Origin of the sequence: Arthrobacter ipis, from assembly GCF_014694315.1 — a bacterium.
GTDB classification, from domain to species: Bacteria; Actinomycetota; Actinomycetes; order Actinomycetales; family Micrococcaceae; genus Arthrobacter; species Arthrobacter ipis.
The window spans coordinates 1,033,764-1,091,434 of the sequence record NZ_JAAOXD010000001.1; the positions used below are offsets into that span (position 1 = coordinate 1,033,764).

Consider the following 57,671-nt stretch of genomic DNA (forward strand, 5'->3'; position numbering starts at 1 on the left):
ACCGCAGCACCACGCCGGCCGCGCCCCAGCCCAGCTGGTCAGCCCACGCGGCGTCCTGCGCCATGAGGCCGGCCAGCGCGGACGCGACGGCCTGCCCCATGAGCACCAGGGACAACGCCTTGAGAGCAGCCAGCAGGCCCAGTCCGTAGAGGGCGCGGCGGGTGGAGGGTCCGGACGGGAACTGGGGTTTCACTGCGGGTCAGTCTTTCCTGATGAGTGCTTTGGCGGCCACCGCGGGCAGGAAGCTGTGCGCCTCCGGGATGTGCGCGGCGCTGACGCGGCGGCGGAACACCCAGTACGTCCACGCCTGGTATGCGATCACCAGCGGCAGCCCGACGCACGCCACGATGCTCATCAGACCGAGGGTGTAGTCCGAGGACGAGGCGTTGGCGATGGTGAGGTTGAACGCGGGGTCGATGGTGGACGGCAGGACCACCGGGAACACAGCCCCGAAGATGGAGGCGGAGCCGCCCAGGAGGAACACACCTGTTGCCAGGAAGGCCCGGCCTTCGTTTCCCTTCCGGGCCTGGGCCCAGGCCACAGCCGCGGCAACCACGGCCACCGCGAGGACAAACAGCGTCCAGGCTTTCCCGCTGAGGACCTGGACGCCGATGGCCCAGCCCGCCATCGGGAGGAGCAGGACGGGAAGCAGCCGCACAAACCACTGCCGCGCGCGGTGCCGGACGTCGCCGTCGGTCTTCAGTGCCAGGAAGGCCAGGGCGTGCAGCAGTGCAAAGCCAACCACGGCCAGGCCTCCCAGCACTGCGTACCAGCTGAACCAGGCGAACGGCCCGCCGTTGCGGTCGCCGTTGGCGTCCAGCGGGAGTCCGGTGGTGGTCAGACCCAGCGCGGCACCCACACCGAAGGCGGCCAGGAAGGACCCGACGGCGATTGCCCAGTCCCAGGTGTTCCGCCAGCGGTCGGTGTCCACCTTGCCGCGATACTCGAACGCCACCGCGCGGAAGATCAGGGACACCAGGACCAGCAGCAGGGGCAGGTACAGGGCGGAGAACAGGGAGGCGTACCAGAACGGAAAGGCCGCGAAGGTGGCACCGGCGGCGGTGAGGAGCCAGACTTCATTTCCGTCCCAGACCGGCCCGATGGTGTTGAGGAGCACGCGGCGTTCGGTGTTGTTGCGGGCAAAGATCTTCATCAGCATCCCTACGCCCAGGTCGAATCCCTCCAGGAAGAGGTAGCCCGTCCACAGGACGGCGATGGCAATGAACCAGATGGTTGGCAGCAGTTCCATGCTTTGTATCCTCGGTCTTAATAGGCTCGGGTCTTAGTAGGCGAAGGCCAGGACGTCGTCGGAGGCTCCGGGCTTGTCCGGTCCGCCGTCGCGGGGTGTGGCGTCCTCGTTCTCGTCCACCGGCGCGTGGACCAGTTCGGGCATCGCCGAGGCGACGCCGCCCCGGACGTACTTCACCAGGAGCTTCACCTCCACCACGAGCAGCACCGCGTAGATCAGGGTGAGGACTATGAGGGACGTCAGGATTTCGCCGGCGGAAACCCCTGGCGAAACGGCCGCGGCGGTGAACATAAACACCTGGTCGATGCCGTTGAGGTCGGGGTTGGGGGCCACCACGAAGGGCTGGCGGCCCATTTCCGTGAAGATCCAGCCCGCGGCGTTGGCACCAAAGGGGGCCAGGATGCCGAACACGGCCAGCCGCATCAGCCAGCGCGACTCGGGAACGGTCCCCTTGCGGGTCAGCCAGAGTGCCACCAGGGCGGCGAGGGCAGCCAGGCCGCCGAATCCGATCATGGCGCGGAAGCCCCAGTAGGTGACCTCCATGACCGGCACGTACTCGATCTCCTGGCCGGCGCGGTCGCCGTAGATGGGGTTGTCAGGAAGGTGCGTGCCGTAGTCGGCCTTGTACTGGTCGAGCAGGCTGTTGACGCCCTTGACCTCGGTGGTGAAGTCGCCCTTGGCGAGGTAGGAGAGGATTCCCGGGACCTCGATCAGCGCCACGATGTCATCGCAGTTGCGGGAGCCCACATTGCCCACGCTCAGGACGGAGAAGCCCGTTCCGTCGTGACATGCGGCCTCGGCGGCGGCCATTTTCATGGGCTGCTGTTCGAACATCAGCTTGCCCTGCAGGTCGCCGGTGAGTGCGGTTCCGGCGAAGGAGATCATGGCGACGACGGCGCCGATCCGCAGCGACTTAATCCACACTGAGTAGTCGGTGCGGTCGCGGCCCGGAATCCCGGCCTCCCCGGCAATGATCTTGCCGTCAGCCCCGACGGTGTCGATGCCGTCGCGGCGCCGGCGCCAGAGGTGGTACCAGGCGATGCCCAGCAGGAATCCGCCGGCCACGGCAAGGGCTCCGAAGAGCGTGTGCGGCACGGCTACCAGGGCGGTGTTGTTGGTGAACACGGCCCAGGCGTCGGTCATCACTGGGCGGCCGTCAATCATCGTGACGCCGACGGGGTGCTGCATCCAGCTGTTGGCCACGATGATGAAGTACGCGGAGAAAAACGAGCCCACCACGGCGATCCAGAGGCACGCGAGGTGAACGCCCTGCTTGAGCTGCTTCCAGCCGAAGATCCACAGGCCCAAAAAGGTTGACTCGACGAAGAAGGCGAGGAGTGCCTCGAGGGCCAGCGGGGCGCCGAAGACGTCGCCCACGAACCGGCTGTACTCGCTCCAGGCCATGCCGAACTGGAACTCCTGAACGATGCCCGTGGCCACGCCCATGATGAAGTTGATGAGGAAGAGCTTTCCCCAGAACTTGGTCATGCGCAGATAGGCTGGATTCCCGGTGCGGTGCCAGACCGTCTGCATTACTGCGACCACCAGGCCTAGCCCGATTGTCAGCGGCACCATCATGAAGTGGTAGACGGTGGTGATTCCGAATTGCCAGCGTGCGATTTCCAAGGCGTCCAAGGCGGTCCCTACTTACGATTGGGTCTAGCTCTCCAGCGTTGTTTTCTACAGTCTGTAGAACTTCAACTTCTACAGAGTGTAGAACAGAGGGCGAACACTGTAAACACGGTTGCATGCACATGGGAGGAACGCAATCACCCGCGACGCGCCGAACGTTCTACCTCATGTAGAAACGAACGGCCAAACGCGATAGATTTGAAGTTGCAGTATCGGAATCACGGCACGGGCCGGGCAACCGGCCCCGGCAGTGCGTTGTCAAAAGGATGTACAGATGGCAAGTCTTGGGGAACTCGAACGCGCAGTGATGGACCTGCTCTGGGCGGGCCACGAAGCAGCCACGGCCAACACGCTGCGGGACCTGCTTGCGCAGAGCACGGCAGCGCATGGCGGAGCAGCAGGCCACGAGGGCAAGGACCTGGCGGTCACCACCGTACTGACGGTCCTCTCGCGTCTTGAAAAGAAGGGCCTCGTGGAACGCGAACGCGGCACCCGGCCGCACCGCTATCAGGCTGTGTCCAGCCGCGAAGACCACACCGCCGAACTCATGCACGAAGTGCTGGGATCCGCTCCGGACCGCGAGGCCGTGCTGGCCCGGTTCATCGGATCCGTGACGGAAAGTGAAGCCGAGACGCTGCGCAAACTGCTTGGCCACAGCTAACACCTGATGTTCTGGACCTCATATTTCCTGGCGGTCCTGGCGATAGTACTGGCCTGGCCGGTACCTATCCTTCTTTCGCGCGCCCACTGGCCGGCGCGCGACCCTTTTACGGCCATGGTGCTGTGGCAGGCCATCGGCCTTGCCGGCGGGCTGTCCATGATCGGCGCCATGCTGGTGTACGGCCTTGAACCCGTCGGCGACAACCTCCTGGCGGGCCTGCGCGCGCTGGCAGGCATGGTCCTGTTTGCGGCGCCCACCACCGCGCTGGGATTCTGGCATCTCTTCGCGCTTTCCGCCGCGGCGCTGCTGACAGCGCACCTCGTCTTCACGCTGCTGCTGACCTATTACAAGATTGAGCGCCAGCGCAGGCGCCACCGCGAGCTGCTGGCCCTCCTGGCATCGCCGTCCGACGACGGGCCCGGCACGGTGGTCATCAACCACGATTCCCCGGTGGCGTACTGCCTGCCGGGCGGCGCCCGCTCTGTCACGGTGCTCTCCGACGGACTCATGGCGGCCCTTGAACCGGCGGAGCTGCGTGCCGTCCTGATTCACGAAAACGCGCACCTGACCCAGCGCCACCACCTGCTGCTGTGGGCCTTCGCCGCATGGCGCCAGGCGCTGCCGTGGCTGCCCACCACACGCCTCGCCCAGGAAGCCGTGAACTCCCTGATCGAAATGCTGGCGGACGACGTTGCTCTGAAGACGGAGAGCAAGGTGACGCTGATCAAGGCGATAGCCATCGTCGCCAGCGGTTCGGCAGCGCCCGCGGGGGCCGCCGTCGTCGAACCGGCCGCAGCCCCCGGGCTTGCGGGGGCAAGCCTGCAGCTGCCGGACGGTGCCGGCGGCGCCGGCCCGGCAAGTACGACGGCGTCACGCGTCAGCCGTCTTCTCTCACCCCGGCCGCCGCTCGGCGGAGGCCTCCGCGCAGCCGTCCTTGCCGTGTGCGCGCTGCTACTGGCGATGCCCACCGCCCTGCTGATCGTTCCCGGCCTGCTGGGCTGAGCCGGCCCGCCTGCTGGTTGAGCAGGCTCCGGCCGACGTTGGGCGCCGCGTCTCAGGCGTCGATGCGTTCGCGGTCCAGGCTGGAGGCACCGGCGATGATGAAGTCCTTGCGCGGCGCGACGTCCGATCCCATCAGCAGGTCGAAGGTGGCTTCCGCCTGCTGCGCGTTCTCGATGTTCACCTTGCGGAGCATGCGGTGCCGGGGGTCCATGGTGGTCTCGGCCAACTGTTCGGCGTCCATCTCGCCAAGGCCCTTGTAGCGCTGGATGGGTTCCTTGTACTTCCTGCCCTCGGCGGCGAGCTTCGCCAGCAGGCTGTGCAGTTCAGCCTCGGAATATGTGTAGATCATCTCGTTGGCCTTTTGCCCGGCATTGATGACTTCCACCCGGTGCAGCGGCGGGACGGCCGCGAAGACCCGGCCCGCCTCCACCATGGGACGCATGTAGCGGAAGAACAAGGTGAGCAGCAGCGTGCGGATGTGCGCGCCGTCGACGTCGGCGTCGGTCATCAGGATGACCTTCCCGTAGCGGGCCGCCTCAATCGCGAAGCTGCGTCCGGAACCGGCCCCGACCACCTGGATAAGGGCCGCGCACTCGGCGTTGGAGAGCATGTCGCCCACTGAAGCCTTCTGGACGTTGAGGATCTTGCCGCGGATCGGCAGCAGTGCCTGGAAGTCGGAGGAGCGCGCCAGTTTGGCCGTGCCGAGGGCCGAGTCGCCCTCCACGATGAACAGTTCGGAGCGGGCGACGTCGTCCGTGCGGCAGTCCGCAAGCTTGGTGGGCATTGACGACGTCTCGAGCGCGGTCTTCCGGCGCTGCGTCTCTTTGTGGACGCGGGCGGAGATGCGCGACTTCATCTCGCTGACGATCTTTTCCAGCAGCAGCGCGGACTGGGCTTTGTCGTTGCGGTTGGAGGAGTTGAGCTTGGCTGCGATCTCCTTCTCCACCACCCGGGCCACGATGGCCTTGACCGCGGAGGTGCCGAGGATCTCCTTCGTCTGGCCCTCGAACTGCGGCTCGGCGAGGCGCACGGTCAGGACGGCGGTGAGCCCGGCGAAGATGTCGTCCTTCTCGATCTTGTCGTTGCCGGCCTTGAGTTTTCGGGCGTTGGCTTCCACGGTCTTCCGGAAGGTCTTCACGAGGGCCTGCTCGAAGCCGGCCTGGTGCGTGCCGCCCTTCGGCGTGGAGATGATGTTCACGAAGCTGCGGACTGTGGTGTCGTAGCCGATCCCCCAGCGCAGCGCGACGTCCACTTCGCAGTCACGTTCCACTTCGGCGATTTTGCTGTGGCCCTTCTCGTCCAGCACGGGAACGGTTTCCTTGAACTTGCCGGCGCCATGCAGGCGCCAGACGTCCGTGACCCCGGAGTCTGCGGCGAGGAATTCCACGAACTCGGAGATGCCGCCGTCGTGGTGGAACACTTCCTCGTGCGCTCCCAGTTCACCGGGCGTGCCGGGGAGCTTGCGCTCATCCCGGACGGTGATCTTCAGGCCGGGCACCAGGAAGGAGGTCTGCCGGGCCCGGGCGGTGAGTTCCTCGTAGGAGAACCGCGCGTCCGCGGTGAAGATCTGTGTGTCCGCCCAGTAGCGGATACGCGTTCCGGTGACGCCGCGCTTCGCCTTACCGACGACGTCGAGGACAGAGTCTTCGACGAACGGAGCGAACGTGGCGGTGGGGTTGGGCCGGCCGTTGTCATTGAAGCGGCCGGGTTCACCCCGGCGGAACGACATCTTGTAGGTCTTGCCGCCCCGGTCCACCTCCGCGTCGAGGCGTGCCGAGAGCGCGTTGACGACGGAGGCACCGACGCCGTGCAGGCCGCCGGAGGCGGTGTAGGAGCCGCCGCCGAACTTGCCGCCGGCATGCAATTTGGTGAAGACCACCTCGACGCCGGTGAGGCCGGTCTTTGGTTCGACGTCGACGGGAATGCCGCGGCCGTCGTCGTGGATCTCTACAGAGTTGTCCGCGTGCAGGATGATCCTGATGTCGTGGCCGAAGCCGGCCAGCGCCTCGTCGACGGAGTTGTCGATGATTTCCCAGAGGCAGTGCATGAGGCCGCGGGAGTCCGTGGATCCGATATACATGCCGGGGCGTTTGCGCACGGCCTCCAGCCCCTCCAGCACCGAAAGGTGGCGGGCGGTGTAATCAGAACTCGGTGCCACAGGTAGTGAACTCCTTTGAGGAACAGGCCGGATCAGCGTAAAAGGCTCCCTCTAGCCTAGTCCCGCCACCGACGAACGCCTGACTGCCACTCCCGACACGGGCCGCCGCTCCGGGCGTTCGTTACGCAGACGTGATACGCGGACAGCGAAAGTGACCCATCCTTGCCATGGTTTGTCAGCGAATGCTGGTTATATAGATGTACAGATCTACTAAGGAGGCCGACATGACAACAGCAGTTGCCGACCGCACGCTAACCGCAGCTGACCGGTGTGACCGTTGCGGAGCGCAGGCATACGTCCGGGTTGTACTCGAGTCCTCCGGAGGTGAGCTGCTCTTCTGCGCCCACCATTCACGCGCCGTCGAAGCGACCCTTAGGCCGCTCAGCTCGGACTGGCACGATGAGACGGACCGGCTGCACGAAAAGGCACCGGTTCCGGTCGACTAGACAACAAAGCTTAAAGCCAGGGCCCCCGCGCGGGGTCCTGGCTTTTTCTTTGTCGCCCTTATTTGTCGCCGGCACGGTTGCCGCGCTCAAATGTCATACCCCCTCCTCAGACTGTATCTATGGATGGAATTGGGGCATCGGAACGGGCTCTGGCGGTCCGCGCGGGCGCCGGCACCCTGCTGGCTGCCGCGTTCTCCGGCGCCGCGGTTCCCGACGCCAATCCGTACTACGGGTTGCCGTATGACGATGACCTCGACGCCGCGTTTCCGGCATCCTTTCCGGAGGACCCGTTTCCTGAGGCTCTGTTCGCCGACCGTCCTTTCGACGAGGACCACTTTGACGACGGTGTTCCATCCAGCGCTGCAGGGACCGCGGCAAAGACGGGGGCCTGGGCGCGGCCGAGCAGATCGCGCTGGTCAGGGGCGAGTCCCCAAACGGCGGGAACCGGCTCCTCTGCACAGCAAAAGCCCTGGTGCAGATGCCCCACGCCTTGGCCGCGCTGGATACAGGGCAGCTGAATGAAGAGCGGGTCATCCTGTTCGCCAGGGAAACAGCGGTCCTGTCAGTGGCCGACCGGACTGCCGTTGATGAGGAGCTAGCGGCAGAGACCGGAACCTTCAAGGGCGCCGTGACCCGGGCCATGGTGGCAGCCGTCCGGGCGGCAGCTATCCGGCGGAATCCCCGTTCCGTGGCCCAGCGGGCCAGCCATGCCGCATCGGAGCGCAGGGTAAGCCTGCGCCCGGCGCCGGACTGCATGACCCATTTCACGGCGCTGCCGCCCGTCCAGCAGGGCGTCTCAGTTCTGGCGGCGCTGCCCCCGGTTACGGCGTCGTCCTGGCTGACTGGGCACGGGACCTCATCGCCGGACTGGGAGAGCCGCGTCGTGTCCATCCCGCGGTGCACGATTCGGCTGCTCCACAGCCGATGTGAAGGAGCTCCAAGACCTGGGTTCGGCGGCTCTTCACCGCGCCCGGGACGGGTGACCTGGTGGCCATGGACTCCCGACGGCGTCTCTTCCCGGCACCGCTGCAGCATCGAACTGACGACGCCCACCGGCCACACTTACCGCTCCGCCCGCATAGGTTGGTCGCCTGTCGGCTGCGCCGAACTCCCGCGATTCAATGCTGCCCGAAATCCGACCGCCGGCGTACGCCCCTATTCATCGCGTCTCCAGTCTCGCGTGCCAACAACAAGACACCCGGGTACGACAAAGGCCAGGCCTGCCGCCGATTCGACGGAAGGCCTGGCCTTTGTTCGTGTGTACTAGCCCAGCGTTTCCTAGTCCAGGTAGTCCCGCAGGACCTGCGACCGGGACGGGTGGCGGAGCTTGGACATCGTCTTCGATTCGATCTGACGGATGCGCTCACGGGTAACGCCGTAGACCTTGCCGATTTCGTCTAAAGTCTTCGGCTGGCCATCCGTGAGGCCGAACCGCATGGCAACAACACCGGCTTCGCGCTCGGACAGGGTGTCCAGCACGGAGTGCAGCTGTTCCTGCAGCAGGGTGAAGCTCACGGCGTCGGCGGGCACCACGGCTTCGGAGTCCTCGATCAGGTCACCGAACTCGGAGTCGCCGTCCTCGCCAAGCGGGGTGTGCAGCGAAATAGGCTCGCGGCCGTACTTCTGGACCTCGACGACCTTCTCGGGGGTCATGTCGAGCTCAAGCGCCAGCTCTTCGGGCGTGGGTTCGCGGCCCAGGTCCTGCAGCATCTGGCGCTGGACACGGGCCAGCTTGTTAATGACTTCCACCATGTGCACCGGGATACGGATGGTGCGGGCCTGGTCCGCCATGGCGCGGGTGATGGCCTGGCGGATCCACCAAGTGGCGTAGGTGGAGAACTTAAAGCCCTTGGTGTAGTCGAACTTCTCAACGGCACGGATGAGGCCGAGGTTGCCTTCCTGAATCAGGTCCAGGAACAGCATGCCGCGACCGGTGTAGCGCTTGGCCAGCGACACCACGAGACGGAGGTTGGCCTCGAGCAGGTGGTTCTTGGCGCGCTTGCCGTCATGGATGATGAACTCAAGCTCGCGCTTGTACTTCGGATCCATCGAGCCGTCGTCGGCGGCGATCTTCTCTTCGGCGAACAGGCCGGCCTCAATGCGGAGCGCGAGGTCAACTTCCTGCTCGGCGTTAAGGAGGGCTACCTTGCCGATTTGCTTCAGGTAGTCCTTGACGGGGTCGGCGGTGGCGCCGGCCGACATGACCTGCTGCACAGGTGCGTCGTCGTCATCGGCGTCAGAGTAAACGAATCCCGAACCGGTAGGCGCTGCGGCTTCCTTGCCGGCCTCGTCGGGTTCATCGACCAGATCAGCGGTGTCGGGCTGCGCTTCGTCGAGGTCCTCCTCGACTTCCGCATCGTCATCGGTTGAGCGGCTTCCGGCAGCTTCGGCCGCAGCCTTGGCTCCGGGCTTGGGTCCGCGCTTCTTGGGCTCGGGCTTCCCAGCGGCACGGGTGGCGGCACGCTTGGCGCTGGATGCCGCCGGCTTCTCCTCGGCAGTTTCAACGGCCAGGGCGGCGGGTTCCTTCTTCGCGGAAGACGGGGTCACAGAAAACCTTTCTAGCGGCGGTCTGTGGAGTCACCTTCGGGCAACACCACTATGACCCTGTCAAGTCCGTGATTCACATCAGATGCATCCGACCGACAGGGCCACTAAGTAGAACTGCCGGGGCGGCCGCAATGTTCCCGAATGGGATCCACTGCAAGCATTGATTCACGGACCCAACCGGGTCTCGGCCTCCATTGTCTCACGATTTTCCGCACCAGGGGCCGACCGGGCCGTAATACACCCCGCCGGCGGGGCGCGTCGGCTTCGGCATGCCTCTGTCTTCCGCCGAGTGGGGGCATGCACCCCGGGCCGTGCCTGGTACCTGCACTCGGTCCCGCCCCTTTGCTCTACGCAGCGTCCGATCCGAATCTCTGCCACGCGGCCTCACTGCGCCCTGCCCAGCCGCAGATCGTTCCCCGCCGGACCACCTCGGACAGCAACTCGGCCAACCGGTAGCCCGGGCTGGCTTCCATGGCCCGGGTCAATGATGCGTGCGCGAAGGAACCCCTCCCGCGGCACCATTCGATCCAGCCGGCGGCCGTTAGTGCCGCTGCCTGCGCCTCACCCGCGCCGCACGAGAGCCCCACCATCAGGCCCTCCAGGCGATTCAACGTGTCCCAGTCCGGCACGGGTGGACTCAGGCCCAGTAGGACTTCGCCATAGCCGGGCAGGGCATCCGGGCCGCAGCTGGAGATCGGCGCATGCTCGGGGTTGTTTGGTGCCTGCCCTTGTTCGGGACAGCTCGGAGTCACTTGCGTTTCCGGCAGCGGCGGGCAGGACACGGGCAATCCCTCCCCCGCGGAGAAAATCCCAAAGGCTTCCGCACCTGCGGCCGCTGCGGCGCGCCCCGCGGCCGCCATGACCAGGACGGCGTCGCGCCAGGCCGGAACACTGAGGGACGCGCGCAGGAAGCCGGCGAGTTCCGGTTCAAGGCCGTCTGGCGTGCCGGAGAGTGAACGGGCCGGAAGCGCCGATCCGCCGGGGACGACTGGCCCCGAGACGCCTCCCCCCGGAACGGCTTCAGGCGAAACGATCTCCAGCGCAGCTGCCCAGGCATCGAGGACCGCGTCGAACTGCGCCCGAAGAGTCCCCTTGCCGGCCAAGGCCAGAGTCCACTCGCGTTCAGCTGCCATGACAACGGCATCGTCCGCTGCCGGAGTGTCCGCGGCGCCGGGCGAAGGAGTACCCGGAGGCGCGCCGACGCTGCTGCCCAGGTACACCATTTCGGCATTGAGCCTGCTGTCCCGGATCTCGGCAATGGGCCGGCCTGGCTGCGGGCAGCAGCTGCTGTCAGCGCAGTAGATGTTGCGCCAGTACTCGTCGCCGACGCGCCAGGCGTCCCGCACCGGCATGCCGGCCAGGCCGAGCGCGCATTCCAGATCGGCGAGTAGGGGCCGAAAGGACAACGCCGCCGCACCTTCCCTGCCGTCGCCGTCAAGGCTGTGGTCGTTAAGGCTGTCGCCAAAACCGCCGTCGTCGAAGAAGACCAGCAGTGTGCCGTCGGCTTCCTTGTCCGCCAGAAGGTACTCCGCCACAGTCCTTGCGAATGCCTCCCGGCCGCGGCGTCCGCCGTCCTCCGGGAGGTCGACCCGAAGCGTCGCTCCGAGGCGCTTGCCCTGCATGGTCATGGCCACGAGGCTCTGCGATGGCCAGTAGCCAAGACTGTGCGGGATATAGCCAAGAATATCTTCGGGTCCGCTGATGGTGAGATGCTCGGGTGCTTTCATGAAAACAGCTTCCGACGGCGGTGACCGCGTCCGCGATACCCGACTGGCCCTATGTGGACAACAGGCGGTTGTTAAGGAGTAGTGCCCCACAAGAAGTGCAGTGGCGCTGTCGGCGATAAAACCTCTAGCCGCGGAAAGGCGTCTTGCGGCGGGCAATCCGTGCCCTGCGCTGCTGGGCCATTGCCTGCAACAGCGGAGGCACCACCACACCCTGGGCCGCCATCTGCCGCCGGACCTTGCGGCGGACCACCAGCATGGCGACGGAGCCAACCCCGAGGATCAGGAAGTGAACGCAGAGCGCGATGCGGAACGGTTCCAGGCCGTAGAGCTCCCCGCGGGAAAAGCCCGTCGAGTTGAGGATGTCCAGGACGGCGCCGATCAGGTAGATGGCCATGAGCGCTGCGAAGAAGCCGCCCACGTTGACGATGCCCGTGGCGGTCCCGATCCGGTGGGCCGGGTTAAAGGTGCGGGCGAAGTCGAAGCCGATCATGGAGCCCGGGCCGCCGATGGCCAGCACCACGATGAGGACCGCCAGCAGCCACAGGGGTGAGCGGCCGGGATACAGCAGCACGGCCGCCCACGCTGCCGCGGTGGCAGCGACGAGGAGGAGAACCATGGTGGAGCGACGGAGGGGGTGCCGCGCAACAAAGCGTCCGATCAGCGGCCCGGCCCCGATGGCGCCGGCCACGTAGAGGGACATGAGCGAGGCGACGGTGCCGGCGTCGAGCCCCTGCGCCGAAATCAGGAACGGGTAGCCCCAGGTCATCGCGAACACGGTGCCGCTGAACTGGATGGTGAAGTGGCTCCACATTCCCAGCCGCGTCCCCGGCTGCTTCCACGCACGCGACAGTGAAACGCCCGTGGCGCGCAGCCCCTTGGCCGCGTCCCCCTTTGGCGTGCCGGACGGCACGTCCTGCAGCATCAGGACAACCAGCACGACGGCGACACCGGAGAATCCGGCCAGCGCAAGGAACGCCGGGGTCCAGCCCGCAGCGTGCAGGATAAAGGCGAACGGCACCACGCTCAGCAGCTGGCCGAGCTGTCCGGACATGCCGGTCAGCTGGGTTAGCAGCGGAACCCGCGCGGGCGCGAACCACAGCGGAATCAGCCGGATGACGGAGATGAAAGTCATGGCGTCGCCGGCGCCCACGAGCACGCGGCCCAGTACACCTGCCGGGACGCTGTCCGCAAACGCCAGCTGCAGCTGGCCGAGGCCCATCAGCAGGGCGCCCCCGGCAATCATTGCCCGGGAACCGAACCTGTCCACCAGCACGCCCACCGGAATCTGCAGGCCGGCGTACACCAGCAGCTGAAGCACCGTGAAAAAGGAGATGGCCGAGGCGCTCGCGTGGAACCTCTCGGTGGCCTCCAGGCCCACCACACCGAACGACGTACGCTGCGTCACCGCCACGAGGTAAGAGAAGATGCCAATGGACCAGATGAGCCAGGCGCGGGGTGCAGTCACCCTCTTATTATCCTCGGCGGGAACAAAAATACTATTTAATTCGCCCGGTTTTGGCCCTGCAAGTGACGAGTCTTATGCCTTCCAGTGACGGGGCTTACGGCGCCGGATTCTCCCGGGCGAGGTAGGCCTCCACAGCGGCGCCCAGGGCATCGCCGTCGGGCAGTTCATCGTTCTCGTTGGCGAGCAGGGACCGGCGCACCGTGCCCTCTGCCTTTTCGTCGTAGCGGGCCTCAAGCCGGGCCACCACCTGCTGGACTTCCTCCGAGGCCTCGATCTGCTCGGCAATCTGCCGGCCCACTTCGCGGCCGGACTCGCGCAGCCGGTCTGTCGGCAGCATCAGTGACGTGGCTGCTCCCAGGTACTCCAGCCCCGCCACAGCGGCGGTGGGGTACTCCGCCTCGGCCAGATAGTGCGGCACGTGGATCACGTACCCGGCAACATTGCGGCCGGCGTCAGTCAGGCGGAGTTCCAGGACATGCCCGACGGCGGCCGGAACTTCCACGGTCGGCTTCCACGAGGAGATGCCTTCAATAAGTTCGGGCCGGTTGCCGTGCACAGTCACCCCCACCGGGCGCGTGTGGGGCACGGGCATGGGAATCGAGTGGATCCAGGTCACCAGGTTGACGTCCAGTGCCTCAACGATCTGCACTACGGCGCGGGCGAAACGTTCCCACTGCAAGTCCGGCTCGAACCCGGCGAGGAACAGGAAGGGCTTGCCCAGCCCGTCAACAAGCCTGTACAGGGCCAGGGTGGGCGGCTGGTAATCCTGCAGATGGTCCTCGACAAAGGTCACATGCGGGCGCCGGGAGCGGTAGTCCATCAGCTGGTCGGCGTCGAACACGGCCACACGTTCGGAGTCGAGCGTGTCCAGCAGTTCGTCCGTGATCTGCCGGACCACGTGGCCGGCATCGGCGAAACCAGTGAAGCCCATCACCAGGTTCAGCCCGCGGAGCTCAGGGTTATGGAACAGCCCAATGTTCTTGGCATACAGCGCGTCGGGGTCCAGCAGCGAGCCGGAAATCCTTTCAAACACGGCGAGTTCCTTTCGTGGGCAGGGAGTTAATTTGCATAACGCCCGGCAGGGCGGCGTCATTCCTCGGGGCGATGTGGCGCGGCTCTCAACCGGCCCGGCTCCCGGGGGCTTCCCCGCAGTTGCGGAACCAGAGACTACGATCGGAATTGGCTCTTTTTGCCTGCGCTCCCTGCCCGAACAATCACAGAGAATTGAGGACCGATCCTCGTGGTCAAGAATACTGAAGTCAACCTTAGTGCCATTGCAAGGGACCTGAAAAAGGCGGCAAGCGACGCAGTGGTCATCGGCGTCGGACAGGGCACGGACGGCCCGTTCCTGCTGGAAAACCCGTTGACGGCGAAGTCCGTCGAGGCACTGGCCGACTCCTTGAAGGTCCTCGGCATCACCGGCGCTCCGGACCAGGCGGTCCGCCTTCCCGGCCTTCCGGAAACGGGCTCCGGCATCCTGGTCCTGGCAGGCGTCGGCAAGGTCGACGCCGGGGGAAAGGTCTCGGGCGAGGGGCTGCGCCGCGCGGCGGGCTCCGCAGTCCGCCAGCTTGCCGGGCTGTCCTCCGTCACGCTGGCCTTCCCGACGGCGACCATCGCCGATGTTGCCGCCATTGCCGAGGGTGCCGCGCTGGGCGCGTACTCCTTCACCGAGTTCCGTTCGTCCAAGGACGGTCTCAAGGACCCCGTGGCCAACGTCGCCATCTTCACCGAACTGGCCGGCGATAAGGACCTGAACGCCGCACTTGACCGTGCGCGCCTGCTGGGCAAGGCCGTCAACGCCACCCGCTCGCTCGTGAACCAGCCGCCGAGCCACCTCTACCCCGAGTCGTTCGCCGACGCCGCCAAGGACCTTTCCAAGGGACTGCCCGTCAAGGTCACGGTCTGGGACGAAAAGCGCCTGGAGAAGGAAGGCTTCGGCGGCATCATGGGCGTCGGCAAAGGCTCCGCCCGGCAGCCCCGGCTCGTCAAGGTGGAGTACTCCCCTGCCAAGGCCACCCGGAAAATCGCACTGGTCGGCAAGGGCATCACCTTCGACACCGGCGGCATTTCCATCAAGCCGGCCCTCGGCATGGGTGACATGAAGAGCGACATGGCGGGAGCCGCCGTCGTGCTTAATACGGTGCTGGCCATCGCGGGCCTGGGCCTGCCCGTCAAGGCAACCGCCTGGCTGTGCATTGCCGAGAACATGCCCTCCGGCGCCGCCTCCCGTCCCGCCGACGTGCTGACCATGTTCGGCGGCAAGACGGTGGAAGTGCTGAACACCGACGCCGAAGGCCGGCTGGTGATGGCCGACGGCATCGTCGCGGCAAGCCAGGAGTACCCGGACGCCATCATCGACGTTGCCACCCTGACGGGCGCCCAACTGATCGCGCTCGGGAACCGCACCGCCGGCATCATGGGCGCGGACAGCGTGACCGGCCCGCTGAAGGCGGCCGCGGACCGGGCCGGCGAACTTGTCTGGCCCATGCCCCTGCCGGACGAGCTGCGGCCCAGCCTCGACTCCCAGGTGGCGGACCTCGCCAACATCGGTGAGCGCCACGGCGGCATGATGACGGCGGCCGTGTTCCTGCGCGAGTTCGTGGGCAAGGACAAGGGCGGCCAGACCATCCCGTGGGCGCACATCGACATCGCCGGCCCCTCGTTCAACAACGGGGCGCCCTATGGCTACACGCCGAAGCAGGGCACCGGCTGCACCGTGCGCACGCTGGTGGCCTACGTCGAGGATCTCCTGGCCTAGGTCTACTACCCACACAGGCCGGTGCGCCGCGGCTGTGTGGCAGCGTGATCCGCTCGCCACACAGCCGCGTGACACTCGACACAAGCGCTCCACAAAAGCACCGGCAAGGTGGAGCATGGATAAGTGGTTCGCTAAGGTGAACCACGGTAGTCACAAATGAAAGGGAAATGGCCTGCTGGCATAATCACGGCAGAGCAATTTCCAAGACCAGATGATGCGTACTCTCGTGTCATCGTTCACGCGAGGGAGCGTCTAAGTGGCCGATCAGGCAACTGCGCAAGAATTCGACATCCTGGTACTCGGTGGTGGCAGCGGCGGATACGCCACGGCTCTCCGGGCCGTTCAGCTTGGCTTCACCGTTGGCCTCGTGGAGAAGGGCAAGCTCGGCGGTACCTGCCTCCACAACGGCTGCATTCCCACCAAGGCGCTGCTGCACTCGGCCGAACTGGCAGACCACGCCCGCGACTCCGCCAAGTACGGCGTGAACGTCACCTTGGACAGCATCGACATCACCGCTGTCAACGCGTACAAAGACGGCATCATCACCGGCAAGTTCAAGGGCCTGCAGGGCCTGATCAAGTCCAAGGGCATCACCGTCATCGAAGGTGAAGGCAAGCTGCAGGGCACCGACACCGTCGTCGTGAACGGCACGGCCTACAAGGGCAAGAACATCGTTCTTGCCACGGGCTCCTATTCCCGCTCCCTGCCGGGCCTGGAAATCGGCGGCAAGGTAATCACCTCCGACGAAGCCCTGAAGATGGAAAACATCCCCAAGAGCGTCATCATCCTGGGCGGCGGCGTGATCGGCGTCGAGTTCGCTTCGGTCTGGAAGTCCTTCGGCGTCGACGTCACCATCGTTGAGGGCCTGCCGTCGCTGGTCCCGAACGAAGACGCAGCGATCGTCAAGAACTTTGAGCGTGCCTTCAAGAAGCGCGGCATCAAGTTCTCCACCGGTGTCTTCTTCCAAGGCGTCGAACAGAACAACGACGGCGTCAAGGTCACCCTGGTTGACGGCAAGACCTTCGAAGCCGAACTGCTCCTCGTGGCAGTGGGCCGAGGTCCCGTGACCGCCAACCTCGGCTACGAAGAGGCCGGCATCACCATCGACCGCGGCTTCGTCATCACCAACGAGCGCCTGCACACCGGCGTGGGCAACGTCTACGCCGTCGGCGACATTGTTCCCGGCGTCCAGCTCGCCCACCGCGGCTACCAGCAGGGCATCTTCGTGGCCGAGGAAATTGCCGGCCTGAAGCCCGTCATCGTCGAGGATGTCAACATCCCCAAGGTGACCTACTCGGAGCCCGAGATCGCCACCGTCGGCTACACCGAAAAGGCCGCGAAGGAAAAGTTCGGCGACGACCAGGTGGAGACCCAGGAGTACAACCTGGCCGGCAACGGCAAGAGCTCCATCCTCGGCACCGGCGGCCTCGTGAAGCTGGTCCGCCAGAAGGACGGCCCCGTGGTGGGCGTTCACATGCTCGGCTCCCGCATGGGCGAGCAGATCGGCGAAGCACAGCTGATCGTGAACTGGGAAGCCTACCCGGAGGATGTGGCCCAGCTGCTGCACGCCCACCCGACCCAGAACGAGGCCCTGGGCGAGGCCAACCTGGCCCTCGCCGGCAAAGCCCTTCACGGCTAATTCGTTCCGCAAGACAACCAGGGCCTGGTGCACCCGGCTCGAACAGCAGCGTGCACCAGGCCCGAACAATGCAGCAACCATCCGCACTTTAGATCAATAAAGGAGAACGGGGACGACATGTCTGAATCCGTTAACTTGCCCGCCCTCGGTGAGAGCGTCACCGAAGGAACTGTCACCCGCTGGCTCAAGCAGGTAGGTGACCGGGTAGAGGTGGACGAACCGCTGCTCGAGGTTTCCACCGACAAAGTAGACACTGAAATCCCCTCTCCGATCGCCGGCGTCATCGAGGAAATCCTCGTGGCCGAAGATGAGACCGCTGAAGTTGGCGCCCCGCTGGTGCGCATCGGTGACGGCTCGGGCAGCGGCGCTGCCGAAGAGGCCCCCGCCGCAGCTCCCGCCGAAGAGGCACCTGCAGCAGCCCCCGCAGCTCCCGTCGAAGAGGCACCTGCTGCAGCACCCGTCCAGGAAGCACCCGCCGCAGAAGCAGCACCCGCCTCCTCCGGCGAAGGCCACGAGGTTACCCTGCCCGCACTTGGCGAGAGCGTCACCGAAGGCACTGTCACCCGCTGGCTCAAGGCCATTGGCGACACCGTTGAAGTTGATGAGCCGCTGCTCGAGGTCTCCACCGACAAGGTAGACACCGAGATCCCGTCCCCCGTGGCCGGCACGCTGCAGGAAATCCGCGTCAACGAGGACGAGACCGCCGAGGTTGGCTCTGTCCTCGCCGTCATCGGCTCCGGCGCCGCTGCTCCTGCTGCGGCTCCCGAGAAGCCCGCCGAGGCCCCCGCCGCCCCCGCAGCGGAACAGCCCGCCCCGGCAGCCGAGAAGCCCGCTGAAGCCCCTGCTCCGCAGGCAGCACCCGCGCCCCAGGCAGCACCCGCACCGCAGGCTGCACCGGCTCCCCAGGCAGCACCCGCCCCGCAGGCCGCCCCGGCCGCAGGCGGCGAGTCCGGCTACGTCACTCCGCTGGTCCGCAAGCTCGCCAACCAGCACGGCGTGGACATCGCCTCCGTCTCCGGCACGGGCGTCGGCGGCCGCATCCGCAAGCAGGACGTCCTGGCCGCTGCTGAATCCAAGGCCGCTCCGGCAGCCGCAGCGCCGGCAGCCCCTGCCGCCTCCGCAGCCCCGTCGGCCGCAGCGTCCTCGCTGCGCGGCACCGTCAAGAAGGCACCGCGGATCCGCCAGGTCATCGCCCGCCGCATGCGTGAGTCGCTGGATGTTTCCACCCAGCTGACCCAGGTCCACGAAGTGGACATGACCAAGGTGGCCAAGCTGCGCCTGAAGGCCAAGAACTCGTTCCAGGCCCAGAACGGCGTCAAGCTCACGTTCCTGCCCTTCATCGCCAAGGCCGTGGCCGAGGCCCTCAAGCAGCACGCCACGCTCAACGCCGCGTACGACGAGGACAAGCAGGAAATCACGTACCACAACGCCGAGCACCTGGCGATCGCCGTCGACACCGACAAGGGCCTGCTGGTTCCGGTCATCTCCGACGCCGGAAGCCTGAACCTCGCCGGCCTGGCCGGCAAGATCGCCGACGTCGCGGACCGCACCCGCAACGGCAAGATCGGCCCGGACGAACTGTCCGGCGGTACGTTCAGCATCACCAACATCGGCTCCGTCGGCGCACTGTTCGACACCCCGATCATCAACCAGCCGCAGGTCGGCATCCTGGGCACCGGCGCGATCGTCAAGCGCCCCGTAGTGGTCCAGGACGAGAACGGTGACGACTCGATCGCCATCCGCTCCATGATGTACCTTTCCCTCACGTACGACCACCGCCTGGTGGACGGTGCAGACGCCGGTCGCTTCCTGCAGACGCTGAAGGCCCGCCTCGAAGAGGGCGCGTTCGAAGCGGACCTGGGACTGTAACCCTGCGACTGTAGCCAACTGCCAATAACGACGGCGGTGCGGGCGCCGGTGGATTGCCACCGGAGTCCGTGCCACCGTCGTTGTTTAAACGCCTCCGGGGCAACTTTTAAACCGTCACAGTGCCACGCGTGGATTTGCTACAGGACGTAGAACAGACTGGCTAAGCTGGAGCCATGACTATTCTCTTCAACATTCTGGTGTTCCTGCACGTCGTCGGAGCGGCCATGATCGTGGGCTACTGGATCGGCACGATGAAGCAGCCCACCGTGCACCCCCGCCAGCGCGACGGAGCCTTCCTGCAGCTGCTCACAGGCATCGCCATGATGGGTGTACTGCCGATTCTTCATAATCAGGATCCGACCAATTTTGGCGACCCGAACTACGCCAAGCTGGGCATCAAGTTCGTCATCGCCGTCGTGGTGGCAGTCCTGGCTGTGATTGGCGCGCGCAAGGTCAAGAACGGGCAGCCCGTCTCAACCGGCCTCGCACACGGCGTTGGCGGGCTGGCACTGATCAACATCGCCATCGCCACCCTGTGGAACTAACAGCCGAACCAACCCGGAACCAGGCCGCAAATCCGGCAATTCGGTCATAATCCTCTGACAGCGGACAACCCGTGCACGCGGGGCACCTAATCCATAGGATTGGTAGCGGCGGGGCTCTGGCAGGCGCCGGACCCCGGATCGAATCAACGTTGAGGAGTGACATGGCTACAACACGCAACGCGCACACTGTATGGACCGGCAGCCTGACGGAGGGTTCAGGCAACACCACGCTGGACAGCTCGGGCCTCGGCACGTTCGACGTCACCTGGAAGGCCCGCACCGAGGCGGCAGGCGGCAAGACCAGCCCCGAAGAACTCATCGCCGCGGCACACTCCGCATGCTTCTCCATGGCGTTCAGCCACGAGCTGAGCCAGGCCGGTTTCACCCCGGACGAAGTCAACACCAAGGCGGAAGTTGGCTTCCAGCCCGGCACCGGCATCACCGGCAGCCACCTGACCCTGAACGCCCGCATCCCCGGCATCTCCGAGGAGGACTTCCAGCGCATCGCGGAGTCCGCCAAGAAGGGCTGCCCGGTATCGCAGGCCCTGACCGGCATCGAGATCACCCTGGACGCCACCCTGGCCTCCTGATCTTAAAAGCCCGAAGGCCCTGTTCCCCTGGTAAATCCAGTCGGGAACAGGGCCTTCATGCGTTTCGGGGAGGGGCCGCCGGCTCTGGGCCGGCAGCCCCCGGCTTCCCCGCTACGCGCCGGCGCGGCGGGCCGGCAGCGGTTCCGGCCGCAGCCGGCGGTAGCCCTCGCGGGCCGGCGGCCGGTCCGTGGGCAGCTCCTGCACCATCTCCTTCAGCGCCGTGATGCCCGACTCCAGCTGGGGGTCCCGGCGGGCAGCGTACGCGTGCGGCGGGAACGTCACCTCGATGTCCGGAGCCACGCCGTGGTTTTCGACGCTCCAGCCCACGCCGCCGCCGAACCACGTGGCGTAGCGGGGCTGCGTCACGCCTGTTCCGTCGGCAAGCGTGAAGCGGTTGTCGATGCCGACGACACCGCCCCAGGTGCGGGTGCCGATCACCGGGCCGATGCCGCGCAGCTTCGAGACCTGCGTGATGATGTCGCCATCGGAACCGGCAAATTCATCGGCCAGGATGATGACGGGACCGCGCGGCGCGTGGTGCGGATAGGTCCGGGGCTTTTCGCCGCGGGGCATGCTCCAGCCCGTCACCTTCCGACCGATCAGTTCGGCCACAAGCTGGGAGGTGTGCCCGCCGCGGTTGCGGCGCACATCCACGATCAGGCCGTCAAGCGCCGTCTCGGTGTCCAGGTCGCGGTGGAGCTGCGCCCAGCCGTTGGCCATCATGTCCGGGATATGCAGGTAGCCGAACTTGCCGTCCGACGCTTCGCGTACTGTGCGGCGGTTGGCATTCACCCAGTCCTGGTACCGCAGCCGTTCCTCATCCCTGATGGGGACGACCGCGATCCGGCGCTGGGCTCCGGCTGCCGGGCCGTGGCCGGCGCCGTTGCGGATGGTCAGTTCAACGGCACGTCCCGCCGCGCCCACCAGTTGCATGGCGGGGGTCAGGGACTCTGTGAGGCGCACGCCGTCGATTGCCAGCAGGACGTCCCCGGCCTTGGCGTCGGCGCCCGGCCGGGTCAGCGGCGAGGTGGCCAGCGGGTCCGACGATTCGCCGGCCAGGATGCGCTCGATTTCCCATCCCTCACCGGTGAACGCGAGGTCGGCACCCAGCCGGCCCTGGCCGTTGCTGCCGTTTTCCGTGGCCGCCGCCGGGCGCACATAAGCGTGGGACGTGCCGAGCTCGCCATGCAGCTCCCACAGCAGGTCCACCAGGTCGTCATGCGATCCGAGCCGCTCCACCAGCGGACGGTAGCGGGCGTGGATGGAGTCCCAGTCCTGGCCCGCCATGTCCTCGGTCCAGAAGAAGTCGCGCTGCAGCCGCCATGCCTCGTCGAACGCCTGGCCCCATACGCTCAGCGGATCCATCAGGACGCGGATGCGGGTGAGGTCCACCTTGACCTGCTGGCCGGAGTCCTCGTCGGCCTTCACGTCGGAGGGCACCACCCGGACCTGCTTGTCGTGGACCAGGACCACCTTCCTGCCGTCGCCGGACAGGCGGTAGCTGTCCAGGGAGTCCACGAGGGTGGTGCTCTTGCGCTTGGCCAGGTCGAAGCGGACCAGGCTCGGGGCGGCGTTCTTGTCCTCCAGGCTCGCCCTGCCCTCCCCGGTGACGCCGGCGAGGGCGCTGTCGAGCCACAGCAGCGCACCGTCGGCGGCGGTCAGGGCCGAGTAGTTGCCCTGCGGGACCGGGACGCTGATGACCCGGTGGGCGAGGCCGTCGGCGTCCACCTTCACGGCGGCCGGCGCCGTTTCGCCTTCTGCGGCTGCGCCGGAGTTGGCTGCACCTGACTGCGCTGTACCGGGCCGGGGTGCGGTGCGGTCCGCCAAGGCGACGCTGGGGCCGAACGGCGAAGCGGTGTCCGCCGCGAGTGCCACGAGGTAGGGCTTGATGGGGCTGGGGAAGGAAAGGTCAAAGGAATGGCCGTCGTAGACGGGATCGAAACTGCGGTTGGAGAGGAAGGCCAGGAACTTACCGTCCGGGGAGAACGACGGCGATTCGTCCCGGAAGCGTCCGTCCGTCACCTCCACAATGGCTGCCCCGGCCTTGGCCTCCGGGGCCTTGGCTGTCCCGGCCATGGCGTCCGGGGTGCTGGTTTCCCGGACATTCGTGTCAAGGGCGTCGGCACGGACCAGGCGCAGGCGGCTGCGTGACCCGAAGGACGTCACCGGTTCAGACCAGGCGAGCCAGGCGGAGTCCGGCGACCAGGCGAGGTCCTCAATGCTGCCCTCGCCGATGCTGGTTACCGCCGTCAGCGTGCCGTCCCGGGTGTCAGCGATGTACAGGTCGCCAAAGGCGGTTCCGATGGCGATCCAGCGGCCGTCCGGGCTGGCTTCGATGGCACTGGCGCGTGAAGGCCTGGGGAACCGGACCGTGAGCGGGCCTGATTCTGCCGCAACGGTGCCGGTTGCCTGGCCGGCCGTTGTTTCGGTCGCAGTCCCGGTCGCTGCCTCCGCCGGGGCGAGGTCGGCCGCAGCGTCATCGGCCACCGGGTGGGTGGCGCGGGGCCCCGCTACGCCCGCGGCGGAGACAGGGCTGGGCAGGGGAACTTCCGGTGCCGCAGCTTCCGGCTGATCCCCGGCGGGTACGCTGTCCGGGGCAGCGCCGGTCTTGGCCGCCGCTGAGGCCTTGGCGGCTGCATGGACTGCGGCATCGTATCCCGGTACCTGCGGGGCGATTTCCCTGATGAACAGGGCCTCCTCGCCGTCGTGGTCAGCCACGTATGCGATGCGGCCGTCCGGAAGTGGACGGGGCAGGCGGGCGCGCACCCCGGCCGTTGCCTCGACCACGCGGGACGGTCCGTCCTTGTGCCGGAGCCAGTGGATTGTTCCATGGGCCTCCACAGCGCTGGCTTCCCCTGCGGTGTCCGGCCGGACGTCGCCGAGGTGCTTGGAGACCTTGAGGAGCGAGGGACGGCGGCCCTGGGACGCCGATCCAAGCGTGATCTCCAGGCGGACGGCCTCGGACCCGAGGTTATGCAGTAGCCAGAGCTCACCGGCCGATTCGAAGATGACGCGTTTGCCGTCGGTGGAGGCGTGGCGGACGTAGAAGTCCTCATGGTCGGTGTGGCGCCGCAGGTCCCCGCCGCCGGGCAGGACCGAGTACAGGTTGCCGTAGCCTTCGTGGTCTGAGAGGAAGGCAATGCGCCCGTCGACCCACATCGGGTCGGCCAGGTTGCCGTCCAGCTCCGGAAGCAGCCGCTCAAACTCGCCGTTTCCGTCCGCGTCGATCCAGAGCTTGCCGGCGGTGCCGCCACGGTAGCGCTTCCACGCCGCCGGTTCGCGGGACAGCACGCTGCCCACCACCACCGGCTTTTCGTCCCCAAGCTCCGGGCCGAACGCCACGGATTCGACCGGTCCCAGCGGGAGCTCCTGGGCCCAGCCGCCGTCCGTGGACAGCCGGTAAGCGTGCGTGTGGCGGCTCTCGGCCTGCCGGAACGCGCTGGTGACCACGATGTCCCCCGCGGGGGTAAAGCCTTTAACCCGAGTGGTGCTGTGCCCGAAGAAGGTCAGCTGGCGGTACCCCCCGCCGTCGACATCAGCGATGACCACCTCGGGGGCCGTCCCCTGGATTACCGTCCAGACCAGCCGCTTCCCGTCCGGCGTAAAGCGCGGGTTGCGGGCGGGCAGCTGGAGTGAGGATACACGCCAGGCGCGGCCGCCGCTGAGGGGGGCAATCCAGACGTCGTCCTCGGCCACAAACGTGACCAGATCGCCGTGGACATGAGGGAACCGGAGGTAACTCGAAGAGGTCATCGTTCGATCATAGTCAACGTGACATGAGCCATCGGGGAGGTGCCCTGCCGTGCCGGGCATGGTGAGATGGATCATGCGCATCGTCATGGCCGGGGCCTCCGGGCTCATCGGGACCGCCCTTTCCTCCCGCCTCTCCTCCGACGGGCACGACGTCGTCCGGCTGGTCAGGCGGCCGCCGTCGTCCCCGTCAGAAATCCGCTGGGATCCCGCCGCCGGAACCCTGGACCCGGCCTCCCTTAAGGGAGCCGACGCCGTCATCAATCTTTCCGGCGCGAACATCGGCGCCCGGCCATGGACACCGCATCGGATCGATGAGCTGTTCCGGTCGCGCCTCGATCCCACCCGGACCCTTGCCGCTGCGATGCGCCGCCTCAATTCCCCGCCGCGGACCTTTATCAGCCAGTCCGGCGCGGGCTATTACGGCGACGCCGGGCAGACCCTGCTGACGGAAGACTTCCCCGCCGGGCAGGGCATCATGGCGCGTATCTGCGCCGAGTGGGAAACGGCAGCCCACGAGGCCCCGTCCGGAGTCCGGGTTGTGACCCCGCGGACCGCAGTGGTGCTGAGCAGGTCGGGCGGTGCGATGGGACGCCTGCTGCCCCTGCTGCGGGCAGGCATTGGCGGTCCGCTGGGCAGCGGCCGGCAGTACTGGCCATGGATCACGCTCCCCGACCTCACCTCAGCGTTCGGGTTCCTCCTCACCTCCGGGAATTCAGGCCCCGTGAATGTCGCAGCACCGGAAGCCGCCGACGTGAACACCCTCGTGGCAGGACTGGCAAAGGCACTGCACCGACCTGCGCTGCTGCGCGCGCCGGCCCCTGCCCTGCGCCTGGTCATGGGCAAACTGGCCGACGAACTCCTGCTCGCCAGCCAGCGGATCGAACCGACACTGCTTAGGGACAGCGGGTTCACGTGGGACCATCCGTCGGTGGCGCTGGCCGCGGAGTGGGTGGCCAGCGAAAAATAGCTGTTCGGTTCAGTTGGTGATAATCGGTTGGTGATTCAGCCCGCCAGGATGTCCGCGATGCGCCAGCGTCCCTCCACCGGGACAAGGACCAGCCGCAGCTTCACATCCCGCTGCCGTGCTCCGGTGGCCACGACCGTGCCTCCGGCTGATCGCTCCTCGTAGGCCGAGCTCGACGACGTCACCGCCACCACTGCCCTCGCAGGCGTGCTTTCGGGCAGGCGGCGCGCACGGGACAGGCTCGTGGTGAAGCCGGCCAGCACCGTTCCGGTTTCCTCCAGCCCGGCCCGGATCCGTGTGTCCGCGGCCTGAGCCGGGGTGTTCGGGGCGTTCACGTCATCGAGCAAGTGCAGCCTGCCCTCCCGCAGCGCCAGCGAACGGAGCTGCGCCAGTCCGACGACCGCTTCCGCCGGATCCTTCGCCGCGAGCCGCCGCCGGACATCATCGGGCAGGCCATCTTCAGGGCGGACATCACCCTGCAGGCCAGCACCCTGCGGGGATCCGGGACTGGACGCCGGGAGGCCCGCTTCCCGTGCCGCCCGGCCCGACTCCTGCGCCGCCTGGCCCGACTCCTGCGCCGCCTGGCCCAACTCCTGCCCCACTCCGGGCAGCCCCAGAAGAACGGCGCCGGCAAGCACTGCCACAGTGAGCACGCTGCAAGCTACTGCCAGGCGGCGGCTGCTTTGCGTGCCTGTCCTGTGCCTGGCGGCCGCGTGCCTGACAGCGGCTTGCCGAACCCCCGCACGGCTGACAGCATTCCTGACTCGGGCATGCCTGACAGCGGCATGCCGGACCGCCGCGTGTCTGACGGCATTCCTGACTCCGGCATGCCCGACAGCCGCGTGCGGCAGCGAGAGGGCCTGGACTTTTCGCGTCGACGCTCCACGCGGTGACAGCCGGCCCAGGGACCTGCCCCATCCCGTGGTCTTCAGCCGCCTTCGCCAGGCGAGCAGGCGTTTCCTCAGCCGTCCGCCGGACGGCGGGATGGGCGTGCGCGTCAGCAACTCAGGCAGCACGGTGTCATGCACCGAGCGGGACAGGTCCACAGGTGCTGCGGCCGCGCTGCGGTACACAGCCGTGGCAAGGTCGGCGGCCGCCGGTCGTTGCCGCCGGTCATCGCTGAGCCCCGCCTCAAGCGCTGCCGCCAGCTCCGCCGGCACGTCGGGAACAAGCAGGGAAAGGGGCGGCCTGGCCACGGATGGCGGAGGAGGCTGTCCGGTCAGGCAGTACCAGCCCAGAGCAGCGGCCGCATAGACGTCGCGTTCCGGCTGCAGTCCGGCCCGGACCGCGTCCACCGGTGCCGGATCAGCAAAGCCGTCAGTGTGCAGATCAGGAACTCCGGAAGCGTCCCCCACCATCCGGGCCACGCCGAGGTCTGCCAGCAGGGGCTTTCCATGGGCGGTGAAGAGTACATTGCCGGGTGCGACGTCCGAGTGCGTGAAGCCCTTTCCGTGCAGATAGCCCAGGACCTGCGCGATTGGCGTCAGGACCGTGACCGTCTCGCCCACACTCAGGGTGCCCCTCGCCGTGACCAGCTGCTGGAGCGAGCCGCCGGCCGCGTAGTCCATCAGCAGGCCGAAGCTGCCCTCTCCGGGTTCATCCGACCGGCCGGGATCATCAGTGGTGACCACGCCATAGGCCTTGACCAGGTGTTCGTGGTCAAGCACGGACATGAGCAGGAGTTCCCGGCGGACATCCTCTTCCCGCGTAATGGCAGGCCACGGGTCCGCAGCGCCGGATTCAGAAGGGGCTGATTCAATACTGCCCGGCGGCCGGCCGAAGCACTTCAGCGCAAGCTTCACGCCGGTTGCGTCCTGCGAAACCAGCCACACTTCGGCACTGCCGCCACGGCCAAGCCGGCGGCATACGGAATAGCCCTGGACGGCAGGTGCCGCTCCCCCGGGACCGTGCATGTTCGCGTTCTGGATTTCCAGGTTGCTGCTTTCCAAGCTTTGGTTTTCCAAGCTGTGCTTGTCCATGGCTTAAGGAGTACCGGAAACCAGCAGTTCCTGCAGAAGTTATCCACAGGCGTGCCCGGGTGCTTCGCCGTCCGCAGGAATAGCGCGGAATGTGACCGGGGAGGCATGAGAGGTTGGGCACACTATCAGGCAGGACGCCGGCTGAGGTCTAAGCTGGAACGCATGACTCTTGAGTTCACAAAGCTCGGTCTTGCCCCGGATTTCGTCGATTACAGCCGCGCCTGGGACCTCCAGCGCGAAATCCATGAAAATGTCCTGGCCGGCAAGGCCCCCAGCACGGTACTCCTCCTGGAACATGCCGCCGTCTACACGGCCGGAAAGCTGACAGAGGATCACGAGCGGCCCTTCGACGGCACCCCCGTCGTTCCGGTGGACCGCGGCGGCAAGCTCACCTGGCATGGGCCGGGCCAGCTCATCGGATACCCAATTATCAAGCTGAAGAACAAGGCCGGCATCCGCGACTACGTGGAGCGTCTGGAGGCCGTGATCATCGCCGTGCTCGCGGACTATGGCATCACGGCGGTCCGGATCAAGGGGCGTGCCGGTGTCTGGATCGAGGAGGATGCCAAGGGTCCTGCCCGCAAGATCGCCGCCATCGGCATCCGGGTCAGCCAGGGCGTGACCATGCACGGCTTCGCCATCAACTGCAACAACGACCTCGCTCCGTACGGCCAGATCATCGCCTGCGGAATCACGGATGCCGGTGTGACCACCATCGCCCAGGAAACGGGCCGCGACGTATCTCCCGCCGATCTCGTTTCGCGGATCACCGAGGAACTGCGCAACAATGAAGACGCCCTAGTTGCAACCCCCGAAGGAGCTCTCCTGTGACACTGGCACCTGAAGGCCGGAAAATGCTGCGGATCGAGCAGCGCAATGCGGCCACCCCGGTGGAACGCAAACCGGACTGGATCAAGGCCAAGGTCCAGATGGGCCCGGAATTCGTCCAGCTCAAGAACCTGGTCAAGAAGGAAGGCCTGCACACCGTCTGCGAAGAGGCCGGCTGCCCCAACATCTTCGAATGCTGGGAAGACAAGGAAGCCACCTTCCTGATCGGCGGCTCCGAATGCACCCGCCGCTGCGACTTCTGCCAGATCGACACCGGCAAACCTTCCCCCGTGGACCGGTTCGAACCCACCAAGGTGGCCCGCTCCGTCCAGGCCATGCAGCTCCGCTACGCCACCGTCACCGGCGTCGCCCGTGACGACCTCGAGGACGAAGGCGTCTGGCTCTACGCCGAAACCGTCCGCAAGATCCACGAACTGAACCCCGGCACCGGCGTCGAACTGCTCATCCCGGACTTCTCCGGCAAGCCCGAGCACATCGCCGCGATCTGCGACTCCAAGCCCGAGGTCTTCGCGCACAACGTCGAAACCGTGCCCCGGATCTTCAAGCGCATCCGGCCCGCGTTCCGCTACGAACGCTCCCTTGATGTCATCACCCAGGGCCGGAACCTGGGCATGGTCACCAAATCCAACCTGATCCTGGGCATGGGCGAAACCCGTGAAGAGATCTCCGAAGCCCTCCGCGACCTCCACGCCGCCGGCTGCGATCTGATCACGATCACCCAGTACCTGCGCCCCTCCGAACGCCACCTCCCCGTGGACCGCTGGGTCAAGCCGCAGGAATTCGTGGACCTCCAGCAGGAAGCCGAGGAAATCGGATTCCTCGGCGTCATGTCCGGGCCCCTGGTCCGCTCCTCCTACCGCGCCGGCCGGCTCTGGGCCACCGCCATGCGCAAAAAAGGCCGCGACATCCCCGCCGAACTCGCCCACATCGCCGACGGCATCCAAGACTCCGGAACCACCCGCCAAGAAGCCAGCTCCCTGCTCGCGGCGCACCAGTAGCACCAGGTATTTCCTATGGCCAAGGGCCGGACACCGGAACTTTTCGGCGTCCGGCCCTTTGTCGTGAATCACGTAGAATTAAGGCACTATGGCGAAATCCCCTGACTCCAGCAACAACACTCCTGCGGCCGCTGATGCCTCCAAGCGCGGACTCTTTGGGCGCAAGCCCAAGGCCGTGAAGGAAAAGAAGCCCAGCCGGCTCAAGCAAATCCGCGAGGTCTTCAACATGACCCGCCGCCACGACCCCATGGTTCCGTGGCTCATGCTGCTGGCGTTCCTGGGCGTCGTGGCCGTCAGCCTTGTTGTTGGCCTGTTGCTGAATAACTGGATTACCGGCCTGATCATCGGCATCCCGCTGGGTTTCCTCGCGGCTACGTTCATTCTCTCCCGCCGCGCCGAGGGCGCTGCCTTCGCCCAGATCGAAAACCAGCCGGGTGCATCCGGCGCTGCCCTCAGCACGCTGAAGCGCGGCTGGATCACCGAGGAGCAGCCCGTGGCTGTGAACCCGCGGACCCAGGACGCCGTGTTCCGCGCCGTCGGGCGTCCCGGCGTCGTCCTCGTCGCCGAAGGACCCACGCACCGCGTGCGTCCGCTGGTCGAAGGCGAGCGGAAGAAACTGGCCCGCATCCTTCCCAACGTCACCATCCACGTCATCGAAACGGGGCGCGGCGAAGGCCAGGTCCCCATCAGCCAGGTGGCGAAGAAGATGAACAAGCTGAACAACGAGCTCACCAAGACCGAGGTCAGCGCCGTGTCCAAGCGCATCTCATCTCTGGGCGGCCGCCTTCCGATCCCCAAGGGCGTGGACCCCTACAAGGCCCGCCCCCAGCGCGGCCGCTGATCCGCTTGAAACGCCCCGGTGGCCGCCGCATCTGCGCCGGCCCCGGGGCGTTTCTCGTCTGAACGGGCATATCCCGGTTGAAGCGCATATTCAAACCAGCCAGACCCCAGCACCTACAGAAGCCGGAGCCTCCTGTGAAATTCCCGTCAGTGTCCGCCGTCGTCCGCGCCTTCCGCCTGCTGGCGGTGGCCGAAGCCTTCAGCTGGGCTGCGCTCCTCGCCGGCATGTATCTCAAATGGATCGCCGGAACCACCGAACTCGGCGTAGAGATTGCCGGACCGGTGCACGGAGCCCTGTTCATCGGCTACGGAGCGGCTGCCCTTGTCCTGTGGCGCCTGCAGCGCTGGCCCTTCAAGGTGGCGCTGTTGGCAGGCCTCTCGGCGGTGGTCCCCTTCGCCACGGTCCTATTCGAGCGGTGGGCGCTCCGCCAGGGATATCTCTCGGCCGGCCAGCTACCTACGCGGCTATCTGCGGACGAGGACGGTGTTCATGGCCTTGTCATGGAGTCCGCGCTGGTCGGGATCGAAGATGACCGCCGGGATGACCAGGCAGAGCAGGACGGTGCGGACCAGCGCGGCCAGCGGGCCGGCCGCTGAGCCGTCCGGCTTCACCACGTGGATGCCCATCGCCCGGTGCCCGATGCTGTACCCCAGGGTCCCGATCAGCAGGATCTGCTCGGCGGCAAAGATGGCAAGCGTGGCCATGGAATTGCCGGCGAGGAACACGTTGCTGATCAGCAGCGCGATGGTCCAGTCGATGGTGATCGCCAGGATCCGCCGGCCGGCGCGGGCCATGGATCCGGGCCCTGCCTCGGGGAAGCCCAGGCGTTCTCCAGGGTACTTGGAAATGCCGGAAGTGTCCGGCCCGCTGAGCCACGAACCGATGTCTTTGCGATCTACCACATACCAAGTTTACCGAGCTGCGGGCAGCCCCTCGGACGTTCACAGTCTGGATAGGCGTGGACCACAGTGTGGACACCGTATAGCGTTTAGATATCAGTAGGTTCTGTAACCTCCCGGAAACAAAGCGGACACGGACGGGAAATCCCGAATCCCTAGGGTGGTAACAGTTGCTAGCGAGCCTGGAGCGGGGCACTTTTGTGTTTCCGCCCATTGGATTGCGCTGGACCACTTGGCTTTCTGGCCAGTTATTACATATGCGTAAGGAGCATAGATGTTCAAGACTGCGGACGAAGTCCTCAAGTTCATCAAAGATGAAGACATTCGGTTTATCGATATTCGCTTCACGGACCTCCCCGGCGTTCAGCAGCACTTCAACGTGCCCGCCAAGAGCGTAGACGCCGACTTCTTCGTCAACGGCCAGCTCTTCGATGGTTCCTCCATCCGCGGCTTCCAGGGCATCGCCGAGTCTGACATGCAGCTCATTCCGGACGTCACCACCGCGTTCCTGGACACGTTCCGCATGGAGAAGACCCTTGCGCTGAACTTCTCCATCGTGAACCCCCGCACGGGCGACCCGTACCACCGCGACCCGCGCGGTGTGGCAGAGAAGGCTGAAGCCTACCTCGCCTCCACCGGCATCGCCGACACCGCGTTCTTCGCTCCCGAAGCCGAGTTCTTCGTGTTTGACAACGTCCAGTACCAGTCCTCCCCCGAGGGCAGCTTCTACAAGATCGACTCCGAAGAAGCTCACTGGAACACCGGCCGCGAGGAAGAAGGCGGCAACCTGGGCTACAAGACCCCCATCAAGGGCGGTTACTTCCCGGTTTCCCCGACCGACAAGCAGGCCGACCTGCGCGACGCCATGTGTGTTGCCCTGGACGAGGCCGGGCTCGAGGTCGAGCGCAGCCACCACGAAGTTGGCTCCGCCGGCCAGGCCGAGATCAACTACAAGTTCACCACGCTGACCCACGCGGCCGATGACCTGCAGAAGTTCAAGTACGTCATCAAGAACACCGCCGACGCCTGGGGCAAGTCCGTCACCTTCATGCCGAAGCCGGTCTTCGGTGATAACGGCTCGGGCATGCACTGCCACCAGTCGCTGTGGAGCAACGGCGATCCGCTGTTCTACGACGAGAAGGGCTACGCCGGCCTGTCCGACACCGCCCGCTGGTACATCGGCGGCCTGCTGAAGCACGCCGACGCTGTCCTCGCGTTCACCAACCCGACGGTCAACTCCTACCGCCGCCTGGTCAAGGGCTTCGAAGCCCCGGTCAACATGGTCTACTCGCAGGGCAACCGCTCCGCCGGTATCCGTATCCCGATCACGGGCTCCAACCCGAAGGCCAAGCGCATCGAGTTCCGCGCTCCGGACCCCTCCTCCAACCCGTACCTGGCCTTCGCTGCCCAGCTGATGGCCGGCATCGACGGCATCCGTAACCGCATCGAACCCCCGGCTCCGATCGACAAGGACCTCTACGAGCTCCCCGCCGAGGAAGCCAAGGACATCCCCAAGGCTCCGGGCACCCTCGAGGAAGCACTGCAGGCACTGGCTGAGGACAACGAGTTCCTGCAGGCCGGCGGCGTGTTCACCCAGGACCTGATCGACACCTGGATCGAGTACAAGTACGAGAACGAGATCCGCCCGCTGTCCCTGCGCCCGAACCCCTACGAGTTCGAGCTCTACTACGGCGTCTAGTCTGACCTCAGGGAGACACTCCTGACACCGCCAAGGGCGGCCACCGGTTACTGACCGGTGGCCGCCCTTGGCCGTTTCCGGGTCAGTGCCGTTTCCGGGTCAGTGCCGTTTCCGGTTACGTGCCCGTCCTCGGTCACGTGCCCCGGCAGGGTTCCTCCGCGTACCGTCCCCAGAGGGAATCCGCCCCAGTGCCGCCGAAGGCTTCACGGTCATCCCGCAGCGCGCGGCACAGAATGAGGGAGTCCGCGAAACTCCGCCGGATGTAGGCTTCCCAGTCGGCCCGTTCAGAAGTGAAGGCCTGCGTTCCCATCTGGTACTTCAGGTGGGCGAAGTGGTCCAGGATCCGGTGGGCCGTCGCTTCGGCCCGGCCCGCCAGCTGCTGTGCCGCCCGCTTCCCCGCAGGATCCGCGACCGCCGAGGCGTCCGGCAGTTCCTGGCGGCGCCAAAAATACGGCTGCAGATCCACATTGTCCACGAAGATCCGGTCGATCTCCTGCTGCTGGGCATACAGGGAGGAAGCCGTGCTGCTTTCCAAAGTGCTCCTGATCCCGGCGTACTGGTACGCTGCCGCGATGAGCGTCGCGGCCACGCCCGCCCCGATGAGCAGCAGCTCGGCCCTCCTGAGCCTCCTGGCATGGCCGCCCTTCGCTCGCGCCCGCGCATGGTCTGCGTCCTGCCGTGCCAAGTCCTGCCGCAGCTGGGGCGCCGGAAGCTGGCCCCCGACGTGCTGAGACCGGGAGCCAGCCTGTTCCGGCGAGTGCCTCCGAGACGAAGACCTTTTCAAGCCTTCCCCCCAACAAGGTTTGAAGTACACTGCCAAGACACAGCGTAGGCACGCACCCGCGCCGGCGCAACGGTCCGGCGGTGTTTCCGGGCGGGATCGGCACTCAGAAGGGGGCGTACATGGTCCGCTGCGGACCGGCCTCGCTGCCCAGGTAGACGCCTTTGTCCGCAAAACCCGCCTTCAGGTAGGCTCCCTGCCCGGCGGGATTGCGCTCGTTTACTGAAAGCACGACGCCGGTCTGGCCGCCACCCAGCCTGGCCGTCAGTTTGGCGGCGGCCGCCACTGCCGCAGAGGCCGCAGCCTGGCCCAAGCCCTGACGCTGCCGGCGCCTGTCGATCAGGAACCCGCGAAGCAGCCAGGCGGAGTCGTCGTCGGGCCAGCCGGCCAGCCCGGCTGCGCCCGACTGCAGCGTCAGCACTCCGGCAGCCCTGCCGCCCGCCTCGATGACATAGGGCCTGCGGGACCCGTCCTCGAGCCCTGCCAGCATCATGCGCAGCGGGTCGCCCACAAACTCCTGCTGGCCCGGTGCGAGTTCCAGTTCCGCCACCGCACCCAACTGGATGGCCCGGGCATCGGCATCCAGGTCCCGCAACGGAATGAGCCATACGTCCGGCCTCATGGTCCGTCAGGAAGCAGGTGCCGCCCCGTCGGCCGGCGGACCCGCCGGGTCCATCCACATGACCTCCCACAGGTGCCCGTCCGGATCCTGGAAGCTGTGGCTGTACATAAAGCCGTAATCCTGCACCGGCTGGGATTCGGATCCGCCGGCTGCCAGGGCCTTGCCCACCATGTGGTCCACTTCTTCGCGGCTGTCCACCGAGAAAGCCATGATGGCCTCGGTGGCCGAGGTTGCGTCCACGATCTCTTTGGCGGTGAACGTCTTGAAGAACTTCTCCACGAGGAGCATGACAAAGGCGTCGTCGTTGATCACCATGCAGGTGGCATTCTCATCCGTGTAGTCCTGGTTGAACTTGAAACCCAGCGCAGTGAAGAACTGCACGGACCTGTCGAGGTCCCGGACGGGCAGGTTCATGAAGAGTTGGGTAGCCATGCGCCCAAACCTAGCACCGGTTCAGTGGCCGTAGAAGACTTTCTCAAACACCGCACGGGCCCGTCTGCTCACCCGCAGGTAGTCCTCTTCGAACGCCGTGGCCATCCCTTCCTCGTAGCCGCACCATCTGGCCACCGCCTCCAGGTCGCGCCGGGAGGAGGGCAGCAGATCCGAGGCGCGGCCCGTCCAGATCACGTTCGCGGAACGGATCCGGCTGGCGCGCTGCCACGCGTCGGCCAACAGGCCGGCGTCTTCCTCTTCCAGCAGCCCCAGCGAGGCCGCCGCCTGCAAAGCCTTCAGGGTGGACGTGGTGCGCAGTTCGGGGTGGCTTCCGGCGTGCTGGAGCTGCAGCAGCTGTACGAGCCATTCCACGTCGCTCAGGCCGCCGCGTCCCAGCTTGAGGTGCCTGGCAGGGTCGGCTCCGCGGGGCAGCCGCTCGGACTCCACCCGCGCTTTGACGCGGCGTATCTCCCGGACGTCCGCCTCCGAGACGGCGGCCGGGTAGCGGATGGGATCAACCAACGCCACGAAATCCGCCGCGAGCCCGTCGTCACCTGCGATCGGCCGGGCACGGAGCAGAGCCTGCGCCTCCCAGATGAGCGACCAGCGGCGGTAGTACTCGGCGTAAGACTCCAGGGACCGCACCATGGCCCCGTTCTTGCCCTCGGGACGAAGATCGGCGTCGACGGCGAGGACCCGCTCGGCCATGATCGCCGGTTTGAGCGGTTGCGTCAGAAGGCTGGAAAGATGGCCCACGATCTTCGCGGCCTGCTGCTGCGCTTCATCCTCCGAGGCTCCCGGCAGCGCCCGGTGCACGTACAGGACATCGGCGTCGGACCCGTAGCCGATTTCCAGCCCGCCCTGCCGGCCCATGGCCACCACCAACACCGATGTCTTCAGCGGAGCAGTGGCGGAGACAATGTTTTCCGCCACCCGCAGGGCACCCAGGATGGCGGCCCGGTCTGTCTCTGCCAGCGCCTCCCCCACCTGGTCCTGGCCGAGCAGGCCGGCGCTGTCCGCGATGGCGATCCGCAGGATTTCACGCCGGCGGATGAGCCGGATGAGGCGCATGGCGTTTTCCGGGTCCGAGTGCCGGGACATTTTGGAGGTGATCTCCTGCCACTGCGCCTCAAAGCTGAGCGGCGCCAGTTCCTTGTCCGTGCCCAGCCAGGACACCGATTCCGGCGAGACTTCCAGGAGGTCGGCGATGAGGCGGGAGTTGGACAGCATGTGGCACAGCCGCTCGGCCGCCGCGGCCGAATCGCGGAGCATGCCGAGGTACCAGTGCGTGGTGCCGAGCGACTCGCTGATCCTGCGGAAGGCAAGCAGCCCGGCGTCGGGGTCCACGCCTTCGGCCAGCCAGCCGAGGAGGATGGGCAGCAGCTGCCGCTGCAGGGCCGCGCGCCGGCTGACCCCGGCCGTCAGGGCCTCGATGTGGCGGAGTGCACCCTGCGGGTCCCGGTAACCCAGCGCCGCGAGCCTGCCCTGCGCCGCTTCCGGCGTCAGGCGTGCGTCCTCGCTGCTCAGCTTGGCGGCCGTGTTTAGGAGGGGACGGTAGAAGATCCGGTCGTGGAGTTCCCGGACCGAGCGTTTTGTCCGCTGCCACGCGGCCAGCAGGGCGTCGGGGTGCGGACGGTCCGTGGAGAAGGGCCCGAGCACCGCCTTGGCCAGCGTGCGGAGGGGCTCCTCCTTGACCGGCATGAGGTGCGTGCGGCGCAGCTGGAACAGCTGGATGCGGTGTTCGAGCAGGCGCAGATACCGGTAGGCGTGGTCGAAGGCTGCTGCATCCGCCCGGCCGATGTAGCCCCCGGTCGACAGCGCGGCGATGGCCGACGTCGTGTCCCGGCGCCGGAGGGACTCGTCCGACTTGCCGTGGACGAGTTGGAGGAGCTGGACGGTGAATTCGACGTCACGGAGGCCGCCCCGGCCCAACTTGATCTGCCGCTGTTCCTCGGCCGACGGGATGTGTTCGGTGACCCGGCGGCGCATGGCCTGCACGGATTCGACGAATCCGTCGCGGTTCGCCGAGGTCCACACGAGCGGCGATATGGCCTCCTCGTAGCGGGCGCCCAGCGCCGCGTCGCCTGCGATGGTCCGCGCCTTCAGGAGCGCTTGGAACTCCCAGCTTTCGGCCCAACGGGCGTAGTAGCTCTGGTGCGAAGCCAGTGTCCGGACCAGCGGCCCGGACTTGCCCTCCGGACGGAGGTTGGCGTCAACTTCCCACAGGCCGGGCTCACGCGCCGGGGACGAAATGGCGCGCGAGATGCCGGAGGCCAGCGCCGTGCCGATGGTGTTGGCCCGGGCGTCGTCCAGCTCGCCTGACTCCACCACGTAGATAACATCGACGTCGGAAATGTAGTTCAGTTCCCGGGCTCCGCACTTGCCCATCCCGATGACCGACAGTGCGACGTCGGCGACCTCCCCGGCGTCGAACTTTGCCGCTGCTTCGGCGCGGGAGACCGCAAGGGCGGCCTCGATGGCCGCTCCCGCCAGGTCCGCGAGCTCGGCGCCGACGGCAGGCATGAAGTCCAGCGGGTCAGCGGCGCAGAGGTCCTTGACGGCGAGGTCCACCACGCCCCTGCGGTAGGCGGTGCGGAGTGCCTCGTAGGCCTCGGGGCCCGAGATGCCCGCCACTGGCCGGGCCGCGGTGGGGTCTGCGCGCACCGATCTGAGCAGCTGGGCACGCAGCTCCGCTGGATCGGCCTGGAGCGGTTCCGGGCTTGCGGTCACGCTGAACGCGTCGAGGTGCTCCGGGTGCCGGATGAGAAATTCACCCAGCGCCTCGCTGGCGCCCAGGACCCGGTAAAGCGGTTCGCTCACCTCGGTGTCCGCGGCTGCCAGCTTCCGCAGGTCCGGGTGCTTCTCGATCAGCCGGACAAGTGACTGCAGTGCGGCGTCCGGGTTCGCTGCCAGCTGCAGGCCGGCAAACAGGACGTCCTCGTCAATGCCCTCCAGCTCGGGGGCGGCAAGGAACCGTTCGCCCTTCTCGAGGTCGCTGAAGCCGGCGGTAATGAGCCGGCGGGCCAAGCTCACGGCAGCCGCCTAAAGGATGGCGAGGTTGCGTTGCAGCTCATAGGGGGTCACCTGCAGGCGGTAGTCCTGCCACTCGGCCCGCTTGTTGCGCAGGAAGTGCTCGAAGACCTGCTCACCCAGGATCTGCGGCATCAGTTCCGAGTCCTCCATGGCACGGATGGCGTCATGCAGGCTTGCGGGAAGGGGGTCGTGGCCCATCGCACGGCGCTCGGCGGAGCTCAGCGACCAGATGTCGTCCTCCGCTGCTGCAGGCAGCTCGTAGCCCTCCTCGATACCCTTCAGCCCCGCGCCCAGGAGCACGGCATAGGCAAGGTAGGGGTTGGCGGCCGAGTCGATGCCGCGGTATTCGATCCGGGCTGACTGTCCCTTGCCCGGCTTGTACAGCGGGACGCGGACCAGGGCGGAGCGGTTGTTGTGCCCCCAGCTCAGGTAACTGGGCGCCTCTCCCCCGCCCCAGAGGCGCTTGTAGGAGTTGACGAACTGGTTGGTGACCGCGGTTAATTCGGGGGCGTGCTTGAGGATGCCGGCAATGAACTGGCGCGCCGTCTTGGAGAGCTGGAACTCCGCCCCTGCCTCGAAGAAGGCGTTGGTGTCACCCTCGAAGAGCGAGAAGTGCGTGTGCATGCCGGAACCCGGGTGGGCCGTGAAAGGCTTGGGCATGAAAGTGGCGTAGGTGCCCTGCTGCAGCGCCACCTCCTTGATGACGGTCCGGAAGGTCATGATGTTGTCCGCCGTTTGCAGGGCGTCCGCGTAGCGCAGGTCGATTTCGTTCTGGCCCGGGCCGGCCTCGTGGTGGCTGAACTCCACGGAGATGCCCACCGATTCCAGCATGGTCACGGCGGTGCGGCGGAAGTCCTGGGCCACGCCGCCGGGGACGTGGTCAAAGTAGCCGCCCTCGTCCACCGGAATGGGCGAACCGTCGGGGCCAGGTTCCTGCGACTTGAGCAGGTAGAACTCGATCTCGGGGTGCGTGTAGCACGTGAACCCCATGTCCGCTGCCTTGGCCAGGGTGCGCTTGAGGACGTTGCGCGGATCCGCTGCCGAGGGCTCGCCGTCGGGAGTAAGGATGTCGCAGAACATGCGGGACGTCTGCTCCGTCTCGCCGCGCCACGGAAGGATCTGGAAGGTGGACGGGTCCGGCTGGGCCAGCATGTCCGACTCGAAGACGCGGGCAAGGCCCTCGATGGCCGAGCCGTCAAAGCCCAGGCCCTCGTCGAAGGCGCCCTCGACCTCTGCAGGAGCCAGGGCCACCGACTTGAGCGAGCCCACGACGTCGGTGAACCACAGGCGCACAAAGCGTACGTCGCGCTCTTCGATCGTGCGCAGGACAAACTCTTGCTGGCGGTCCATGAAGGCCTCTTTTCCGGTCTACGTTCATGCCCCGGTCCGTCCACGACGGAGCCGCGGCAGCTCACGAATCACTTTACTAAGCATTTACGCGTGATGCTGGCGGGCCTGCAGCCCGTAACACAGCGTTAACACTCAACCGGGGACCGGGCACCCCCCGGGGCAATCCGTTATGACGCGAATCACCAGCGGTCCCCTGCCGGCCGGTGGCTAGCACGGTGGGTACCGGACTACGCTCTAGCCATGGCCTCAAGCAGCAGTCCCGATCCAAGCATGTCCGCTGAAGTACCTGCACCTTACGGGAGCGGCCCCGCGGCAGCCGCAGCGGCGCCGTCGGAATCCGTACGGAAGCCGCTCTCCCGGATCCGCACGCACCACCTGCAGCAGGCCAAAACCAGCGGCGAACACTTCGCCATGCTCACGGCGTATGACCAGTACACGGCAGAGATCTTCGATCAGGCCGGCATCGAGGTTCTGCTGGTGGGCGACTCCGCGTCCAACAATGTCTTTGGCAACGAAACCAGCCTTCCCGTCACCGTCGATGAGCTGCTGCCGCTGTGCCGCGCGGTCGCGCGCTCAGCCAAGCGCGCCCTGGTGGTGGCGGACCTTCCCTTTGGCAGCTATGAGGTTTCGCCGCAGCAGGCTGTGGCCACCGGGGTGCGCTTCCTTAAGGAGGGCTTGGCGCACGCAGTGAAGATCGAGGGCGGCAAGTTCTACGCCGAAACCGTCAAAGCGATGGTCCAGGCCGGCATTCCGGTCATGGCGCACATTGGCTTCACGCCCCAGAGTGAGCACTCCCTGGGCGGCTACCGCGTGCAGGGCCGGGGCGATGACGCCGCGCGGCTGGTTGAGGACGCTGCGGCGCTGACCGACGCCGGTGCTTTCAGCGTGCTCATGGAAATGGTTCCCGCGGAGACGGCAAAGGCCGTGGACGCTGCAATTCCGGTGCCCACCATCGGCATCGGCGCAGGCAATGCCACAACCGGGCAGGTTCTGGTCTGGCAGGACATGGCAGGGCTCCGCGGCGGCAGGATGGCCAAGTTCGTCAAGCAGTACGCGGACCTCCGGACCGTCCTGGGCGACGCGGCCAAGGCCTACGGCGAGGACGTCCGGTCAGGCCAGTTCCCCGGACCGGAACATTCGTTCTAGGGGCTTGGGCGTTCTAGGGGCATGGGTGCCGGCAAAGTCAGTCGTCGTCGCCCTTTTCCCAGGATTCGTTGCGCGCCTTGACCTTCTCGAGGGCGTGTTCCGCCTCTTCCCGGGTCTTGTAGGGACCGATCAGCTGGGTCCAGTCCGACATCGCGTCTTCCTCCACCATGTGGGTCTTGACGTTGTACCAGTACTCGGGCATCGGTGTTCCTCGCTTTCCGGGTTAACAGCACACTGGCGCCGTGATCCACGTAACGTAACCCGCAACGTTAGCCGCGGGCCGCATTAATTTACATGGCGTTCTGTGCTGCCTTATATGATCAATCTATGCCTTCCTTAGCCTCGACCGCACCCACCGGCACGCTTACCCCGGGAACCATCAGCCCGCAGCGGGCCGTTCCCGCGTCGATCGCGCGGCCGGAGTATGTCGGCAAGCCAGGTCCGGCCAAATTCACCGGGTCAGAGGTCAAGTCACCGGAGACCATCGAGAAGATCCGGGTGGCCAGCAGGATCGCCGCCCAGGCCATCGTGGAGGTGGGCAAGCACATCCGGCCGGGCATCACCACCGACGAGCTGGACCGCATCGGCCACGAGTTCCTGCTGGAGCACAACGCCTACCCGTCCACACTGGGGTACCGCGGTTTCCCCAAGTCCCTGTGCTCGTCGCTGAATGAGGTGATCTGCCACGGCATCCCGGACAGCACAGTGGTGCAGGACGGCGACATCATCAACATCGACATCACCGCCTTCATCGGCGGGGTCCACGGCGACACCAACCACACGTTCCTTGTGGGGGACGTGGACGAGGAGTCGCGGCTGCTGGTCGAACGGACCAGGGAGTCCCTCAACCGCGCCATTAAGGCCGTTGCCCCGGGACGCGAGATCAACGTGATTGGCCGGGCCATCGAGTCCTACGCCAGGCGCTTCGGCTACGGCGTGGTCCGCGACTTCACCGGACACGGCGTGGGCGAAGCCTTCCACACTGGACTGATCATCCCGCACTACGACGCCGCACCGGCCTACAACACGGTCATTGAGCCGGGCATGGTGTTCACCATCGAGCCCATGCTCACCCTCGGCACCATTGAGTGGGACATGTGGGCCGACGACTGGACCGTGGTCACCAGGGACCACAAGCGCACCGCGCAGTTCGAACACACGCTCCTCGTCACCGAATCGGGTGCCGAGGTCCTCACCCTTCCCTGACGCCAGGCAACCTCCCGCGTCATTCCGGCAAGTCACCCTTGCCCAGCCCGAGCCCCTACCCTGCCACGAACGGAATCCCATTGGCCAAGAAGGACGAAAAGACCCGCAAGCACGCCCCGCTGATCGGCATCGACATCGGTGGAACCGGAATCAAGGGCGGCATTGTCGACCTAAAGAAGGGCAAACTGATCGGCGATCGCTTCCGCCTGGCGACGCCGCAGCCGGCCACGCCGGAAGCGGTGGTCGAGGTGGTGGCCAAGGTTGTCGAGGAACTCTCGGCACGCCCCGACGCACCCGAGGCCGACAGCCCCATCGGCGTGACCTTCCCCGGCATCATCCAGCACGGCGTGGTCCACTCGGCCGCCAACGTGGACAAGAGCTGGCTCAACACTGACATTGATGCGCTGCTTACGGCCCGCCTGGGCCGCCCCGTAGAGGTCATCAACGACGCCGACGCGGCGGGCCTGGCCGAAGCCCGGTACGGTGCGGGCGCCGGAATCGGCGGCACTGTTTTGGTCATCACCCTCGGCACCGGCATCGGGTCCGCGTTCATCTTCAACGGCCACCTGGTGCCCAACGCCGAACTCGGCCACCTGGAGGTCGACGGCTTCGACGCCGAAAGCAAGGCCTCCGCGGTGGCCCGGGAACGGGACGGCCTCAGCTGGGAGGAGTACAGCGTGCTCCTGCAGCGTTACTTCTCCCACGTCGAGTTCCTGTTCTCCCCCGAGCTCTTCATCGTCGGCGGCGGCATCTCCAAGCGCGCCGACGAGTACCTGCCGCGCATGAAGCTGCGCACTCCGATCGTTCCCGCCGAGCTGAAGAACGAGGCCGGCATCGTGGGCGCTGCCCTGGAGATCGCCGTCAAGCACGAGCTGGCGAAGTAAACCCGGGCGGGCTGCGCTAACCGCGGCCCGCAGAAACACTGAAGGCGGCAGACACAAGGTCTGCCGCCTTCAGCGTTTTATCTAAAGCTGATGTTTGCACTGGAGCCGGTGGCGGCTGCGGCTTCCCCTCCACTGCCGCCACCGGAGACTTTAAAGCGTGCTCTTCGCGGTGTTCTTAGCCTCGGTGTTCTTTACCTCGGGGCTCTTGCCTTCCGAGCCCTTGCCTTCCACCTTGCGCGTTGCTGCTTTGGCCTCGACGTCGGACTCGTGCCGGAGCAGCGCAATGGCGGATTCGAAATCCTCAAGTGATTCAAAGGCCTGATAAACGCTGGCGAAACGCAGGTAGGCCACCTTGTCCAGCTTTTGCAGCGGCCCGAGGATGATCAGCCCGACCTCGTGGGCGTCGATCTCTGCCGCCCCGGAGGCCCGGATGTTCTCCTCGACCTCCTGTGCCAGCATCGCGAGGTCGTCTTCGCTGACGGGCCGGCCCTGGCAGGCCTTGCGGACGCCGTTGATGACCTTGCTGCGGCTGAAAGGCTCGCCCACGCCCGAGCGTTTGATCACGGAAAGGCTGGTGGTCTCCACCGTGGTGAAGCGGCGCCCGCACTCCGGGCACTGCCGGCGGCGGCGGATGGCTGAACCGTCGTCGGCCATCCGGCTGTCCACCACGCGTGAATCAGGGTTGCGGCAAAACGGACAGTACACGTTTTTCCTACCCTTCCTTGGCTACGCTTCAGGAGAAGCCCGAAGCTTCTCCGGCACCAGTCTACGGCCACATATAGCCGAATAACAACCCTGTAATTACTACATGTAGTGGGCCATCACTACATGTAGTGGTCAGCTGCCCGTCTGGAATCGGACCGTAACCGCGTCGCCGTGAGCGGGAAGGTCCTCCGCACCGGACAGGCTGACAATGTGACGGCTGACCTGCCCCAGCGCGGCCTCGGAGTAATTGATCACCTGGATGGCGCGCAGGAACGTGGTCACGTTCAGCCCGGACGAAAACGCCGCAGTACCGCTCGTGGGCAGCACGTGGTTGGAGCCGGCGCAGTAGTCGCCCAGGCTGACGGGGCTGTAGTCGCCGACGAAAATGGCGCCCGCGTTCCGGATCCGCGCCGCCACAGCGGGGGCATCCGCGGTCATGATCTCCAGGTGCTCGGCGGCGTAGGCGTCGCACGCCGCGATCCCCTGATCGAGGTCGTCAACAAGCACGACGCCGGACTGCGGGCCTGAAAGTGCCTCGCGGACACGCTGGCTGTGCTTGGTGGATGCAGCCTGCAGTTCCAGCTCCTCTCGGACTTCCGCGGCGAGCTCGAGGGAGGCGGTAATCAGGACGGAGGCGGCCTTCGGATCGTGCTCGGCCTGGCTGATCAGGTCGGCGGCAACGAAGGCCGGGCGGGCCGTGGAGTCAGCGAGAATGGCAATTTCCGTGGTGCCCGCCTCGGAATCGATCCCCACCACGCCCTTGACGAGTCGCTTGGCCGTGGCCACGAAGATGTTCCCGGGCCCGGTCACGACGTCGACGGGTTCCAACGCGGGAACGCCTGAGTCGCCGGGCACGCCGTAGGCGAAGGCGGCGATCGCCTGGGCACCGCCGATTGCATAGACCTCGTCAATCCCGAGCAGCGCCGCAGCGGCCAGGATTGTGGGGTGCGGGAGGCCACCAAAGTCCTTCTGCGGCGGCGAGGCGAGTGCGATCGATTCCACTCCGGCAGCCAGCGCCGGAACCACATTCATGATCACCGACGACGGGTAGACCGCCAGGCCTCCGGGGACGTACAGGCCCACCCGTGCCACGGGCACCCACTTCTGGCTCACCACTGCGCCGTCGCCCAGGGAGATGTCGACGTCGGCCGGGCGCTGGCCGTCCGCAAACCGGCGCGCACGGCTGATGGACTCCTCAAGCGCCGAACGCACGGCAGGATCCAGTCCGTCCAGCGCTGACTGCAGCGCCTCGGACGGAACGCGCGGATGCGTCTGCTCAACGCCGTCGAACGTCCGGGCGAAGTCCGCAAGGGCGGCAAAGCCTCGCTGGCGGACGGCCGTGATGATGTCGGTGACCTTCTGCTCGGCGTCCGCGACTGTCTGCTGCCGTGCCCGCGGCACCGCCTCCCGGAGTTCGGCCAGGCTGAGACTGCGGCCGCGCAGGTCAACGGTGCGGAAATCGACGACGGGGGGATTCGGGCGTGCGGAGCTGTCCGGAGAAGTGGTCACCCGTTCATTTTACGCGCCGCGGCCACGCGCCCCGACGAGTGTTACTGCCATGTGCGGCCGTCTGCGGTGTTGCCGTCCGGGTCCTGTTCCACGGAAGCGCGGAGGAGTCCGATAATGCGCAGGACGAAGAAGCCGGCGGCGACCGCCGCGGGCCAGAGGACCAGGACAGTCAGGGACCGCAGTGAGAAGGCCACACTGGCGTTCGCCGACGTGTCCTGCGGAGCTCCCAGCAAGAGGCCCGCCAGCACGCCGGTCTGCCATGCCACGACAGCTGCCGCTGCGCTTGCCGCAACGGACAGTAGCAGCAACCGCCGGGTCCCGCCGTCGCGGCGGCATGACAACAGTACGGCCACCAGGCAGCCCGCGAACACAAACAGTCCCGCCAGGACCAGGTCCCGGGGCAGCCAGCCCTGGCTGTTGGTTCCGGACGACAGGGCGGAGTCTCCCGATATGAGGTTTCGCCCACCCGGGGCCAGAAGCCACCAGAGGAGCCCGGCGGGGATGCCGGCACCGAGGATTCCGGCCGCCCACGCGTAGCCCTTGCCCCGTCGCCGCCGGGCGCCGTAGGCGTCGTTGGAGGAGCGGACCGGAGGGACGGGTGCAGGCTGGGTCATGAAGAAACGCTAACAAATGCTGCCCTGCACTCCGCGCCACGTGTCCCGCCAAGGGAATCTCCCATCCGCCCGGAAGCCCATAGTCTTGTACTAGAGACTCAACCGGCACGGATGCAGTAGGGAGATCGATTCCAGTGACCTCAGATGATGTCGCCTTCGAGGGCACGTTCAAAGAGATGTTCCGCCGGCACGCAGCGGGCGTGGCCATCATCACCGTGAACTACGACGGTGTCCCCTACGGGTTCACGGCAACCTCCGTTGCCTCGCTTTCCGCCAAACCGCCGCGCTTCACCTTCAACATGGCGCGGAGTTCCAGCTCGTGGCCGGCGGTGGCCAACACCACGTACATCGGCGTGCACATGCTCGGGCTGGAGAACCAGGAGCTGGCCGACCGGTTCGCGCGCACCAAGGAACGCTTCGCCGGCGACCATTGGGCCCACGGACCCCATGACGTGCCGGTACTCAAGGACGTTGCCGGCTGGCTGATCGGCAAGATCCAGATGCGCCTGTCGTTTGAGAACAACGCCGTCGTGGTGGTCGAAGTGGTGGAAGGGCAGGTTGGCGAGGACGGCTCGCCGCTGCTGTACCACTCCGGAACCTACGGGCAGCCGGTTCCGCTGGACTACGAAATCTGACAATCCCTGAAAGCTAGGCGTCCAGGCAGGCCGGGCCCAGCAGCACCTTCAGGTCCCCGAACAGCGACGGGTTGGGGTTCACCCGCAGGTGCACGGGAAGCGCCATGACCTCGATGCGGCTGTCGCCCTGCAGGTTCACCCGGACCTCGGAGTTGCCCCGGTGGTTGCGCAGCACGTCCCCCAGTTCCGTGACCACTGCCTCGGTGGCCTTGTGCGTCTGCATGGTGATCACCAGCGGCCCGTTGGTGCCCTGGCTGAGGTCCGGGACGGAGAGCTCCATGCAGTTCAGGGTCACGGCACCGTCGTCGCGCCGCTGCAGCCGGCCCTTGACCACCACGATCAGGTCCTCGGCGAGAACCGAAGCAATCGGCCCGTAGACCTGGCCGAAGAACATGACCTCCATGGAACCGCCGAGGTCCTCGATCTCCGCCCGGGCGTAGGCGTTGCCGCTGGCCTTCGCGATCCGGCGGCTCAGCGAGGTGATCATGCCCGCGATGGTGATGATGGCGCCGTCGTGCGGCCCGTCCTCCGCAATAATTGAGGTGATTGACTGGTCGGCGTGCTGGCTCAGGACCCCTTCCAGGCCCTGCAGCGGGTGGTCTGAGACGTACAGGCCCAGCATGTCCCGCTCGAACGCGAGCTTGTCCTTCTTCTCCCATTCCGGGAGGTCGGGAATCTCGATACTGAGCGACGCTTCGGACTCGGCCTCATCGAAACCGGCGAACAGGTCGAACTGGCCGATCGCCTCGTTGCGCTTGAGGGTGATGACGGAGTCGATGGCTTCTTCGTGAACCATGGCCAGGGCGCGGCGGTGGTGGCCCAGGGAGTCGAAGGCTCCGGCCTTGATCAGGGATTCGATGGTGCGCTTGTTGCACACCACGGCCGGCACCTTCATGAGGTAGTCCTTGAAAGAGGTATACGCGCCCTCGCTCGCCCTGGCTGCCACCATGGCCTCGACTGCGTTGACGCCGACGTTGCGGATGGCGCCCATGCCGAACCGGATGTCGTTGCCGACCGGGGTGAAGTTCAGCGCCGACTCGTTAACGTCCGGCGGCAGCACGGTGATGCCCATGCGCCGGCATTCGTTAAGGTAAATTGCCGATTTGTCCTTGTCGTCACCGACAGAGGTCAGGAGGGCGGCCATGTACTCCGGCGCGTAATGCGCCTTCAAATACGCCGTCCAGTACGAAATCACGCCGTACGCCGCCGAATGCGCCTTGTTGAAGGCGTAGTCGGAGAAGGGCAGCAGGATGTCCCACAGGGTCTTGACGGCCTCCATGGAGTAGCCGTTGTCCTGCATGCCCTGCGAGAAGCCGGCGAACTGCTTGTCCAGCTCGGACTTCTTCTTCTTGCCCATGGCACGGCGCAAAATGTCTGCCTGGCCCAGCGAGTAGCCGGCCAGCTTCTGCGCCACGGCCATGACCTGTTCCTGGTAGACGATCAGGCCGAACGTTCCGCCCAGGATCTCCTTCAGCGGTTCCTCGAGCTCCGGGTGGATGGGGATGACGTCCTGGATCTTGTTCTTGCGCAGGGCGTAATCGGTGTGCGCGTTGGCGCCCATGGGTCCCGGGCGGTACAGCGCCAGCACGGCGGAGATGTCTTCGAAGTTGTCAGGCTTCATGAGTTTAAGCAGGGACCGCATGGGGCCGCCGTCGAGCTGGAACACGCCCAGCGTGTCACCGCGGGCCAGCAGCTCATAGGACGCCGCGTCATCCAACTCCAGCGTTTCGAGGTCGAGGTCGACGCCGCGGTTCATCTTGATGTTTTCCAGGGCGTCCGAAATGATCGTCAGGTTTCGCAGCCCGAGGAAGTCCATCTTGATCAGGCCGAGGCCTTCGGACGTCGGATAGTCGAACTGCGTGATGACCTGGCCGTCCTGGAAGCGGCGCATGATCGGAATCACGTCGATGATGGGGTCCGAGGACATGATCACGCCGGCCGCGTGCACACCCCATTGCCGTTTGAGGCCCTCGATGCCCAGCGCGGTCTCGAAAACCTTGGCGGCCTCGGGATCCGTGCTGATCAGTTGCCGGAAATCCCCCGCCTCGCTGTAGCGCTTGGCGTCCTTGTTCTGAATGTCGGCAAGCGGAATATCCTTCGCCATCACCGCAGGCGGCAGTGCCTTGGTCAGCGTCTCACCCATGCTGAAGGGGTAGCCGAGCACGCGGGAGGAGTCCTTCAGCGCCTGCTTGGTCTTGATGGTGCCGTAGGTGACGATCATGGCCACGCGCTCGTCGCCGTACTTGCGCGTCACATAGTCGATGACCTCGGAACGGCGCCGGTCATCGAAGTCGACGTCGAAGTCAGGCATGGAGACGCGGTCCGGGTTGAGGAAGCGCTCGAAGATCAGGCCGTGGTGCAGCGGATCAAGGTCGGTGATGCGCATTGCGTAGGCCACCATGGAGCCTGCGCCCGAGCCACGTCCGGGACCTACCCGGATGCCGTTGTTCTTGGCCCAGTTGATGAAGTCGGCCACCACGAGGAAGTAGCCCGGGAAGCCCATCGAGGTGATGACTTCCAACTCGTAGTCGGCCTGCTTGCGGACCTTGTCCGGAATGCCCTGGGGGTAGCGGTAATGGAGTCCCTTGTCGACCTCCTTGACCAGCCAGGAGGTTTCGTCCTCGCCCTCGGGGCAGGGGAACCGGGGCATGTAGTTTGCGCCGGTGTTGAAGGACACCTCGCACCGCTCGGCGATCAGCAGCGTGTTGTCGCAGGCTTCGGGGTGGTCGCGGAACAGCTCGCGCATTTCCTGCGGCGACTTCAGGTAGTAGCCGCTGCCGGAGAATGCGAAACGGGAGCCGCCGTTGTCGTAGGTGGGTTCGAGCAGCGTAGAACCGGACTGGATGGCCAGCAGGGCCTCGTGCGCCTTGGCGTCGTGTTCGTGCGTGTAGTGCAGGTCGTTGGTGGCAACGAGCGGGAGGTTCAGGTCCTTGGCCAGCCGCAGGAGATCGCCGGTGACGCGGCGTTCAATGTCCAGGCCGTGGTCCATGAGTTCGCAGAAGTAGTTCTCCGCCCCGAAGATGTCACGGAACTCCGCAGCGGCTTCCAGGGCCTCGCGGTACTGGCCGAGCCGCAGCCGGGTCTGGACCTCGCCGGACGGGCAGCCGGTGGTGGCGATGAGCCCTTCGGAGTAGGTGTTCAGCAGCTCGCGGTCCAGCCGGGGCCACTTGCCGAACACCGAATCCAGGGAGGCGATCGAGGAGGCACGGAACAGGTTCCGCATGCCCACGTTGTTGTAGCTCAGCAGGGTCATGTGGGTGTACGAGCCACCACCGGAGACGTCGTCCTTGCGCTGGCTCTCATCGCCCCAGCGGACGCGGCCCTTGTCACCGCGCGCAGTCCCGGGTGTCACATAGGCTTCGACGCCGATGATGGGCTTAATACCCTTGTCGGTGGCCTTCCGCCAGAAGTCGAAGGCGCCGAAGAGGTAGCCGTGGTCGGTAGTGGCCAGGGCAGGCATGCCGAGCCGCTCGGTTTCGTCGAACAGCTCACCGAGCCTGGCGGCGCCGTCCAGCATCGAGTACTCGGTGTGGGTGTGGAGATGTACGAACGAGTCATTGCTGGAAGTCACCGGACCATTCTAGTGCCGACCCTCTGACAATTAGTGCCGGCGTGCCGCGGGCTCAGGCCTTGCCGGTGCCCAGGACTTCCAGGGCGTAGGCGAGGTCCTCGGGGTACTCGCTGGTCACGGTGACGCGTTCCCCAGTGCGCGGGTGGTCGAAGCCCAGTTCACGGGCGTGCAGCCACTGCCGGGTGAGTCCGAGGGTAGCGGCGAGCCGCGGGTCGGCCCCGTAGGTGAGGTCTCCGGCACACGGATGGCGGAGCGCCGCGAAATGGACCCTGATCTGGTGGGTCCTGCCGGTTTCCAGGTGCACCTCCACCAGGGTGGCCTTGCCGAACGCCTCAAGGACTTCGTAGTGCGTCACCGATGGCCGGCCGTCCTCAATGACGGCGAAGCGCCAGTCGTGGCCTGGATGGCGTCCGATCGGGGCGTCGATGGTGCCCTGCAGGGGATCCGGCAGGCCCTGGACCACCGCGTGGTAGACCTTGTCCACGGTACGTTCCTTGAACGCCCGCTTGAGGGCGGTATAGGCGGGTTCCGTCTTGGCCACCACCATGACCCCCGAGGTCCCGACGTCGAGGCGGTGGACGATGCCGGCACGCTCGGCGGAACCGGACGTGGAAATGCGGTAGCCGGCCCCGGCCAGTCCGCCGACGACGGTGGGTCCTACCCAGCCCGGGGACGGGTGCGCCGCGACCCCCACCGGCTTGTCGACCACCACAAAGTCGTCGTCATCCAGCAGGATCTTCAGGCCTTCCACAACTTCCTCCACAACTTCAAGGGGATCCCGGCGCACGGGGACCGTCACGTCCAGCACGGTGCCGGACGCGAGCTTGGCGGACTTCCCCACCGGTTTGCCGCCGCTGACCACGTTGCCTTCGGCTATCAGCGTCGCGGCGGATGAACGGGACATGCCCATCAGCTTGGCCAGGCCCGCGTCCACGCGGGCCCCGTCCAGCTCCTCGGGAACCACCACCCGCTCAGACATTGTCGGTGCCGTCCCGCTTTTCCACGCTGTGGTGCGGACCGTCAAGGGCGATCCCCCGCAGGGTCAGCAGGCAGATAATGACCACAGATGACACCACGGCCGAGTCGGCGATATTGAAGATCGCGAAGTTGGGCAGCTGGATGAAGTCCACGACGTGCCCCATTCCGAAGGACGGATCCCGGAATAGCCGGTCCGTCAGGTTTCCCAGGGCGCCGCCGAACAGCAGGCCCAGCGCCAGTGCCCACCACGCGGATCCGAGCTTGCGCAGCTGGAACAGGATGGCGGCGGCGACCACCACCATGATGATGGTGAACACCCAGGTCACATTCTCGCCGATGGAGAAGGCGGCGCCTGAATTCCGGATGTAGTACCAGTGCAGCAGCGGGGGCAGCACGGGAATCCGCTCGCCCTCCACCATGGTGCTGGTAACCCACAGCTTGGTGAGCTGGTCGAAGACGTAGGCGAATACTGCCAGCCCGGCGAACAGGGACAGCAGGACGCCGCGCCGGGGCCGCGGTGATGATGAGGCTGGATGCGCTGCGTCAGCGGCAAGGTCGTCAGTCATGGTGCTTTCATTCGGGAACCGTCGTTAATGGCAAAGGCCGGTGGCCGAGGAATCCTCAGCCACCGGCCTTCAGAATACGTGCTAAACGGCGGCGCTGCTGCTTTCGCCAACCTCAGGGGCGGCAACGGAACCACGGGCGTCCAGGTCGCGCAGCTGGCCCTCGATGTACGCCTTCAGGCGTGAACGGTAGTCGCGTTCGAAGCCGCGGAGCTGCTCCACCTTGCGCTCGAGAACAGAACGCTGCTGCTCGAGGGCGCCGAGGATCTTGCGGGACTTCTCCTGCGCGTCGTTGACCAGGCTGCTGGCTTCGATCTGTGCTTCAGCGATGATCTTGTCGCGCTGCTGCTGCCCCTCGGACACGTGGCGGTCGTGCATCTGCTGCGCCATGGCCAGCAGGCCGGCAGCGGACTCGGAGACGTTGCTGCTGGTGACGGCGGGTGCCGGGGCTGCAACGGGGGCTGCCTGCTCGGCTGCCTTCTTCTTGGCAGCCTCGGCGGCCTTGGCTTCAGCTTCGGCCTTCGCGCGCGCTTCGTCCTTCTCGGACTTGGACGCAGCGGGGACCTTCTCAACAACAGGGGGGACGGCCGAGGTGGCAGCCGGCGATCCGGTGCCGCCTTCGGCGAGCTTCTTACGAAGCTCTTCGTTCTCCTGGTTCAGGCGCCGCAGTTCGACGACGATCTCGTCCAGGAAGTCGTCAACTTCGTCCTGGTCATAGCCTTCGCGGAACTTGGTCGGCTGAAAGCGCTTGTTGACAACGTCTTCTGGCGTCAAAGCCATCTGGTCACCTCGTTGGTCTAGTTCGTCAGGAGGCCTTCCGGCCGTCAAAACTACGGTACCTAAATATGGTCTGGTTCCTCTAATTCAACACCGTGGCGTCAAAGAAAAGGCTTTCTGCGCCAGGGCCGGCATCCATGCGGATCGGCCCCTGCGCGGCAAGCTGATATGAAGTTATGCAAATGACTTGGTGATCGCCATGGCAATGCTCAGGCCGATGAACAGCACCAGAAACCCGAGGTCCAGTGAGACGCCGCCCAGCCGCAGCGGCGGGATAAGGCGCCGCAAAACCTTCAGCGGCGGATCAGTCACCGAGTAGACCGCATGCGCCGCCACCAATGCTACCCCGCGCGGGCGCCATTCCCGGGCGAACATCTGAACCCAGTCAAAGACGAGGCGGACAATCAATGCGACGAAAATGAACAGCAGGACGATATAGACGAGCCCGAATAGTATTCCCATGAGCTAACCCATTGTCTCCATGTTCATCGCGGGCACTGCGGTGCCCTGGGATTCCGGCCAGGGGACTCCTGCCAGATTGTGCTGATCCCCTATTTCAGCACGGATGCCAGGCAGGTGAGTCCCTGCCTGGCATCCGGAGCGCCGTTTTTAGCTTTGGTTGAAGAAGCTGGCCGTGGCCTCGCTGGCTTTCTTGTCATCTCCGATGACTTCAACGTACGACGGCGACAGCAGGAAGACCTTGTTGGTCACGCGCTCGATGCTTCCCCGCAGACCGAAGACCAGGCCGGCGGAAAAGTCGACAAGCCGCTTCGCGTCCGACTCCCCCATGTCCGTCACGTTCATGATGACGGGGATACCGTCACGGAAGCTTTCGCCGATGAGCTTGGCGTCGTTGTAAGAGCGCGGGTGGATCGTGGTGATCTGCCGCAGTCCGGTGGTCTCTTCGCGGCTCGATGCCGCACGCTTAATGGGTGTCACGGGTGCGCGGTATTCCTCTTCGGCAGCTGGTGGCACTTCACGGGTGACCTCTCGGAGCGGCGCCGGCGCGCGGCGCTCTTCACGGTCATGCTCCACTGAGTTGTCCTCGTCCTTTTGCTGGGTGGAAAGCTCAGACTCGTAGTGTTCATCGCCGTCGGCGAGCCCAAGATAGATCATTGTCTTGCGCATAGCGCCAGCCATGGTCGACTCCTAATCGTGTCCGGAAGCGGGCCGCCCAAAGGTCAAGACAGCATTGGAATCCCCGCCATTCACTTCCAATACGACAGACGCTACCGCACGGCCGGGCGCGAACCGAGAATATCTGAGCCAATTCGGAGGTGTGTCGCACCGAATCTGACAGCTGCTTCCAGGTCCTGGCTCATGCCGGCGGAAATCCCCGTGGCGCCGGGGAAATTCCGCTGCAGGCCGGTTGAAATGCCCAGCAGTTTTTCAAAGGCCCGCTCCGGATCCGCCCCATGCGGCGCCACCGCCATGACGCCTGCCAGGCGAAGACCGCCCGCGGCTTCGAGCTGTTCGGCCAGCTGCGGCACCTCAGCGGGGGCCGCCCCGCCGCGGTGCGCACCGGCGTCGTCGTCCAGGCTCACCTGGATGAAACAGTCCAGGTCGCCACGTCCGGTCAGTTCCTGCTGCGCGGCCATGGCCCGCTCCAGGGCCGTCACGAGCTGGGAACGGTCCACCGAGTGCACGGCAGAGGCGTAGCGGACCACCGTCTTGGACTTCTTGCTCTGGAGCTGTCCCACGAAGTGCCAGGTGAGGTCCAGGTCCTCGAGTTCCTCGGCTTTTGCCGACGCCTCCTGGTCCCGGTTCTCGCCGAAGTCCCTGACGCCCATCGCTGCCAGCCGGCGGACGTCCCCGGCCGGGTGAAACTTGCTGATCACTATGAGGCTCGGCGGGTTGTTCGCGCGGTCTGCCGCCGCGGCGGCACGGCTGATGCGCTGCCGGACAGTGTCGAGGCGCTCCCCCAGCTGCACTGCCCGGGCATCGCCGGGTGCCGGGCTGTCAGTCATGGGTCCACACCAGTCCGGCGAATCGGCCGCACCGGGAGTCGCGGCGGTAGGAAAACAAGGACCCGTTTTCAAGCGTGCAGGGCCCACGGTACTCGATGGGAACGCCGAGGCCGTCGAGCTGGATGGCGGCAGCGCCGGGCAGGTCGAGCGCCGGCGTCCCCCAGGATGTTGTTGACCATGCTGACGGCAGGACGGCAGCAACCTCGTCGCGGAGTTCAGCTGGCACCTCATAGCATTTCCCGCAGACGGATGGGCCGAGCCAAGCCCGGATGTCCTTGGCGCCGGAGGCGCGCATCTGTTCCACCGCCGCCGGAATGACTCCGGAGAACAGGCCCGGGCGCCCGGCATGAACGGCGGACAGTACGGGCCCGGAAGACCCTGTACCCACCAGGACCAGCGGAATGCAGTCCGCCACCATCACCGCAAGCGGGCCGCCGAGGGACACCAGCGCGTCCGCAGTCGGTGCCGGCGCAGTCCGTGCCGCGGGGCTTGGTTCAGCTCCTGCGTCAGATGCATCGGCTGTTCCGTGTTCAACAACGAGGGACACTTCGTTGCCGTGGACCTGGTTCATGTACTGGAACCTGCGCGGCGAGATGCCGGCGACGTCCTCCAACCTGGCCCTGCGACGCAGCACCGCTGCCGCGTCATCGCCCACGTGCAGGGCGAGGTTGCCGGCGTTCGTGTCGGTGAACGCCACGGACACGCCAGGCTGCACTTCAGCACGCCACAAAAACAATTCGGAACTCCGGCAATGAGGGTTGGGAGCAGGGACAGCTGCCGGGCGGATGTCCGCCCGGCATCCTCCTTACTTCAGGAAATCGGGGACGTCCAGGTCGTCAGACCGGCTGCCGGTCAGGTCAGGCTCGACAACCGACGGAAGGTCGACGTCGAAACCCGAGTCGGCGGGGACAGCGGACGGGCGCTGCTGCCCCCAGCTGCTGAGACCTGCAGCGCCGACACCGGCGTGCACTGGCTGGACGTGGACCTGCTGGCTGCCCGCTGACGGCTGGCTCTGCGGGGCGGCCGCCGGAACGGCGGGGCGCTGCGGTGCAGCCTGCGGCAGCGACTGGTCCATGGAGGGCGAGGTGGCCTTGACGTCGTCGAAGCCGGCCGCGATGACCGTGACGCGGGCTTCATCGCCCAGGGCGTCGTCGATGACCGCACCGAAGATGATGTTGGCCTCGGGGTGGGCAACTTCCTGCACCAGGCGCGCAGCCTCGTTGATCTCGAACAGTCCGAGGTCGGAGCCGCCCTGGATCGACAGCAGGACACCGTGGGCGCCGTCGATGGATGCTTCCAGCAGCGGGGAGGCGATGGCGAGCTCTGCGGCCTTGACCGCGCGGTCCTCGCCGCGCGCGGAGCCGATACCCATCAGGGCGGATCCTGCGCCCTGCATGACGGATTTCACGTCGGCGAAGTCAAGGTTGATCAGGCCGGGCGTGGTGATGAGGTCCGTGATGCCCTGCACACCGGACAGCAGGACCTGGTCAGCGGAGCGGAAGGCGTCCAGGACGGAGACGTTGCGGTCGCTGATGGACAGCAGGCGGTCGTTGGGGATCACGATCAGGGTGTCCACCTCGTCGCGCAGGGCGTCGATGCCCGCCTCGGCCGAGCCTGCGCGGCGCCGGCCTTCGAAGGTGAACGGACGGGTGACCACACCGATGGTCAGGGCGCCAAGGGAGCGCGCAATGCGGGCAACGACCGGTGCGCCGCCGGTTCCGGTGCCGCCACCTTCACCCGCGGTCACGAAGACCATGTCGGCACCGCGGAGGACTTCCTCGATCTCGTCAGCGTGGTCCTCGGCAGCCTGCTTGCCGACCTCGGGGTTCGCCCCGGCACCCAGCCCGCGCGTCAGTTCCCGTCCGACGTCGAGCTTGACGTCGGCATCGCTCATCAGGAGGGCCTGGGCGTCGGTGTTGATTGCTATGAATTCGACGCCGCGGAGACCCACCTCGATCATGCGGTTGACTGCGTTCACGCCACCGCCGCCGATGCCGACGACCTTGATGACGGCCAAGTAATTCTGCGGAGCTGCCACGTTACGTGTCCCTTGTTAGTGTCCTATTGCGAAAACTGATGGAGTCGAGCTTGAAGCCCTGAACCTTAACCCTCCGGTTGAAGGTTATAGTTATGTCAAGTAACTCACCTCTGTGACGCTATTTCCTATGCTGGCTACATTCAATAACCGCCACCGCGTGTCGTCCTAATCCCCGTGAAATACACGGGCGGCCCGCGTCAAGATCGTCGCGTCAAGATCACCGCGTCACTGGATGCCGCGGCACGCTCACGTCGTAAGTGCTGACGGGGTTAGCGGGATCTGCCGGCACCTTGAGCAACGCCTCCAGTACCCGGGCCTTGAGTTCCTTCTCCCCCGCGTTGCCCCAGATGACGGTCTGGCCGTCCAGCAGCCTCAGTTCCACTGCATCGACGGACTTGGCGGACGCGTTGGAGAGCTTGGCAAGCACGTTGGCCGGGAGCGCGCCGAGGACCTCGGCCGTGGCCTGGAACAGGTCCTTACCGATGGTGCCTGCGCCGCCGTCAATCACCGGCAGCTTCACGGAGGCGGGGTCTGCGGTGGTGCTGAGGCGCACGCCGTCGACGTCCACGAGCATGTAGTCCTTGCCGCGCTTGACGAGGGCGACGGGGACGCGTTCCTGAACCTGCACCACGAGGACGGACGGCGGGTGGGCCTGGGTGGTTACCGACTTGATCTGGACGAGCGGTTTCAGCAGCGCATTGACCTCGGACTCGCTGACCTGCGGCAGCGGCTTGCCCAGAATTGGCTTGAGGGCCGCCTGCACCTGGGCGGGTTTGAGGAGCTTCGTGCCGGTGATGCTCACGCTTTGGAGCGCCAACACGGGGGAATAGACGGCAGCCACGATGAGCCCCGCCACGAGGGCAGCGGTGACACACACGGCAACCAGGATGTTGCGCCTGATGCGCCGGCCCCGGGGTTCGGGAAAGGCCAGCACATTGTTTTGCCCGGCGGTGTCCGGCCCTGTTTTGTCCGCCCCTGCAGCATCGGCCGCCGGGGCGCCGTGCTTCCGGGCATTGAGTCCCGGCTTGGCAGGTCCCGGCTTGGCAGTACCCGGGCTTTTGAGCCGGGGCCAGGGGGCCTTGGCCGGTTTGTCCTGTGCCTTCCCCTTCGGTGCTGCGTTCCCCTTCGCCGTGCCGGCCTGGGCCTTCTCCTGTCCCGCGCCCTCAGGGACGCCCTTGGTGGCCGTGATCACGGCCGGCTTCCCGGCGTCGGAATCAGCGGCAGTGTCCCGACCGGCAGTGTCCCCGCCAGCCGATTCCCCGGCGGCGGGCTTGGCCGGACGGTAGGTGGGACGCCTGGTGCTAGCCACCGAGGGACTCCACGATGAGCGGCCCGTAGGCGGTGACGTCCCCGGCGCCGGCGGTAAGGATGATGTCCCCCGGCCGCGCGGCGGCGGCCACGGCGGCAACGGCCTCGTCGCCACCCACCAGGCCGCTGCCTGCGCCGAGATGCTCGGTGATGAGCGCGCTGGTGACGCCCGGGATGGGATCCTCGCGGGCCGGGTAGATGTCGAGCACCAGAGCAGTGTCCGCTGCCGTGAGTGCGTCGGCGAACTCTGCGGCAAACTCCCGGGTCCGGGAAAACAGGTGCGGCTGGAAAAGGACGTGGACCTTGTGATCGCCGGCCACGGACCTCGCAGCCGCCAGGGCTGCCCGCACCTCCGTGGGATGGTGGGCGTAGTCGTCGTAAACTCGCACGCCCCTGCCCTCCCCCTTGTATTCGAACCGCCGCGACGCGCCGGAGAAGCCGGCCAGAGCGGAAGCAGCAGCCTGCGCGTCCACGCCGAGTTCGAGCGCGACCGCCATCGCGGCGGCAGCGTTCAGCGCGTTGTGCCGTCCGGGGACCTGCAGTGCCAGCGGGAACCGGCCACCCGCCGTCGTAATGGCCACCTTGCCCGGGCCGCCGTCGTCGAGCCGGAGGTCGGCGGCCTCAGAGGTGCCGTAGAGAACAACGCGGGCATTGCCCCGCTCCCTGGTACGCAGCGCCAGCGCGTGCGCGCCGGCGTCGTCCGCACAGGCCACCAGCACGCCGTCCGCCGGCAGCAGCGCCGTGAAGCGGTCGAAGGATTCGTACACGGCTTCGGCGGTGCCGTAGTGGTCGAGGTGGTCCGGTTCCACGTTGGTGACGACGGCGATCTGCGGACGGTAGTTCAGGAACGAACCGTCGGATTCATCCGCCTCGGCAACGAACACCTGGGAGCTGCCGTTCGCAGCATTGACGCCGAGCGCCGGAACGTTGGCGCCGATCGCGAACGACGGGTCCAGGCCTGTGCCCTGCAGCAGCACGGTGATCATGGACGTGGTGGTGGACTTCCCGTGGGTTCCGGCCACGGTAACCACGAGGTCATCGCCCATGGTGGCGGCCAGCGCTTCGGAGCGATGGAGCACCGGCAGGCCTGCGGCCCGCGCGGCCACGAGTTCGGGGTTGTCGGCGCGGATCGCCGATCCTGCCACGACGGTCTGGGCGTCGCCGAGGTTGCCGGCGTCGTAGCCCACGCAGATCCGGGCGCCGGCCGCGGCGAGCTCCTTCATGACCGGCAGGTCCTTTGCGTCCGAACCGCTGAGGGGAATCCCGCGCGCCACCATGATCC

At 66.3% G+C, this 57,671-nt stretch carries 49 protein-coding genes and 1 pseudogene (2 of these 50 cut by a window edge); 19 read left to right on the forward strand and 31 right to left on the reverse strand.

Going from position 1 to position 57,671, the window contains the following annotated elements; genetic code table 11:
- The 3 genes in view from cydD to G9E11_RS04930 are tightly spaced (at most 33 nt apart) and all read right to left on the reverse strand, a layout consistent with a single transcriptional unit that may run on beyond the window.
- Positions 1–193 carry the beginning of a thiol reductant ABC exporter subunit CydD gene (cydD, locus tag G9E11_RS04920; protein ID WP_190603339.1) on the reverse strand. It extends 3,320 nt beyond the left edge of the window, so 193 of the gene's 3,513 nt are visible here — the first part of the coding sequence; its start codon is at positions 191–193; the stop codon falls past the left edge of the window.
- A gap of 6 nt (positions 194–199) precedes the next feature.
- The gene (gene cydB / locus G9E11_RS04925) at positions 200–1,249 is read right to left on the reverse strand and encodes a cytochrome d ubiquinol oxidase subunit II (RefSeq protein ID WP_190603341.1); all 1,050 of its coding nucleotides are present in this window, start codon (positions 1,247–1,249) and stop codon (positions 200–202) included.
- 33 nt (positions 1,250–1,282) lie between these two features.
- Positions 1,283–2,884, reverse strand: coding sequence for a cytochrome ubiquinol oxidase subunit I (locus G9E11_RS04930; RefSeq protein WP_190603343.1), 1,602 nt, complete (start codon positions 2,882–2,884; stop codon positions 1,283–1,285).
- A 271-nt stretch (positions 2,885–3,155) separates the two neighbouring features.
- On the opposite strand from G9E11_RS04930, the gene G9E11_RS04935 reads away from it, so the two are divergent.
- Positions 3,156–3,542, forward strand: a complete 387-nt coding sequence (locus G9E11_RS04935) for a BlaI/MecI/CopY family transcriptional regulator (RefSeq protein ID WP_190603345.1) — start codon at positions 3,156–3,158, stop codon at positions 3,540–3,542.
- Positions 3,543–3,548: 6 nt separating this feature from the next.
- A complete protein-coding gene (locus tag G9E11_RS04940) occupies positions 3,549–4,544 on the forward strand; it encodes a M56 family metallopeptidase (RefSeq protein WP_190603347.1) in 996 nt (331 codons plus the stop codon).
- A 52-nt stretch (positions 4,545–4,596) separates the two neighbouring features.
- On the opposite strand, the gene G9E11_RS04945 is transcribed toward G9E11_RS04940, so the two are convergent.
- The gene (locus G9E11_RS04945) at positions 4,597–6,702 is read right to left on the reverse strand and encodes a DNA gyrase/topoisomerase IV subunit B (RefSeq protein ID WP_190603348.1); all 2,106 of its coding nucleotides are present in this window, start codon (positions 6,700–6,702) and stop codon (positions 4,597–4,599) included.
- A 224-nt stretch (positions 6,703–6,926) separates the two neighbouring features.
- Between G9E11_RS04945 and G9E11_RS04950 the strand changes: the two genes are divergently transcribed.
- The gene (locus tag G9E11_RS04950; protein ID WP_111903465.1) at positions 6,927–7,148 is read left to right on the forward strand and encodes a DUF7455 domain-containing protein; all 222 of its coding nucleotides are present in this window, start codon (positions 6,927–6,929) and stop codon (positions 7,146–7,148) included.
- Between the two features lie 119 nt (positions 7,149–7,267).
- Positions 7,268–7,666 carry a hypothetical protein gene (locus G9E11_RS21455; RefSeq protein WP_190603350.1) on the forward strand — a complete coding sequence of 133 codons (399 nt, stop codon included), beginning with the start codon at positions 7,268–7,270 and terminating at the stop codon, positions 7,664–7,666.
- Between the two features lie 760 nt (positions 7,667–8,426).
- On the opposite strand, the gene G9E11_RS04960 is transcribed toward G9E11_RS21455, so the two are convergent.
- The 4 genes from G9E11_RS04960 to G9E11_RS04975 form a co-directional block, all read right to left on the reverse strand.
- On the reverse strand, positions 8,427–9,695 hold the full coding sequence (locus G9E11_RS04960) for an RNA polymerase sigma factor (RefSeq protein WP_190603352.1): 1,269 nt from the start codon (positions 9,693–9,695) through the stop codon (positions 8,427–8,429).
- A gap of 347 nt (positions 9,696–10,042) precedes the next feature.
- The gene (locus tag G9E11_RS04965; RefSeq protein ID WP_190603354.1) at positions 10,043–11,422 is read right to left on the reverse strand and encodes a DUF4192 family protein; all 1,380 of its coding nucleotides are present in this window, start codon (positions 11,420–11,422) and stop codon (positions 10,043–10,045) included.
- Between the two features lie 124 nt (positions 11,423–11,546).
- On the reverse strand, positions 11,547–12,887 hold the full coding sequence (locus tag G9E11_RS04970; protein WP_190603356.1) for an MFS transporter: 1,341 nt from the start codon (positions 12,885–12,887) through the stop codon (positions 11,547–11,549).
- Positions 12,888–12,981: 94 nt separating this feature from the next.
- Positions 12,982–13,920, reverse strand: a complete 939-nt coding sequence (locus G9E11_RS04975; protein ID WP_190603358.1) for a proteasome assembly chaperone family protein — start codon at positions 13,918–13,920, stop codon at positions 12,982–12,984.
- 207 nt (positions 13,921–14,127) lie between these two features.
- On the opposite strand from G9E11_RS04975, the gene G9E11_RS04980 reads away from it, so the two are divergent.
- The 5 genes from G9E11_RS04980 (at position 14,128) to G9E11_RS05000 (ending at position 20,288) form a co-directional block, all read left to right on the forward strand.
- Positions 14,128–15,645, forward strand: a complete 1,518-nt coding sequence (locus G9E11_RS04980; protein WP_190603360.1) for a leucyl aminopeptidase — start codon at positions 14,128–14,130, stop codon at positions 15,643–15,645.
- Between the two features lie 256 nt (positions 15,646–15,901).
- Positions 15,902–17,284: a dihydrolipoyl dehydrogenase gene (gene lpdA, locus G9E11_RS04985; protein WP_190603362.1), complete on the forward strand. Its 1,383-nt coding sequence runs from the start codon at positions 15,902–15,904 to the stop codon at positions 17,282–17,284.
- A gap of 117 nt (positions 17,285–17,401) precedes the next feature.
- On the forward strand, positions 17,402–19,153 hold the full coding sequence (gene sucB / locus G9E11_RS04990) for a 2-oxoglutarate dehydrogenase, E2 component, dihydrolipoamide succinyltransferase (protein ID WP_190603364.1): 1,752 nt from the start codon (positions 17,402–17,404) through the stop codon (positions 19,151–19,153).
- Between the two features lie 173 nt (positions 19,154–19,326).
- On the forward strand, positions 19,327–19,698 hold the full coding sequence (locus G9E11_RS04995; RefSeq protein ID WP_190603366.1) for a hypothetical protein: 372 nt from the start codon (positions 19,327–19,329) through the stop codon (positions 19,696–19,698).
- A gap of 161 nt (positions 19,699–19,859) precedes the next feature.
- Positions 19,860–20,288 (forward strand): OsmC family protein, encoded by a 429-nt coding sequence (locus G9E11_RS05000; RefSeq protein WP_111903455.1) that lies wholly within the window; start codon positions 19,860–19,862, stop codon positions 20,286–20,288.
- A 111-nt stretch (positions 20,289–20,399) separates the two neighbouring features.
- Here G9E11_RS05000 and G9E11_RS05005 read toward each other — a convergent pair whose 3' ends face one another.
- A complete protein-coding gene (locus G9E11_RS05005; RefSeq protein WP_190603368.1) occupies positions 20,400–24,041 on the reverse strand; it encodes a S41 family peptidase in 3,642 nt (1,213 codons plus the stop codon).
- Between the two features lie 73 nt (positions 24,042–24,114).
- Here G9E11_RS05005 and G9E11_RS05010 point away from each other — a divergent pair, with 73 nt between their 5' ends.
- Positions 24,115–25,008, forward strand: a complete 894-nt coding sequence (locus G9E11_RS05010) for a TIGR01777 family oxidoreductase (protein WP_190603656.1) — start codon at positions 24,115–24,117, stop codon at positions 25,006–25,008.
- Between the two features lie 35 nt (positions 25,009–25,043).
- Here the strand turns inward: G9E11_RS05010 and G9E11_RS05015 are convergent, their stop codons facing one another.
- Entirely contained in the window at positions 25,044–26,954 is a 1,911-nt protein-coding gene (locus G9E11_RS05015) for a protein kinase domain-containing protein (protein WP_246468677.1), read from the reverse strand.
- A gap of 192 nt (positions 26,955–27,146) precedes the next feature.
- Between G9E11_RS05015 and lipB the strand changes: the two genes are divergently transcribed.
- The 4 genes and pseudogenes from lipB to G9E11_RS05035 all read left to right on the forward strand — a co-directional run.
- A complete protein-coding gene (gene lipB / locus G9E11_RS05020; protein ID WP_190603370.1) occupies positions 27,147–27,815 on the forward strand; it encodes a lipoyl(octanoyl) transferase LipB in 669 nt (222 codons plus the stop codon).
- Positions 27,812–28,831 (forward strand): lipoyl synthase, encoded by a 1,020-nt coding sequence (gene lipA, locus G9E11_RS05025; RefSeq protein WP_190603372.1) that lies wholly within the window; start codon positions 27,812–27,814, stop codon positions 28,829–28,831. The genes lipB and lipA overlap by 4 nt, the downstream gene beginning before the upstream one ends.
- A gap of 88 nt (positions 28,832–28,919) precedes the next feature.
- On the forward strand, positions 28,920–29,672 hold the full coding sequence (locus G9E11_RS05030) for a DUF4191 domain-containing protein (RefSeq protein ID WP_190603374.1): 753 nt from the start codon (positions 28,920–28,922) through the stop codon (positions 29,670–29,672).
- A gap of 134 nt (positions 29,673–29,806) precedes the next feature.
- A pseudogene (locus G9E11_RS05035) lies at positions 29,807–30,118 on the forward strand (DUF3817 domain-containing protein); the annotation flags it as partial.
- Positions 30,119–30,136: 18 nt separating this feature from the next.
- Here G9E11_RS05035 and G9E11_RS05040 read toward each other — a convergent pair.
- Positions 30,137–30,574 carry an RDD family protein gene (locus tag G9E11_RS05040; protein WP_190603376.1) on the reverse strand — a complete coding sequence of 146 codons (438 nt, stop codon included), beginning with the start codon at positions 30,572–30,574 and terminating at the stop codon, positions 30,137–30,139.
- Between the two features lie 271 nt (positions 30,575–30,845).
- Here G9E11_RS05040 and glnA (G9E11_RS05045) point away from each other — a divergent pair, with 271 nt between their 5' ends.
- Entirely contained in the window at positions 30,846–32,270 is a 1,425-nt protein-coding gene (glnA, locus tag G9E11_RS05045) for a type I glutamate--ammonia ligase (RefSeq protein WP_111903635.1), read from the forward strand.
- Between the two features lie 133 nt (positions 32,271–32,403).
- On the opposite strand, the gene G9E11_RS05050 is transcribed toward glnA (G9E11_RS05045), so the two are convergent.
- The 5 genes from G9E11_RS05050 to glnA (G9E11_RS05070) form a co-directional block, all read right to left on the reverse strand.
- Entirely contained in the window at positions 32,404–32,955 is a 552-nt protein-coding gene (locus G9E11_RS05050; protein ID WP_190603378.1) for a hypothetical protein, read from the reverse strand.
- Between the two features lie 202 nt (positions 32,956–33,157).
- Positions 33,158–33,673, reverse strand: coding sequence for a GNAT family N-acetyltransferase (locus G9E11_RS05055; protein WP_190603379.1), 516 nt, complete (start codon positions 33,671–33,673; stop codon positions 33,158–33,160).
- A gap of 6 nt (positions 33,674–33,679) precedes the next feature.
- Positions 33,680–34,105, reverse strand: a complete 426-nt coding sequence (locus tag G9E11_RS05060; protein WP_190603382.1) for a VOC family protein — start codon at positions 34,103–34,105, stop codon at positions 33,680–33,682.
- Positions 34,106–34,126: 21 nt separating this feature from the next.
- Positions 34,127–37,138, reverse strand: coding sequence for a bifunctional [glutamine synthetase] adenylyltransferase/[glutamine synthetase]-adenylyl-L-tyrosine phosphorylase (locus tag G9E11_RS05065; RefSeq protein WP_190603383.1), 3,012 nt, complete (start codon positions 37,136–37,138; stop codon positions 34,127–34,129).
- A 9-nt stretch (positions 37,139–37,147) separates the two neighbouring features.
- The gene (gene glnA, locus G9E11_RS05070; protein ID WP_190603385.1) at positions 37,148–38,488 is read right to left on the reverse strand and encodes a type I glutamate--ammonia ligase; all 1,341 of its coding nucleotides are present in this window, start codon (positions 38,486–38,488) and stop codon (positions 37,148–37,150) included.
- Positions 38,489–38,728: 240 nt separating this feature from the next.
- On the opposite strand from glnA (G9E11_RS05070), the gene panB reads away from it, so the two are divergent.
- Positions 38,729–39,634 carry a 3-methyl-2-oxobutanoate hydroxymethyltransferase gene (panB, locus tag G9E11_RS05075; RefSeq protein WP_190603388.1) on the forward strand — a complete coding sequence of 302 codons (906 nt, stop codon included), beginning with the start codon at positions 38,729–38,731 and terminating at the stop codon, positions 39,632–39,634.
- A gap of 37 nt (positions 39,635–39,671) precedes the next feature.
- Here the strand turns inward: panB and G9E11_RS05080 are convergent, their stop codons facing one another.
- A complete protein-coding gene (locus G9E11_RS05080) occupies positions 39,672–39,836 on the reverse strand; it encodes an SPOR domain-containing protein (RefSeq protein ID WP_190603389.1) in 165 nt (54 codons plus the stop codon).
- A 125-nt stretch (positions 39,837–39,961) separates the two neighbouring features.
- On the opposite strand from G9E11_RS05080, the gene map reads away from it, so the two are divergent.
- Together map and ppgK are read left to right on the forward strand one after the other, a co-directional pair.
- The gene (map, locus tag G9E11_RS05085) at positions 39,962–40,840 is read left to right on the forward strand and encodes a type I methionyl aminopeptidase (protein ID WP_190603391.1); all 879 of its coding nucleotides are present in this window, start codon (positions 39,962–39,964) and stop codon (positions 40,838–40,840) included.
- An 80-nt stretch (positions 40,841–40,920) separates the two neighbouring features.
- On the forward strand, positions 40,921–41,724 hold the full coding sequence (gene ppgK, locus G9E11_RS05090) for a polyphosphate--glucose phosphotransferase (protein ID WP_111903643.1): 804 nt from the start codon (positions 40,921–40,923) through the stop codon (positions 41,722–41,724).
- 150 nt (positions 41,725–41,874) lie between these two features.
- On the opposite strand, the gene nrdR is transcribed toward ppgK, so the two are convergent.
- The 3 genes from nrdR to G9E11_RS05105 all read right to left on the reverse strand — a co-directional run bounded on the left by nrdR (position 41,875) and on the right by G9E11_RS05105 (position 44,552).
- Positions 41,875–42,429 (reverse strand): transcriptional regulator NrdR, encoded by a 555-nt coding sequence (gene nrdR, locus G9E11_RS05095; RefSeq protein WP_190603393.1) that lies wholly within the window; start codon positions 42,427–42,429, stop codon positions 41,875–41,877.
- 132 nt (positions 42,430–42,561) lie between these two features.
- A complete protein-coding gene (hisD, locus tag G9E11_RS05100; protein ID WP_190603395.1) occupies positions 42,562–43,938 on the reverse strand; it encodes a histidinol dehydrogenase in 1,377 nt (458 codons plus the stop codon).
- A gap of 41 nt (positions 43,939–43,979) precedes the next feature.
- Positions 43,980–44,552: a hypothetical protein gene (locus G9E11_RS05105; RefSeq protein ID WP_190603397.1), complete on the reverse strand. Its 573-nt coding sequence runs from the start codon at positions 44,550–44,552 to the stop codon at positions 43,980–43,982.
- Between the two features lie 176 nt (positions 44,553–44,728).
- On the opposite strand from G9E11_RS05105, the gene G9E11_RS05110 reads away from it, so the two are divergent.
- A complete protein-coding gene (locus G9E11_RS05110) occupies positions 44,729–45,187 on the forward strand; it encodes a flavin reductase family protein (protein WP_190603660.1) in 459 nt (152 codons plus the stop codon).
- 13 nt (positions 45,188–45,200) lie between these two features.
- Here the strand turns inward: G9E11_RS05110 and dnaE are convergent, their stop codons facing one another.
- The 11 genes from dnaE to murC all read right to left on the reverse strand — a co-directional run.
- Positions 45,201–48,758, reverse strand: a complete 3,558-nt coding sequence (gene dnaE, locus G9E11_RS05115; protein ID WP_190603399.1) for a DNA polymerase III subunit alpha — start codon at positions 48,756–48,758, stop codon at positions 45,201–45,203.
- A 52-nt stretch (positions 48,759–48,810) separates the two neighbouring features.
- A complete protein-coding gene (locus tag G9E11_RS05120; RefSeq protein WP_190603401.1) occupies positions 48,811–49,737 on the reverse strand; it encodes an RluA family pseudouridine synthase in 927 nt (308 codons plus the stop codon).
- Entirely contained in the window at positions 49,730–50,302 is a 573-nt protein-coding gene (lspA, locus tag G9E11_RS05125) for a signal peptidase II (protein ID WP_190603403.1), read from the reverse strand. The genes G9E11_RS05120 and lspA overlap by 8 nt, the downstream gene beginning before the upstream one ends.
- Before the next feature lie 81 nt (positions 50,303–50,383).
- Entirely contained in the window at positions 50,384–51,079 is a 696-nt protein-coding gene (locus G9E11_RS05130) for a DivIVA domain-containing protein (protein WP_190603405.1), read from the reverse strand.
- Positions 51,080–51,250: 171 nt separating this feature from the next.
- Positions 51,251–51,538, reverse strand: a complete 288-nt coding sequence (locus tag G9E11_RS05135) for a YggT family protein (RefSeq protein ID WP_102973980.1) — start codon at positions 51,536–51,538, stop codon at positions 51,251–51,253.
- Between the two features lie 147 nt (positions 51,539–51,685).
- A complete protein-coding gene (locus G9E11_RS05140; RefSeq protein ID WP_111903652.1) occupies positions 51,686–52,216 on the reverse strand; it encodes a cell division protein SepF in 531 nt (176 codons plus the stop codon).
- 89 nt (positions 52,217–52,305) lie between these two features.
- Entirely contained in the window at positions 52,306–53,043 is a 738-nt protein-coding gene (locus G9E11_RS05145; RefSeq protein WP_190603407.1) for a YggS family pyridoxal phosphate-dependent enzyme, read from the reverse strand.
- Positions 53,036–53,779, reverse strand: a complete 744-nt coding sequence (locus G9E11_RS05150) for a purine nucleoside phosphorylase YfiH/LACC1 family protein (protein WP_190603409.1) — start codon at positions 53,777–53,779, stop codon at positions 53,036–53,038. Before G9E11_RS05150 ends, G9E11_RS05145 begins: the two co-directional genes overlap by 8 nt.
- A 69-nt stretch (positions 53,780–53,848) precedes the next feature.
- Positions 53,849–55,081 carry a cell division protein FtsZ gene (gene ftsZ, locus G9E11_RS05155; RefSeq protein WP_190603411.1) on the reverse strand — a complete coding sequence of 411 codons (1,233 nt, stop codon included), beginning with the start codon at positions 55,079–55,081 and terminating at the stop codon, positions 53,849–53,851.
- A gap of 217 nt (positions 55,082–55,298) precedes the next feature.
- Positions 55,299–56,390: a cell division protein FtsQ/DivIB gene (locus tag G9E11_RS20980; RefSeq protein WP_311764295.1), complete on the reverse strand. Its 1,092-nt coding sequence runs from the start codon at positions 56,388–56,390 to the stop codon at positions 55,299–55,301.
- Positions 56,383–57,671: the 3' portion of a UDP-N-acetylmuramate--L-alanine ligase gene (murC, locus tag G9E11_RS05165; RefSeq protein WP_190603413.1), read on the reverse strand. It continues 88 nt past the right edge of the window; the window shows 1,289 of its 1,377 coding nt (coding positions 89–1,377); its start codon lies off the right edge, out of view; it ends in the stop codon at positions 56,383–56,385. Before murC ends, G9E11_RS20980 begins: the two co-directional genes overlap by 8 nt.

Coding starts and splice junctions, on each gene's coding strand:
- G9E11_RS04995 (WP_190603366.1), top strand. CDS start 19,327: ATGACTATTCTCTTCAACATTCTGGTGTTCCTGCACGTCGTCGGAGCG.
- glnA (WP_190603385.1), bottom strand. CDS start 38,488: ATGGACCGCCAGCAAGAGTTTGTCCTGCGCACGATCGAAGAGCGCGAC.
- G9E11_RS05130 (WP_190603405.1), bottom strand. CDS start 51,079: ATGGCTTTGACGCCAGAAGACGTTGTCAACAAGCGCTTTCAGCCGACC.
- cydB (WP_190603341.1), bottom strand. CDS start 1,249: ATGGAACTGCTGCCAACCATCTGGTTCATTGCCATCGCCGTCCTGTGG.
- panB (WP_190603388.1), top strand. CDS start 38,729: ATGGCCTCAAGCAGCAGTCCCGATCCAAGCATGTCCGCTGAAGTACCT.
- G9E11_RS05080 (WP_190603389.1), bottom strand. CDS start 39,836: ATGCCCGAGTACTGGTACAACGTCAAGACCCACATGGTGGAGGAAGAC.
- G9E11_RS05105 (WP_190603397.1), bottom strand. CDS start 44,552: ATGACCCAGCCTGCACCCGTCCCTCCGGTCCGCTCCTCCAACGACGCC.
- G9E11_RS04950 (WP_111903465.1), top strand. CDS start 6,927: ATGACAACAGCAGTTGCCGACCGCACGCTAACCGCAGCTGACCGGTGT.
- sucB (WP_190603364.1), top strand. CDS start 17,402: ATGTCTGAATCCGTTAACTTGCCCGCCCTCGGTGAGAGCGTCACCGAA.
- G9E11_RS05110 (WP_190603660.1), top strand. CDS start 44,729: ATGTTCCGCCGGCACGCAGCGGGCGTGGCCATCATCACCGTGAACTAC.
- map (WP_190603391.1), top strand. CDS start 39,962: ATGCCTTCCTTAGCCTCGACCGCACCCACCGGCACGCTTACCCCGGGA.
- G9E11_RS04940 (WP_190603347.1), top strand. CDS start 3,549: ATGTTCTGGACCTCATATTTCCTGGCGGTCCTGGCGATAGTACTGGCC.
- G9E11_RS05145 (WP_190603407.1), bottom strand. CDS start 53,043: ATGACTGACAGCCCGGCACCCGGCGATGCCCGGGCAGTGCAGCTGGGG.
- G9E11_RS05135 (WP_102973980.1), bottom strand. CDS start 51,538: ATGGGAATACTATTCGGGCTCGTCTATATCGTCCTGCTGTTCATTTTC.
- lspA (WP_190603403.1), bottom strand. CDS start 50,302: ATGACTGACGACCTTGCCGCTGACGCAGCGCATCCAGCCTCATCATCA.
- G9E11_RS05030 (WP_190603374.1), top strand. CDS start 28,920: ATGGCGAAATCCCCTGACTCCAGCAACAACACTCCTGCGGCCGCTGAT.
- G9E11_RS05055 (WP_190603379.1), bottom strand. CDS start 33,673: ATGAGGCCGGACGTATGGCTCATTCCGTTGCGGGACCTGGATGCCGAT.
- G9E11_RS05120 (WP_190603401.1), bottom strand. CDS start 49,737: ATGTCTGAGCGGGTGGTGGTTCCCGAGGAGCTGGACGGGGCCCGCGTG.
- G9E11_RS04965 (WP_190603354.1), bottom strand. CDS start 11,422: ATGAAAGCACCCGAGCATCTCACCATCAGCGGACCCGAAGATATTCTT.
- G9E11_RS21455 (WP_190603350.1), top strand. CDS start 7,268: ATGGATGGAATTGGGGCATCGGAACGGGCTCTGGCGGTCCGCGCGGGC.
- glnA (WP_111903635.1), top strand. CDS start 30,846: ATGTTCAAGACTGCGGACGAAGTCCTCAAGTTCATCAAAGATGAAGAC.
- G9E11_RS05140 (WP_111903652.1), bottom strand. CDS start 52,216: ATGGCTGGCGCTATGCGCAAGACAATGATCTATCTTGGGCTCGCCGAC.
- lipB (WP_190603370.1), top strand. CDS start 27,147: ATGACTCTTGAGTTCACAAAGCTCGGTCTTGCCCCGGATTTCGTCGAT.
- G9E11_RS05005 (WP_190603368.1), bottom strand. CDS start 24,041: ATGACCTCTTCGAGTTACCTCCGGTTCCCTCATGTCCACGGCGATCTG.
- G9E11_RS05060 (WP_190603382.1), bottom strand. CDS start 34,105: ATGGCTACCCAACTCTTCATGAACCTGCCCGTCCGGGACCTCGACAGG.
- G9E11_RS05000 (WP_111903455.1), top strand. CDS start 19,860: ATGGCTACAACACGCAACGCGCACACTGTATGGACCGGCAGCCTGACG.
- G9E11_RS04935 (WP_190603345.1), top strand. CDS start 3,156: ATGGCAAGTCTTGGGGAACTCGAACGCGCAGTGATGGACCTGCTCTGG.
- G9E11_RS05010 (WP_190603656.1), top strand. CDS start 24,115: ATGCGCATCGTCATGGCCGGGGCCTCCGGGCTCATCGGGACCGCCCTT.